The organism is Paenibacillus sp. FSL H8-0048, from assembly GCF_038002825.1.
Taxonomy (GTDB): domain Bacteria; phylum Bacillota; class Bacilli; order Paenibacillales; family Paenibacillaceae; genus Paenibacillus_AQ.
In genome coordinates this window covers 4,148,347-4,206,017 of the sequence record NZ_JBBODF010000001.1, presented here as the reverse complement: position 1 = coordinate 4,206,017, position 57,671 = coordinate 4,148,347, and the positions used below count along the sequence as shown (strand labels likewise).

The following is a 57,671-nucleotide window of genomic DNA, read 5'->3' as shown; positions in this document are numbered from 1 at the left end:
TGCCGGATGGGGAGGTCCTGATGGTGCATGTCCAGTGGGATGTTATTGCGGGACCGGAGGGCCGGCCGGCCCAGCTGTTCGGCATGATGCAGGATATTACCGAGCGTATGCATATGGAGGAGCAACTGCGGGAGAGTGAACGGAACTTCCGGCTGATGTCCGAGAATTCCCTTGACCTGATCTCCCGCCATGCGATAGAGGACAGCATCTTCCTGTATTGCTCGCCGGCCAGCCGGTCGCTGCTCGGCTATGAGCCTGAGGAGATGATCGGCACCAGTGCCTACGATTACTTGCATCCTGATGATCTGGAGATGATTCTGAATCAGATGGCGGAGAGTGAGGATTCGGGATTAATTCCCCCGGCCTCCTACCGCTACCGCCACAAGAACGGTACCTATGTGTGGTTTGAGACGAACAGCCGTTATATTTTTGATGCGCAGGGCCGGAAGACAGAGATTATTGCGGTAGGACGTGACATTACTGAACGCAAGCAATTCGAATCGAAGCTGCAGGAGAGTGAGCAGCGCTACAAATCCCTGTTCGAGTATAATCCTGCGGCGGTATATTCCATGAATCTGCAGGGGGATTATCTGACGGCGAATGCCAATCTGGAGCAGCTGAGCGGCTACTCGCTGGAGGAGCTGCTGGGGAATTATTTTGGGCCGCTGGTCGCTGACAAAGATATTCAGAAGACGCTGCATCACTTCACTCTTGCCAGCCAGGGGGAGCCGCAGAGCTATGATCTGACGCTGATTCACAAAGACGGGCATCCGGTGGAGATCAATACGATTAATATTCCAATTGTTGTGGATCACCAGGTAGTAGGGGTATATGGAATCTCCCGCGATATCACAGATCATATCAGATACACGGAGCAGATTGAGAAGCTGAGCAATGATTACACCCTGATTCTCAATGCCGTATCCGAAGGAATATTCGGTCTGGACAACGAGGGGCGGGTGACCTTTATTAATCCTGCGGGAGCGAATATGCTGGGCTTCGAATGTGATGAGATTACCGGACATCCGTACCTGGACCCTATCCAGCAGACTGCGCTCGACGGCAACCATTACCGGCCGGAGGAGTCTCCGCTGATGCGGGCAGTCCGGGCAGGAGAAGCCCATCAGAGCCTGGATGCGGTGCTGTGGCGCAAGGACGGCTCCAGCTTCCTGGCCGAGTACCAGGTTACCCCTCTGTTTGACAAGGGGGAGCGTAAGGGAGCGGTTGTTGTCTTCCGTGACACTACCGGGGAGAAGGAGATCATCCGGGCCAAGGAGCTGGCGGAGAAGGCCGACCAGGCCAAATCGGAATTCCTTGCCATCATGAGTCATGAGCTGCGTACACCGATGAACGGAATTATGGGAATGACCGATCTGCTGGCTGAGACGGAATTGACGGAAGAACAGCGGGGGTATGCCCAGATTATCAGCGAGAGCAGTGCATCCCTGTTATATATTCTTAATGAAATTCTGGATTTCAGCAAAATCGAGGCCGGTAAAATGACGCTTACCCGTGAACCGGTAAGTCTGGCGGAATTGCTCGACAATATCACGGAGCTGTTCATGCCGAAGGCCCGTGAAAAGAATATTGAGCTGTCCTGCCGCATGGCTGCGGATGTGCCGGAGCTGATTATGGGAGATGCGGCCCGGCTGCGCCAAGTGCTGGTGAACCTTGTCAGCAATGCCGTGAAATTCACCGAGACGGGACAAGTCTCTATTCTGCTGAGCAGAGAATATAGCAGGGACCGCAGGAGGCTGACGCTTAAGTTCAGCGTGGCCGATACAGGCATTGGCATCCCTCCCGAGAAGCAGCCGCTGCTGTTCCAGTCCTTTTCACAGCTGCATCCGTCTATTAACCGCAAGTACGGGGGAACCGGACTGGGTCTGGCAATCTGCAAAAAACTGGTGGAGCTGATGGGCGGGGCCATCACGGTAGAGAGTGTGGTCGGGGAAGGATCTAATTTCTATTTCATCCTGCCTGTAGATGTTGAGCTGGAACCGGAAGGAGGCAAGGAGGACATGTTGCCCGTCTCTGATCCGGCGTTAGCCTCTGAACAGACCAGTATTCCGGAAGAAGGCCAATCCGCTGCTGAATTCGGGCCTCTGCGTATACTGGTGGCGGAGGATCATCCGGTGAATCAGAAGCTGCTGGTTACGATGCTGGACAAAAGAGGCTATGCCGCCGATCTGGTCGATCATGGCGAAGCTGCGGTGCAGGCAGTGCTCCGTGAGCGGTATGATCTGGTATTCATGGATGTTCAAATGCCGGGGATGAGCGGGCTTACGGCAACGGCCAGAATCCGCGAACAGGCGCCTGCTCCGCACCAGCCGTACATTGCAGCCGTGACAGCGTATGCCAGAAAAGAGGACCGGGAGCGCTGCTACGCGGCGGGTATGGATGATTTTGTCAGCAAGCCGTTCCTGGCTGCCGATATTGACCGGGTGCTGGAGCATTGCAGCCATAGGGTATCCCTATGAGCAGGAAGACTTCCGGGGAGCGCCTGAAGGCGAAGGCTTATACACAGTGGGAGACAGGCGTAGCCTCACCTTCCTCAGCTTGCGGACCGGCAACCATGGCCGCCCTTCTGGAATATTGGCATTCGAACAGGAGCCGGACGTTTATTCCGGGTATCCGCCATTTTGATTCCATGGCCGCACATATCAATTATATCTATACCCACCATGGCGGGACGCCCTGGGGCATGAGCACACGCAGCTTTGTCAGAGGCCTCCGGGCGTACATCGGCTCAGCCCTGCCGCTTTTACACAACCGCTCCGGCCTTATTGAGGTATCCGTCTTCAATGATATCGGGCGCTACCGGGCCGAGATTAATGCCGGGCGTCCGGTCGCGCTCAAATTCGACAAGTGGTTCAGCCTCCGCTGGCGCGGAAGATATGCGTATGACTATCATTGGGTGCTGGGAATCGGCTATGAGGATGAGGAGGACGGCTCCTGCAAGCTGGTTGTCCATGACAACGGGGTGCAGCATCCGGGCGGCGGTTATACTCCGGGCAGAGAACGGCTGATCTCCTATTCAGCGAATAAAAAAATACTTACGATGGTGTCGCTCAACCTGCCGGAATCTCCAGATGTGCAGTAACAGACAAGCGGGCGTTGTTCTTCAGGGGCGTTTGGTTTGGCGTAACGGACTGAGGTGCTCCTATTTTGGAAAGAAAGTCGCCAATCGGGCGAATAACGGACTCCACAGGCCTTATCCTTTGCCCTTCAGCTCCGAAACGTCTCATAGAGAGACTGTAAGGTCGCCTGAGTCCGTTACGCTGCAAAAAGTGGCGTTTTCGCGGGGATAAGATCCCTCCGGTCCGTTAGAATTTGGGTGGATAGATAGTGGCCGGGCCGGGGCAGGATATCTGCTGTGTTCCGGCCTTTTTGAACGATAAGAATGTATATGCTTCGCCCTATCCTTACAAAGGACGGTAATGCCGTTTTCACTTGCAGAGTGTGATTCAAACGTTTGCACAAATGTGGCGGTTAGGATAAAATTTCATATAGAGAAAAACAGAGTTGAATAAATACTTGAAATTGTGCCGTATATTTAGTTAAGGGTAAAGGAGGCGGTATGCCTTGTCAGTACAGAAGGAAATGAAGGAACCGATTGATTACGGGGACCCGGCGGCTACCGGCGGAATCTCTGTCTTCGACCGGAGTTTCGATGAGCTGTTCAGCTATGAAGGAGAGGATCTTGGCCTAACCTATTCGGCGTCCGGCTCAGCGTTCTGTCTGTGGGCCCCGACGGCCCAGGAAGCGGAGCTGGTGCTCTATCCATCCTGGAAGGATGCTGCGCAGCGGCAGATTCCCATGGTGCGTGACGTCCGGGGAACCTGGAGACTCAGCGTTCCGGGTGATCTGGACGGAATGTTCTACACCTATAAGGTGCGCATCGGTGATCTATGGAATGAAGCGGTGGACCCGTACGCCCGCGCGGTCGGCGTGAACGGGGACAGAGGGGCTATCCTGGATCTGCGCAAGACCGATCCCGCGCGCTGGACGCAGGATAAGCCGCCGCTTGCGGACCCGGTGGATGCGGTGATCTATGAGCTTCACTTGCGCGATTTATCCGTCCATCCTGCCAGCGGGATTGCGCATACAGGGCAATACCTGGGTCTTGCTGAAGCCGGAACCCGGGGTCCTGAGGGCATTGCCACCGGTCTTGATCATATAGCCAGTCTGGGTGTTACCCATGTGCAGCTGCTGCCTATCTATGATTATGCGACAGAGAGCGTGGATGAGACCCTTCTTACGGAGCCTCACTATAATTGGGGATATGATCCCAAAAACTATAATGCTCCAGAAGGCTCTTATGCGTCAGATCCGTATGTACCGGGTCTGCGTATCCGGGAGCTGAAGACGATGATTCAGGCACTTCATGACCGCGGCCTGCGTGTCATTATGGATGTGGTCTACAATCATGTCTATGACGGCTTCCGGGTGAACTTCACCAAGCTGGTTCCCGGTTATTATTTGCGCTACACCGCAGATGGCCGGTTATCCAACGGCTCCGGCTGCGGGAACGACACTGCTTCTGAGCGCAAGATGATGTCCCGTTTCATCGTGGAGTCCGTGCTGTACTGGGCTAAGGAGTACCATATTGACGGCTTCCGCTTCGATCTGATGGGACTGCATGATACAGGGACCATGAATGAGATCCGCCGCCGTCTGGATGAGCTGGACCCCTCGATTATGACCATTGGCGAAGGCTGGGTGATGGATACGGAGCTGGCAGAAGAGCAGCGGGCCAACCAGTGTCAAGCCAATGAGATGCCGGGCATCGGACACTTTAATGACGGCTTCCGCGATGCGGTGAAAGGAAATATATTTCTCCATGACCAAAAGGGCTTCATCAGCGGCGGGTTCGGCTTCGAGCGCAATGTGAAGGCGGGCATTGCCGGAGCGATTTACTATGGGCCCGGTCTCGGGCAATACGCCCAGGAGCCGCAGCAGAGTGTGAACTTCGTGGAGTGCCATGACAATCATACACTGTGGGATAAGCTGGTCTTGTCTACGGCAGGAGCGGAAGACGGGCAGCGCCTCACCATGCATCATCTTGCCTCAGCCATCGTGCTGACCAGTCAGGGGATTCCATTCATCCATGCCGGGCAGGAGTTCCTGCGGACCAAGGATGGTGTGGAGAACAGCTATAAATCACCAGTGGAAGTGAACTGGCTGGACTGGGAACGCTGCGCGGAGCATGCTGAATCCGTAGCGTACATGAAGCAGCTAATCGCGCTGCGCGCGGCTCATCCCGCCTTCCGGCTGCGTACCGCAGAGGAGATCCGTGACCATCTGGTGTTCGAAGACGCACCGGCGCAGGCGGTGGCCTTCACGCTCCGCGATCATGCCGGAGGAGATTCTGCGGAGCATCTGTACGTTCTGTACAATGCCAACCCGGAGGGTGCAGCCCTGAAGCTGCCCGAACTGGGCACATGGGACATCGTATTCGGCGAGGAGCAGATCAGCGGGCTGGAGGGCGGTATTTTAACCGCTGCAGGAATTGGAATGATTGTACTTGCTGTGAATTGACTGATAGCTATCGCGATTATAGGTATCGCAGAAGCAGTCTGCCTGGGCAGTCTGCTTTTTGCTGTTTGTCTGTGCAATGCTATATTAAGGTAAATACAGTCGAACTTATAAGGACGTGAAGCACATGACCAATTATATTAAACAAATCCGCACCTTAATCGGAACTCATCCCCTCATTATGGCAGGAGCTTGTGTGATTTTGTTGGACCCCCATGGGCGATTATTATTGCAACAGAGAACAGATAACGGCATGTGGGGATTGCCAGGAGGTTCCATGGAGCCGGGGGAAGAGATGATAGAGGTTGCGAAGCGGGAGCTTTTCGAGGAGGTAGGATTAGAGGCGTTGGGCTTAGAGCTACTGGATTTATTTTCTGGGCCGGAATTGTATTACCGGTATCCCAATGGAGACGAAGTACATAACGTTGTTGCAGCATATCTGTGCAAGGGTTACAGGGGAACCCTTAGAGGAGACGGGGATGAGGTGCAGGATATTCAGTTTTTTGAGCTGGATCAACTGCCAAGTCACATAAGCCCTCCAGACCGGCCCATCATATCAAGGTTTCTAAGAGATCAGGTATAGTATCCTGAAGCAAGCAAGGTGATTCCGAAAAACGGGACAGTAAACTCCAGGAATAAGATTCAGTTTAAGCGTCCTTTGGAGGAAACTCTCCAAGGGACGCTTTTATGTCAAGGGTTTATCCGAGCCTGCTTTAGCACGGAATCCGCCCATAACCCCGCTTTTAAAAATAAAAAGTATTTCCGTGTAAAACACTACTTCATCTGTCGTAGTAATTGTGCTACAATGAACCTAATTACTACGACAGATGAAGTAAAGGAGGCAGGCAATTGATCAGCAGTGATGTGATCAGGGGATATAACGATACGATGATCCTCTACATGCTTCTGGACGGGGAGTCTTATGGCTATGAGATTTCCAAGAACATACGGAAGTTGTCGGAAGAGAAATACATTATGAAGGAAACCACTCTCTATTCGGCATTCACCCGGCTGGAGAAGAACGGTTATATTGATTCTTTTTATCTGGATGAGACGTTTGGCAAAAGACGCACCTACTACCGCATCACTCCGCAGGGTCTTGCCTACTACCGGGCCAAATGCGAGGAATGGCAGATCACGCAGGAAGTTATCAACAAATTCATAAAGGAGCTGTGAGGAACTTGGATACCATCATTGTATACTTGAACAATATGTTCGCATCTCTGCCCAGAACGGAACAGATGGCGATGCTGAAGCAGGAGCTGCTTGGCAACATGGAGGAGAAATACTATGAACTGAAGCATGAAGGGAAGTCGGAGAACGAAGCGGTGGGCATTGTCATTTCTGAATTCGGCAACATTGATGAGCTGGTCAGCGAGCTGGGGCTTGGAGAGGTTCGTAAGGAGGAAGAACTGGGGCTGCCCATGCTGGATGAGCTTGCTGTAGAGGGATTTATCGCTGCCAAAAAAAGATCAGGCCTGCTCGTAGGCTGGGGTGTAGGGCTGATTATGCTGGGCGCTGCTCTGCTAATCCTGATCTCAGGTCTGGGGGAGAACGGGTTCATGGACTCTGTATTCTCTGAGGATGCGATGAGCATGATCGGGCTGGTCTCCCTGTTACTGCTCCTCGTTCCTGCTATCGCCTTATTTATCTACAGTGGCACGAAAATGGAGAAATACAAATATTTGGAGTCCGGGTTCAATCTGCCGTATCCTCTGGAGGCATATATTGAGCAGAGACAGTCGGCTTTTGCCGCCACCTATACGTTGTCGCTCATCATGGGGGTCTGTTTATGCGTATTGTCGCCGATTGCCATCTTTGTATCTTCTGTGTTTGGAGATGAATACAGCTCGTTCGGGGTAGCCGTTCTGTTGATCATGGTGGCTGTAGCGGTGTTCCTCTTCGTGTATTACGGAAATATCCGGGGGGCTTATAAGAAACTGCTGAAGACCGGTGATTTCAGTGAAGCGAAGAAGGAGGAGGACCGGTTTGTCGGTGCGGTTGCCGCTGTGATCTGGCCGTTGGTTACTTGTGTTTTTCTGGTGAGCGGTATTGTGTTTGACCAGTGGGAGATCAACTGGATCGTCTTCCCGTTAACGGGCATTCTGTTTGGGGTGTTCAGCTCGGTCTATAATATGTTCAAGAAAAAAGATGCTGCCTGACCCTGCTGTCCACGATTTGCCACATAACGTTAACACAAAAGGTGACATTGCTCATGTTCTCTCCCTGCGGATAGGTGGTAATATGAAGGCATTTATTCCCCTTATGATAACCGTGCAAGAGCCTGTACCGGGGTGATTTGAAGCCCCGTTACAGCCTCTTGCTTCGCTGCTTTACAGTGACAGAATAACGGACGGTGACAGAAGAGTGTGTTTCTTTTTGGAGCCGGGTGTGGGCATGAATGCCGTCTATTACCTTTCGGCGGCCAATCAGAGAGACTCGGAGGATGACAGGGATGGGTAAAACAACCGGATTTATAGAATATCAGCGGCGCACGCCTGCTGAATGCGAGCCGCTGGAGCGGATTAAGAACTGGAATGAATTCTCGGTTCCGATGGAGGAAGAACAGCTGCGTGAGCAGGGTGCCCGCTGTATGGATTGCGGAACACCGTTCTGCCATGTCGGGCGTATGTTGTCAGGGATGGCCAGCGGCTGTCCGCTGCATAATCTGATTCCAGAGTGGAATGACATGGTCTACCGCGGCAACTGGCAGGTTGCGCTAAAGCGCCTGCATAAGACGAATAACTTCCCGGAATTTACAGGACGCGTCTGCCCAGCGCCTTGTGAAGGCTCTTGCACAGTAGGGAAGAACGGTGATTCGGTAACGATTAAATCGATCGAAAAAGCGATTGTAGATAGAGGATTCGCGGAAGGCTGGATCGTTCCTGAGCCGCCGCTGACCCGAACAGGCAAGAAGGTTGCCGTCGTCGGCTCCGGCCCTGCCGGGCTGGCCTGCGCTGCCCAGCTGAATAAGGCGGGACACAGTGTAACGGTGTATGAGCGGGCTGACCGGATCGGCGGATTGCTGACCTACGGTATTCCGAACATGAAGCTGGATAAGAAGAAGGTGCAGCGCCGGGTGGATCTGCTGGCAGCGGAAGGCGTTACCTTCGTCACCCGGACTGAGATCGGCCGGGATATTACAGCCGCACAGCTCCAGGAGGAGAATGATGCGGTGGTTCTCTGCGGCGGTTCTACGAAGGCGCGCGACCTGCCGCTGGAGGGCCGGGAGCTGCGCGGCATCCATCAGGCGATGGAATTCCTGACGCTGAATACGAAGAGTCTGCTGGATTCCGGGCTGGAGGATGGAGAATACCTGTCGGCGGCAGGCAAGGATGTGGTCGTCATCGGCGGCGGAGACACGGGAACAGACTGTGTAGCGACCTCCATCCGCCACGGCTGCCGCAGCGTGATTCAGCTGGAGATTATGCCGCAGTCTCCATTGACCCGCCAGCCGGGCAATCCTTGGCCGGAATGGCCGAAGGTGCTGAAGGTGGACTACGGACAGCAGGAGGCAGCTTCTCTATATGAAGAAGATCCGCGCCGCTATCTGGTGAATACCAAGCGTTTCGTCGGCGATGCAGATGGCCATGTACAGGAGCTGCACACGGTGCGCATTGAATGGAAGCGCACGGAAGACGGGCGGATGGCGCCGGTCGAAGTACCAGGCAGCGAAGAGGTGATCCCGGCGCAGCTCGTGCTGTTGGCGCTGGGCTTCACCGGGCCGGAAGAAACGGTGCTGGGACAGCTTGGCATAGAATGCGATGAGCGTTCCAACGTGAAGGCAGAGTTCGGCGCGCAGGCAACGAATGTGGAGGGAGTCTTCACCGCCGGTGATATGCGGCGCGGCCAGAGTCTTGTGGTGTGGGCGATTAACGAGGGCCGCCAGGCTGCCCGCGAGGTAGACCGCTTCCTGATGGGCTCGTCCAATCTGCCTTGAGGCTGCTGATAAGTGAGTTTGAGTGTGGTGCTCCATTGTGAGACGCTCAGTCAAGCGATGTCCGTCAAGGAACGCCTGATAAGGTGTGTTCTGCCAAGTATGTCCCCCAAGAGACGCCCTTCCCGGGCGTCTTGCTTTGCGTTCCCCGCCTCAGCTGCTCGTTTATAGTAGGATACAGGTGTGGGATGTAGCGTTCGCGTCTAATGTTGCACATAATGCAATTTCGAACCGGCAATAGGCGGGGTTCAGGCGGAATTGTTGCACAGAATGCAGGATTCAGCCTGTAATTTCGCCCGGAGGAGAAGGAATGCTGCTTTTCATGCAACATTTTTGTATTGGGCCTGTGGCTGTAAATAGGATGTTGCATTTTTGGCAGGATTTTGGCTGAGAGTTTCAACTAGTTTGGCAAAAAAGCGTTATAGTAGAAGTTAGTGACAGGTATATTCACAGAAAGGAAGCATCCACATGAAACTAATGTTCATTTCCGATATTCACGGATCACTGTACTGGCTGGAGGAGGTGCTGGCTAAAGCGGAGGAGGAGCAGCCGCACACGCTGGTTATACTGGGCGACTTTCTGTATCACGGGCCGAGGAATCCGCTGCCGGAGGGGTATAATCCGCAGGGGGTCGCCGACAGGCTGAATGCATACTGCCAATCCGGTAAATCGCTGGCGGCGGTAAGAGGTAATTGTGATGCTGAGGTGGATCAGATGCTGCTGCACTTCCCGATGATGGGCGACTATGTACTGATTCTGCATGAAGGCCGCAAAATCTACGCCACCCACGGGCATGGCTTCAGCATCGACCGCTTACCGGCGCTCTCCCCGCAGGATGTGTTTATTCAGGGGCATACGCATCTGCCGGTGGCAGAGGTGAGGGGCGGCATTAATGTGCTCAATCCCGGATCGATTGCGCTGCCGAAGGAGAACAACCCGAACTCTTACGGTGTCCTGGAGAATGGGGAATTTCTCATTAAAGACTTCAGCGGCAATATCCTCAAGCAAATCAGGCTGTAACAGATTTAGCAGATTGAAAAAGCCATTTCCACTCTGCGATCCCTCTGGATATTTCCAGAGGGATTATTGCTGCGCAGCAATTGAGCCCATCGGCATATTCATGTATGATGGGTGAGGAGCTTTGCGGGCAGACAGTACAGCCCGGCTTCAAATATGAACAGCAGAGGTAACTAAATGATGCATCCACGTGATTTACACTATACAATGCCGGCCGAATGGGCCAAGCATGAACGGACCTTCATTTCCTGGCCGGTGAAGGACTCGATGGTACACCCTGATAATCATGAAGCGGTCAGCGCAGGGTATGCCGAGATTATCCGGGCGATTGCCGAATTCGAGCCCGTGACCGTGGTTGTTAACCCGGACGAGCTGGAGGCCGTTGAGCAATTGGCGCTTGGTGCTAATGTAACGCTGCTTCCGATCAAGCATAATGATGCCTGGCTGCGCGACAACGGTCCGACCTTCGTCGCTGGTCCGGACGGCAAGCTGGCCGGGGTCAACTGGAAGTTCAATGCCTGGGGCGGCAAATATTCGCCGTGGGATCTCGATGATGCGGTGGCACCGCAGATTCTTGAGCATCAGGGAATCACCAGATTCAATGCCCCGCTGGTGATGGAGGGCGGCTCCATTCATACGGATGGCGAGGGCACCCTGCTGACCACAGAGGAATGCCTGCTGAATACGAACCGTAATCCTGAGCTTAGCCGCGAAGAAATTGCTGATTATGTCAAGCAGTATACCGGGACCGAGTCCATCATCTGGCTGAAGCGCGGCCTCAGCGGGGATGAGACGGACGGGCATGTCGATAACATCGCTTGCTTCGCGGCACCGGGCAAGGTGATTATCCAGGTCTGCGAGGACCCGCAGGATGAGAACTATGCGATTACGCAGGAGAATCTGCGCATTCTGGAGCAGACGGTTGATGCCAAAGGCCGTAAGCTGGAGATTGTCCGCATTCAGCAGCCGCCCCGTGTAGATTTCGAGGGCAGCCGCCTGACGCTGAGCTATCTGAATTTCTATTTCGTGAACTGCGGAATCATCCTGCCGGTCTTCGGCGGTACAGCGGCTGAGACGGACAAGCTGGCTGAAGAGACGCTGGCCGGGCTGTTCCCAGACCGCCGCATCCGTACCGTTAACGGAATGGCCGTGATCGGCGAAGGCGGCAACGTGCACTGCACCACCCAGCAGATGCCTGCGGTGAATGGAGCTTAACGAAAAGCGAAAAGAAGCGGAGGGGAAATTTGGAACTGTAGGAGCGTTAGCGACCGCCTTTGTCACCGGATTTCAACCGCGGAGAGCGGATTAAATCAAGAAATCTGGGGACAACAGCGGCCGGAAGTCCAAATGTTCACCGCAGCGACGACCAAGCTTTGAGTTTTAAGTGTTATAAGTTCATATAAGGAGGAACAACCATGAGACAAGTAAAAGTAGCCGCGACGCAAATGAGCTGTTCCGGCGACATTGATGAGAATATCCGCAAGGCGGAGGCCCTGGTTAGAGAGGCTGCCGCACAAGGAGCGCAGATTATTCTGCTGCAGGAGCTGTTCGAGACGCCGTATTTCTGCCAGAAGGAGAAGTCGGATTACTATGCCTATGCTACAGAGCTTGAGCAGAACAAGGCGGTGAACCACTTCAAGGCGATCGCCAAGGAGCTTGCGGTGGTGCTGCCGATCAGCTTTTATGAGAAGAAGAACTATGCGCGTTACAACTCGCTGGCGGTAATTGATGCGGACGGAACCGTGATGGGCAAATACCGCAAGAGCCATATTCCTGACGGTCCAGGCTATGAAGAGAAATTCTACTTCAACCCGGGCGATACCGGCTTCAAGGTGTGGAATACCCGCTATGCCAAAATCGGAGTCGGCGTATGCTGGGACCAATGGTACCCGGAAGCTGCCCGGGTGATGAGCCTGATGGGTGCGGAGATTCTGTTCTACCCTACAGCCATCGGCTCGGAGCCGCAGGATGGGTCGATTGATTCCAAGGATCACTGGCAGACCTGCATGCTGGGTCATGCTGCCGCTAACCTGATTCCTGTCGTGGCCTCCAACCGGATCGGGAAGGAGACTGACGAGGATTCCAGCATTGATTTCTACGGCTCGTCATTCATCGCCGGTCCGCAGGGCAACAAGATTGTCGAAGCCGGACGGAATGAGCAGACCGTGCTGGTCAGCGAATTCGATCTGGATGCCCTTGAGGTAGGCCGGATTGAATGGGGGATCTTCCGTGACCGCCGTCCGGAGCTGTACCGGATGATTGCTTCCTATGACGGCGATTTAACCTTCTAAATTATGCGCTAATATATAGATTGACCATTCAGTAAGCAGCCAGAATGCTGCCGGAGCTCTCTCCGGGACATTTTGGCTGCTTTTTTGCATGAGATGTTACAATATATCGATAATAGTGTCATATTATATTACACTAGTGGATAAAGTTAATTGTCATCATTGCTTTAATCTGATAAAATCTCCTTAAGTTATTTTACAAATAAGTAGGGGGATTGGAGAATGGGAATCCGGAAAACATGGGCGATGTCAGGTATGGTGGCACTCCTGGTCTTGGCAATAGCGGGTTGTGGCTCTGGTAATAATGCAGAAGGCGGCAGTTCGGACGGGAAGAGCCTCAAAATCGCTACCGATGCCAGCTATGCACCAATGGAGTATATGGATACCGATACAATCAAGGGCTTTGACATTGATTTCATCAAGGCGGTAATGGAGGAGGCCGGCGTCGATTACACGGTCACCAACACAGGCTGGGATACCATGCTGACCAGTGTGAAGCAGGGCACTGAATATCAGGCGGGTGTATCCTCGGTATCGATAACAGATGAACGCAAGGAAACCTATGACTACTCCATCCCTTATTTCGAATCTACGAACATGATCATGGTGAAGGAAGGCAGCGAGATCAAATCCTCCCTGGATCTGAAGGGGAAAAAGGTAGCGGTTCAGGCAGCTACGACAGCGGATGAGCTGATGAGCGGCATTATGGGCGTCGACAACGGCAACCTGAAGCGGTTCGACAGCAATGCGGTAGCGCTGATGGAGCTGAACGGCGGCGGCGCGGATGCGGTGGTCGCGGATATCGCCATCGTGAACGAATACATCAAGAACAATCCGAAGGAGAAGCTGACCGGCATTATCGACAAGGAGAATTTCGGCTCCGAGTACTACGGCATTCTGTATCCTAAGGGCAGTGAATGGAAGGAGAAGCTGGACCCGGCGATCAAGAAGGTCATCGAGAACGGCAAATATGCGGAGATCTACAAGGAATGGTTCGGCGAAGAGCCGGATACGGCGGCGCTTATGAACGCGAAGTAGCCTGAGAACCGGCAACAACCAAGCATGCGTAATGATTGCTATTGCGCGTGCTTCTTTTTTTGAGTAAGGCACATGCAGAAGAGAAGGGAAGAATTCTATGGATTTCAGATTCGACATCATCGTTCATTATTTACCGGTTTTGCTAAAAGGGACCTTGTTCACCATCGGCGTATCGCTGGTCTCCATCCTGTGCGGCTCCCTGCTGGGGCTGGTTATCGGCTTCGGTAAAATGGCGCCCAAGTGGTATTTCCGCTGGCCGTTCCATGCCTATATCAACATCTTCCGCGGTACGCCGCTCTATGTGCAGATTCTGATCGTCCACTTCGGGCTGATCCCGTTGTTCTATGGCAAAACCTACGCGCTGATGAGCGCATTCGTGGCGCTGTCACTCAATTCTGCTGCCTATTCTGCGGAGATCTTCCGCGCGGGTATACAGTCCATCGACCCCGGGCAGCGGGAAGCGGCCTTATCCCTCGGGATGACCCGGCGGCAGGCGATGCGCTTCATTATTCTGCCCCAGGCCATCAAACGGATGGTTCCTGCCTTCGGGAATGAATTCATCGTGCTGGTTAAGGACTCCTCGCTGCTGGCGCTGATTGCCGCCCCTGAGATTATGTACTGGAGCAATACCATGAAAGGCCAATACCTGCGGATATGGGAGCCTTATCTGACCGCTGCACTGATCTATTTCATCCTTACTTATTCGCTCAGCAAGCTGCTTAATTATATCGAACGGAAGGTGTAACCCTATGGAACCGGTTATCTCAGTCAAGCATCTGCATAAATCATTCGGTGCCCATCAGGTACTGACGGATATCAGCGTCGACATTCACAGCCGTGAGGTTGTGGTGGTCATCGGGCCTTCAGGCTCGGGCAAATCGACCTTTCTGCGCTGCCTTAATCTGCTGGAGCAGCCGCAAGCGGGTGATATTATCACTCTAGGCACTTCCTTGATGGCAAAGAGCACAAGGATTAACGATATCCGAACCGAGGTGGGGATGGTCTTTCAGCAGTTCAATCTGTTTCCGCACCGCACGGTGATCGAGAACATCATGCTGGCCCCGGTGAAGGTGCGGAAATGGACGGCGGATCAAGCGAGGCAGAAGGCGGTAGAGCTGCTGCAGAAGGTGGGCCTCAGTGAGAAGGCGGAGATGTATCCGGCCTCGCTCTCCGGCGGTCAGGCCCAGCGGGTGGCGATTGCCCGGGCGCTGGCGATGGAGCCGAAGATCATGCTGTTCGACGAGCCGACGTCGGCCCTGGACCCCGAGATGGTGGGCGAGGTGCTGGCGGTCATGAAGGAGCTGGCCCGTGAGGGGATGACCATGGTTGTGGTGACTCATGAGATGGGCTTTGCCCGCGAGGTGGGGGACCGGGTGCTTTTTATGGAGCAAGGTGTCATAGTCGAGCAGGGTGCGCCGGAGCAGCTGTTCGGCAGCCCGTCGCATGAGCGTACACGGGAGTTTCTGTCCAAGGTACTGTGAGAACCGCCCAAAGTAGAATATTGTTATTTAATCGGTTATATTAGAAGAGTAAGAAATAGGCAATAAGTCCATGAATGATTAGCTGCCCAGGGTGGCGGGGAGGAGGCTCGGGGATATCTTTTTTTATAATTCCATAATGATAGAAGGAGAATACGATGAGCACATTCAAAAATTGGCTGAATACCACCAAAAACGGACTGACGGATCAAGTGAAGAAATTTAAAAATAAAGACTTTATGAACGCGGTAGTAGCAGGCTGCGCGCTGGTGGCTGCGGCTGACGGCAAGATTGAGGAATCCGAGAAGAATAAGATGGCGGGATATATGAATCTCAGCAATGAACTGAAGGTATTTGACATGAGAGATGTCATCACCCAGTTCAATTACTATGTGAGCAACTTCGAGTTCTCGCCGGAGATCGGCAAGCAGGAAGCGCTTAAGGCCATCGGGAAGTTTAACGGCAAACCGGAGGTTGGACGCTTAATCGTGGGCGTATGCTCGGCGATTGGTGCAGCAGACGGCGACTTCGATGAGCATGAGAAAGCGGTTGTGCGGAATATCTGCAATGTACTGGGACTCAGCCCAAGTGAATTCAGCCTGTAAGTACAGGCTGGATTTTATTTGCTAATGACTGAAACTTTAGGCGATTCACCGCCGTATCACTGATGTAACACCCGCAAGGCATACTTCTATCTGGAAACGGAGGTACTTCAAGTTGGCTGGAATTAATCTGGTAAAAGGTCAGAAGATCGATTTAACCAAAGGCAATGCCGGGCTGTCTAACGTAATTGTAGGACTGGGCTGGGACCCTGCCGAACCTTCGAGAGGCTTCTTCGGAATCAAGAAACAGGCGAATATCGACTGCGATGCTTCAGCGCTGCTGCTGAATGAGAACGGCAAGCTGACGAACAAGCTGAACCTCGTCTGCTTTCACAACAAACAGAATGCGAATAACTCTGTAGTCCACTCGGGAGATAATCTGACGGGTGAGGGAGACGGGGACGACGAACAGATCATGGTGAATCTGAAGCAGATTCCTGCGGATGTCCATAAGGTCCTTGTAGTTGTTAATATCTATGATGCGGTGAACCGCAAGCAGGATTTCGGCATGATCAAATCTGCGTATATCCGCATTATTAATGCGGCAGGCAATGCAGAATTGGTTAAGTTTAATCTGACAGACAATTATACAGGCTTCACGGCACTGATCTGCGGCGAGCTGTACCGTCATGGCGATGAGTGGAAATTCGCAGCCATCGGTGAAGCAGCCCACGCCGCGCATATCAATCAGCTGGCAGAACGCTACATCTAAATCTAAATCCAATTTAAGAAAAGAGGGCTCTATTCATGGCTATTAACTTATCCAAGGGACAAAAAATCGATTTAACCAAAACGAATCCAGGCTTGTCCAAAATCACAGTCGGCCTCGGATGGGATACGAATAAATATGATGGCGGCAAAGACTTCGACCTTGATGTGTCTGTGTTCCTGACCGATGCCAGCGGTAAAGTGGCCAAGGAGTCCAACTTCATCTTCTTCAACAACAAGCAGAACGAGAACGCCTCCGTTGTTCACACCGGCGACAACCGTACAGGTGAAGGTGACGGGGATGATGAGCAGGTTCAGGTAGACCTGCAGAATATCCCGGCTGATGTGGACAAAATTGCGTTCACGATTACCATCTATGATGCAGAAGGCAGAAGCCAGAACTTCGGACAAGTCTCCCGTTCTTATGTGCGTATCGTCAACGATGCGAATAGTGAAGAGCTGATCCGCTTTGACCTGGGTGAAGATTTCTCCGTTGAAACAGGTGTAGTTGTCGGCGAATTGTACCGTAACGGCGCAGAATGGAAATTCAATGCGATTGGCAGCGGCTACAAGGACGGTCTGGCTGGCCTGACACGTGATTACGGCCTGCAATAAGCCCGGCGGCTCCGGGAAATAAATCTGTAATGAAAGAGGGTTTTCGAAAGTGACGATCAGTCTTTCCAAAGGACAGCGGATTGATCTTACCAAGACCAATCCGGGTCTGACGAAGGTAATTGTAGGTCTGGGCTGGGATACAAACAAGTACAGCGGCGGACAGGATTTCGACCTCGATGCTTCAGCATTCCTGCTGCATGAGGACGGCAAAGCCAAAAGCGAAAATGACTTTGTATTCTATAACAATCCAAGCGGCGGTACAGGCTCTGTAACCCACACAGGCGATAATCGTACTGGTGAAGGCGATGGCGACGATGAGCAGATTATCGTAGACTTCAGTCTGGTGCCTGCGAATATTCAGCGGATCGGGATCACGGTTACGATCTATGATTATGAGGCCCGGGCGCAGAACTTCGGACAAGTCTCCAATGCTTTTGTCCGCGTAGTGGATGCATCCAGCGACCGTGAGGTTCTGCGGTTCGATCTGGGCGAGGATTTCTCCACCGAGACGGCAGTAGTCTTCTGTGAATTCTACCGCCAGGGGGCGGATTGGAAATTCCAGGCGATCGGCAGCGGCTTCGCCGGCGGACTAAGCGCATTATGCAAGAACTACGGGCTGGACGCGCAATAAGAGCTTCAAAGGCGGGATCATCATCGATCCTGCCCTTTTTATACACAAAATCTGATAAGTTGCACTCTTATCCATGTATAAAGGTGGCGTAAGAATGAGTACAGAAGTAGTCAAAGGACAGAAAGCAGATCTGACCAAAGGGAACCCGGGACTCCGCAGCCTTACGGTTGAGATCGGGTGGAAAGCTCCGTCTTCCATGGATATTGATGCTTCCGCATTCCTGCTTGGAGCTGGCGGTAAAGTGGGCAGTGACGACGATCTGATCTTTTACAATAACCCGTCTACTCCCTTTATCACCTATAAAGATGTACCGGGTACAGCTTCGGGCGGACTGAAGCAGTTCGAGGTCTCGCTGGAGCGGATTCCGGCAAACATAGTGAAGATTGCCTTCACGCTTACTCTGTATGACGGAGAAAAACGCAAGCAGATGTTCGGACAAATGAGTGAAGCGGAGTGCCGGATCGTGAATCAGGCGACAGGTGCGCAGCTTCTGCGGTGTAACCTCGGAAATCAGTTCTCTGTGGAAACGGCTGTTGTAGTTGGAGAATTATATAGACATGGCGAAGAATGGAAATACAGTGCGATTGTTGCGGGCTTCTCGGGCGGGCTTAAGGCACTATGCGGGAACTATGGCATAGAAGTAGAGGACGAGCCTGCTCCGGCAGCGAAGCCGCCGGAACAGACGCCGCCGGCACGCCCGCCGCTTCAGGTGCCGCCGCCCCGTGCGGAGTCATCCAGACCGAATATTGTGATTCCGCCACCGCCTGTACCTGCACCGGCACCGCCTAAGCAGGAGGCAGCTCCCGCACCGGCGCTGAATCTCAATCTGAAGAAGATTGAGCTGAAGAAGAAGGGCGATTCGATTAACCTGAAGAAATCGGCCTCCGGACTGGGTGAGCTGCTGATTAATTTGAACTGGAACCAGAAGCAGGGCGGAGGACTGTTCAGCCGTAACAAGGGCGGGGTGGACCTGGATCTGGCATGTCTGTATGAGCTGAAGAACGGCAGCAAAGGCGTGGTACAGGCACTGGGCAATGCGTTCGGCAACCTCCAGCAGCCGCCTTACATCATGCTTGATGGAGATGACCGGACCGGCTCCGTAACATCCGGCGAGAATCTGCGTATAAACGGAAGTAAGGTAGCCCAGATCGAACGGATTCTGGTGTTTGCCTTTATTTACAAAGGAGTTACCAATTGGTCTGAGGCGGATGGAGTGGTTACCCTGAAGCAGGATGGAGGACCGGATATTATCGTGAATCTGGACGAGCATAACAACCGTAAAGGCATGTGCGCCATCGCGCTGATCCGGAATGTGGAGGGCGAGACCTTCAGTATTGAACGGCTCGTGCAATATTTCAGCGGTCACAGAGAGATGGATGAGGCTTATGGCTGGGGGCTTCGCTGGGTAGCGGGAAGCAAATAATTTGATATTACCGGAGGCGCAAGTGGAATGGACTGGTTCAGTGATTTTTTTAGGAGTATCGGTGAGAATTACGGGCATTTCTTCTCATGGAGTGATATTGCAGGGACGCTATCCGACCCTGTCAGCTGGGGGATTATCGGAAGTCTGATTCTGCTGGAGGGTCTGTTGTCCGCTGATAACGCGCTTGTACTGGCGGTCATGGTTAAGCACCTGCCGAAGGAGCAGCAGCGTAAGGCTTTGTTCTACGGGATACTAGGTGCTTATTTATTCAGATTCCTGGCGATTGGTCTAGGGACCTATCTCGTCAAATTTACGCTGGTTAAGGTGCTTGGGGCCTTGTATCTCTTCTATATTGCCTACAAAGGGTTGTTCAAGGGCAGCGGTGAAGATGGCGAGGTTAAGAATAAAGGCGCCTCTTTCTGGAAGACGGTCCTCCTGGTTGAATTAATGGATATTGCCTTCAGTATTGACAGCGTGGTAGCAGCATTCGGTCTTAGTTCTGAAGTCTGGGTACTCTTCCTTGGCGGTATTCTCGGCGTACTGATGATGCGCGGTGTAGCTCAGGTGTTCCTCAAGCTGATCGCAAGATATCCTGAACTGGAACAAACGGCATTCCTGCTTATTGCACTGATTGCCGGTAAAATGCTTGCCGGAGCCTTCGGCTATGAATTGCCGCATGTCATTTTCTTCGGTATTCTAATTGCGGTGTTTGCAGGTACTATCGTGTATAGCGCAAGCAAACGCAAGAAGGCTGAGAACCACAAGGCCTGATTGATCTGCATGCTTCATCTCTTTATCCTTTATAGCAGTGCAGGAAGGCGCGGGGTTCACGGGAAGGGTGGACTCCGGCACGCCTTTCGGGTAATCGTAATAGGTTTATAGCATGGCCTTTGCTTGGGTTCAAATAAAGCCGGATACCGTCCCCGAGAGGACGGCATAGCTGGTTCTGCTCGCAGCCAAAGGCCATTTGTATTGTGCTGGCACAACATTAAGGGGGAAGGGCCTTGAGATATTTCGATTACCTCACACAAGAACAGGAAGCCTCATTATTCCATGTTCCGCCGGTTTCATTTGATCATACTACCCGCAAGGATTTACTGGCTTATGCCGTCGGAGCAGCCCTTTATATGCCGGCCACCCGTGCCAGTGTTGCCGAAGATATTATTAAGCTGAGAGCCTCGGGGCTTATTACGGTAATCATAGATTTGGAGGATGCCATCGGGGACGGTGAAGTGGATTATGCCGAAGAGTCCATCGTCAGGCATCTGGCGTTTCTATCCGCTTATGCGGAGAATGAGCCAGACCAGCGCGGCAGTCTTCCGCTGCTGTTCATCCGCGTACGTAACCCTGCACAGCTGAGAGACCTGATTTTCCGGCTGGGATCATTAATTACCATGCTGACCGGCTTCGTCTTCCCCAAATTCTCCGTAGAGAACGGTACGGATTATTTCGAGGCTATTGCCGATTACAATGACACACGCAGCTATTCCGCTCCGGTGCTGTACGGGATGCCGATTCTGGAGAATGCGCCGATTATCTACAGGGAGAGCCGGATGGATACTCTGCTTGGGGTCCGGGATCTGCTCGGGCAATACCGCGGGTATGTGCTGAATGTCCGGATCGGAGCAACGGATTTCTCCAGCCTGTTCGGACTGCGGCGCAGCCCGGATATCAGCATCTATGATCTGACACCGATCCGCGACTGCATGTCGGATATTATTAACGTATTTGGCCGTGTGGAGGAAGGATACGTGATCTCGGGTCCTGTTTGGGAGTATTTTGCCAGCAAGGGGCACCGGGTCCTCCGCCCGCAGCTGCGGGAGACGCCCTTCGAGGATACCTACGGCAAGCATGGACGCGAGATGCGCAACAGCTTCATCTCAAGCTCCATGGACGGGCTGATCCGGGAAGTGATTCTGGACAAGGAGAACGGCATTGTGGGCAAAACCATTATCCACCCCTCCCACCTCAGACCCGTGCAGGCCATGTATACCGTAATGCATGAAGAGTATGTGGACGCCTTAAGTATTGTAGACAGCAATGATGGCAGCCGCGGCGTGTTCAAGAGTGAATACTATAACAAAATGAATGAAATCAAGCCTCATTTGAACTGGGCCAGACGAATTTTATTACGATCTCAAATATACGGGGTGTTACATGAACAACAGCATTTTGTCGGATTATTACCCGAGAACGAATACACACACGTTTAATATCGTCGAGAATCTGCAGGTTACGGTGACAGAAACCTCGAATCCTTTTCATATGCCTGTGGAGTCTTTGTTCTCCATGGCTGCACGAATCAATAAGAAGCGCTCCTTCCTGTTCGTCAGCAAAGTCCTTGGCAAGCATATTCCCGTAGGACCGTATACCCCGCTGCTCAGCGGAGCGGCACTCGCCTTGCTTCTGTATCTGGAGATGGGCGCGGATACTGCTGACCGGGAGGTTATTGACCCGCTGATGAACCAGGCCGTTCATGGTCTGATCCATCCTGAGGTTGCGGAAGAAGCTTACCATGCGCTGCTTGCTGCGCGTCTGGTTCTGCCGCAGCCGGTCCTGTTCATCGGATTCGCCGAAACCGCTACCGCCTTGGGCCATAGCATGTATAATGCGTTCGCCGGCGGGGCGTCTTATATTCATACCACACGAGAGCTGATTCCTGAGCTGGAATCGGTGGTCACCTTTGAAGAGGAGCATTCCCACGCCGTAGATCATCTCTGCTATGCCCTGAATGCTGAGCTGTTATCGGGAACAGAGCCGATTGTGCTGGTGGATGACGAGATTACGACAGGTAATACGGCGATTAATACAATCCGGGACATCCAGTCCAAATTCCCGCGCAGGGACTATGTAGTGGCCTCTCTCTTGGACTGGCGGAGTGAAGCTAATATTCAGGCTTACCGCGATCTGGAGCAGGAGCTGGGGATACGGATAACCGCTCTATCCCTGCTTCAGGGAAGCATCAAGGTTGAGGGAATCCCGCTGTTGCAGCCTGCAGCCGATAATGGAACCGCTGCTTCCACGGACGCAGAGCTTGTAACCACTTATGTATTCGACGGTTTAGAGCGGCTTCCGGTAACCTCAGCGGATGGGCAGGGCGTGATCAATCCAGCGCCATATCTGAAGCACAGTGGCCGCTTCGGCCTGGAGTCTGCGGATAATGCGCAGATAGATGCAGGGGTAAGCCGCGTGGCCGGGCAGCTCCGGGGACTGCGTGAAGGTGCCCGTACGCTGGTGATGGGCGTAGGCGAGTTCATGTATCTGCCGATGCGGATCGCCGCAGAGATGGGAGAGGGCGTGTTGTATCAGTCCTCGACCCGCAGTCCGATCCATCCCGAGCGGCGTGCGGATTACGGCGTGCACAGCGCCGCTGCCTATCCGTCCGCAGGCGATACGGAGATCACGAATTTCATCTATAATGTGGACCCCGGCCAGTATGACGATATCTTCGTCCTGCTGGAGCGCGGGGTGCCCCGGCAGCGGATTGCGCCGATGACGGATATTTTACAGAGGCTGGCGGGCAATAAGGTACATCTTGTTGTGCTAAGCCCAGAACCAGATACGGGAGGCTCAGGGCTATGAAGGGAATAGATATCGAAGCCATTCACAATAGAATAATATCTCCTCCGGTGCCACTGGGCAGCTATCCTGCTTCCGACGTTACCTTCCTGCTCAAGGATCTGAGCAATGTATCCCTGGAGCGGGGAACGGCCGAGCGGGAGGAAGCGATCCAGTCCGGCGTGCATTATTCGGAGATGCTTCCGGTGGAATACCAGCCGACGGAGCAGTATATCGAATTGTTTCATGAGACGCTGCAGCAGACTGCGGGGAAGGTGGCGCTGGCTGTAGCTGTGGTGTCCGAGATGATTGTTGCCCGGCGGGGAACGGCGAATACCGTACTGGTCTCGCTGGCGAGAGCGGGCACTCCGATCGGGGTACTGATCAAACGTTATATTCTTGAGAAATATGGAGCGGACCTTCCGCATTACAGCATCTCCATTATCCGCGGTAAGGGGATTGATGAGAATGCGGTGCTCTATATGCTGCAGCAGCATGGAGAGGATGCCGGGCTGCAATTCATCGATGGCTGGACCGGCAAGGGGGCCATCCGGCAGGTGCTGATAGAGGCCTGCGAGAGTATGCATAAGAAGTATGGCATTACGCTAAATGATGATCTGGCGATACTTGCAGATCCCGGTCACTGCTCGGGAACCTACGGCACCCGGGAGGATTATCTGATTCCAAGCGCCTGCCTGAACTCTACGGTATCCGGGTTGATGAGCCGTACGGTACTCCGGGATGATCTGATCGGGCCTGAGGAATTCCACGGGGCCAAATTCTACAAGGAATGGCTGGACAGTGATCTGTCCAACGTATTCGTTGAAGCAATTACCCCGTATTTCGCGGAAGTAGCGGCAGAGGCACTGGCACAGGCTGCGGAGATGCTGGAGCATCCGCCGGAGATTACCTGGCAGGGGCTGGCCGATATCCGCAGTATCCAGGATACCTTCGGCATAGATAATATCAATCTGGTGAAGCCCGGAGTGGGGGAGACGACGCGTGTGCTGCTGCGCAGAGTGCCCTGGAGAATCCTTGTCGACAGGCTGGACAATCCCAACCTGCGGCATATTCTGCTGCTGGCTGAGGACCGGGGCGTGCCGGTAGAGGTCTATCCCGGACTGACCTACTCCTGCTGCGGAATCATCAAGCCGCTGAAAGGGGAGAGTGAATGATCTACGCCAGCGATCTGGACCGCACACTGATCTACTCTCTTAGCGCGATAGGCGTTCCTGAGGATACCCCCGGTCTGGTTCCTGCAGAGGTTGTTGACGGCAAGACGGTATCGTATATCTCACAGCAGGCTCTGGCTACACTGAAAGAGCTGGCAGCGAAGATTGTCTTCATGCCGGTGACTACACGTACGATTGCCCAGTACCGGCGGATTAACCTGTTCCAGGAGACGGTCATTCCGGATTATGCCATCACCAGCAATGGCGGCAATATTCTTGTGAACGGGGTAGTGGACAACGATTGGCGGACGACTGTCGGCAGAGCGGTGGAACGCGGCTCCGCTGCGGCGGAAGAAGCTGAACGCATCGTACGCGCTGTTGTGCGGGAAGAATGGATCATTAGCCGGAGGTATTGCGATGAGCTGTTCTATACGTTCGTGGTTCACCGGGATTCGCTGCCGCTGGAGGAGATTGCCCGGATGGCGCAGCGGCTGGGTGAGCTTGGCTGGAGAGTATCCCTGCAGGGGCGCAAGCTCTATATCGTGCCGGAGGCGGTGAACAAAAGCGATGCCATTCTCCATGTCCGCCGTACCGTGCATTCAGAGCCGATGGTCGCCTCCGGCGACTCTCTTCTGGACAAGAGCCTGCTAGCCGCCGCCGACTATGCCATAGCTCCTTGCCACGGAGAAATATTTGCCGAGCAGCAGGCGGGTTTAGTACACTTAGAGTATCCGTTTACTGAGCGGCAGGGGGTATTCGCCGCGGATGAGATTATGCAGTATGTTCACAGGATTTATACACATTTGACAGCATTGGGAGTTGGACCGCCATCATGAAAAAGGTAAATATATATTTCAACCGCTGGTTCTCTGTTGCCTATCACTACATGAATCTCATCCGGGGCAATGAAGACGGCGTTCCGGTGCAGATCTTCGCCACCCACCCGGATATCCACCACATGTCGCTGCAAGGCGCGGATGTGGCCGGAACTGAGCCGGCGCTCGAAGGCATTGAATATGTGCAGTTCTGTGTTGACTTCTGCCGCCGGAACGAGATAGATATCTTCATCCCCCGGCTGCATATGCTCGATATTGCGCTGCATGCATCGCTGTTCGATGAGATCGGGACGAAGGTGCTGGTCTGCCGTGATCTGGATCTGCTGGAGATGATCATGGACAAAGGCAAGTTCTATGAGAGTGTGAAGACCACCGGGATTATGACGATTCCTGATTATCATGTGGTTAGTAATGCGCAGCAGTTCAGGGAAGCTTATGAAGACCTCGCAGCCAAAGGACACAAGGTCTGCTTCAAGCCTACCGAGACGGAAGGCGGACTCGGATTCCGGATCATAGATAATGACCGCAGTCCCGTGGAGGAGCTGTTCGGCCATGTGACTCCGCTGATCTCCTTCGAGGAGGCTTACCGCATCCTTGATGAAGCCGGGAGCTTCCCTAACCTGATGGTGATGGAGCTGCTGGAGGGCTATGAATATAGTATTGATTGCCTGTCGGATGAGAAGGGCAGGCTGCTGGCTGCAGTGCCCCGCCGGAAGGCAGGCGGCCGCCTGCGGTTGATGGAGTATATCCCGGAGCTTGCGGAGGTGGCCCGCAGGGTGGCTGAGACGTACCGGATTCCGTTCAATTTCAATATCCAGATGAAATACAGCGGCGGCGTCCCCAAGCTCCTGGAGATTAATCCGCGGATGTCCGGCGGCCTGCATATCTCCTGTCTGTCCGGAATCAATTTCCCTTATCTGGCTGTCAAAAGCGCGCTCGGCGGCGAGGTTCTGCCTGCATCGTTCGAGCATAACGTCCTGGCCAGCCATGTCGAGCAGCCGCTGATTATGAGAATAAACGGAGAATCCGTCATTACGGATTCCGTGAATTGAGCGTGTAGCATTCACGCTCATAAGAGGTGAGAAGGAATGCAAGCTAAATTCAAAGTACTGGCGTATGCCGGTGCCGGTTATGTCGTAGCCGTGCTGACCAGCGGCTTCCTGCCTGAGCTGGTCTCGCTGCTGCTACCGGTGATCGGGGCAGCACTTGCAGTGCCGGAGCTCAGGCGCACCAGAGTGAATCTTCCGGTGGAGGTGATCCCTGCCGGACAGGAGCCGAAGGCCATTCCTGCGGTATCTTCCTCAGCGCCGCAGGCTTCGTCTGCTGCCGCTGCTGCTCCTGCAGCTGCGGCGGGACAGGCCTCCCCGGCCCATCCGGGAGCCGGGCACAGGGAGGAAATACAGATCGGGGCAGAGTTCGCCCCGGTGGTGGAGTATCTCGGAATCCTGGAGGATATGATTATCTCCGAAGGGCAGAAGGATACGCTGGACAATGAGATAGTCGAGAAGTCGCTGGCGCTGTTCGCCAGACTGCAGCGCGTTATTCCGCTGCTGCAGGAGCTGGGCAACGGCGAGATCAACCATACCGTCCGCAGGCTGGTGCTGAAGGACCTTAATGGAGTAATCAACCCGTTCCTGCGCCTGGGCGGCGAAGCCAAGACAAAAAACCGGAGAATGCTGCTGAACGGTCTGCGTGATGTCGATGCCAAAATTTCTGATATTGCGTCCACGATCGAGCACAAAGACCTGATGGAACTTCAGACCAAGGCGGAACTGATACATCAGCGATATAGCAGTTCCGAATTATAGGAGGAGGAGAACCATGTCTACGCAGTTAATTGAGCTTAGAAAAGAAGATGAGCAGAAGGTAGTTCAGGAGGCTTCCCAGTTAATTGAACAGGTAGCCAAGACAGACACGGTGGCGCTGGATTCCCTGATGGATGACATCGGGAAGCTTGGGGTGAAGACACAGGAGAAGGCAGGCCAGACGCTGAAGCTGCTGGACCGCCCCGTCAATGACCTGATGAGCGGCAAGCGGGTGGAAGTGCCCAATATGATTATGAAGCTGCGGGGTGAGTGCGAGACCCTTCAGCAGAGCAAGAATGTCAGCTTCTTCGGCAAAATGCTGCGCAAAAGCCCGCTTAAGAATTATGTCTACAAATATCAGTCGGTCCGCACCAACATTGATGCCATTATCACCGGTCTGCGTGACGGCCGGGATACGCTGGAGGAGAGCATCGTCAACATGCGCCAGCTGAAGCGCACCTCCATGGAGGAGATCTATAACCTCCAGACCAAGATCGCCTTCGGCAACAAGCTGAAGGAGCTGTTCGAGGTTGAGATCGCCAAGCCTGAGAATGAATTCCGCAAAGCGTATCTGGAGCGCGGGCTGCGCAAGGTTATGGTGCGGATTCAGTCCATGACCGAGATGATTCTGCTCTACAATCAGGCGATTGCGGCAACGGATATCATCAATGACAATAATGACAAGCTGATTGATTCCGTAAACAACGCGATTGATAAGACCTCTAACCTGATCACCGTCTCGGCGATGATTGCCATGTCCCTGGCAGATCAGGAGAATGTTATCAATGCGGTGGAAGCCACGAATAAGACCATCGAGGACCAGTTCAAGGAGAATGCGCGGCTGCTGCGCACGACGACCGAGAAGACCACGGAGCTGCTCTCCAAGCCGTCCATGTCCCTGGAAGCCGTCAATCAGGCCATTGGCGACCTGCTCAGCGCCCTGGATACCTCGGAGCAGTCCAACCGGCGGATCATCGAGAGCTGTCAGGACTATACGTCCAAAATGACCACCATCAACACCCAGCTGAACAACCGGCTCGGGCTTAACGAAGGCTCACAGCCGCAGGCTTTGAAGCAGGCGGAGAACGGGCTGAGCAGCTTTTTGAATTAAGGGTTTAAATCTGCACCCATACAATAGCCTGAATAATGCACCAAGCCTGCTGAGATGGATTCGGCGGGCTGTTTTTGTTGTTAAATTTCTAATTTACTAATATATTCCGGTGAGATATTATGAGGTGGGTTCAGTCGTACATTCAGGGGGAGAATATTGATGGTCAGGAAGTTAACAGGAATATTGGCAGGTATGGTTGGAGCGGGGATGCTATTCGGTTCTATGGGGACAGCGGCAGCCGAGTCTACAGTGATAAAGGATTATGAGGGACATTGGGCCCAGCAAACGATTCAGAGCTGGCTGGATAACGGCTGGCTTAAAGGCTTCGGGGATGGATCGGTTAAACCGAACCAGACCATAACCAGAGCGGAGTTCATGACGCTCATCAACCGTTCATATCATTTTACGGAACAGAGTAAGGTGAAATTCACCGATGTGCCGTCTACCAGTTGGGCGTATAGCGAGGTTGCGAAGGCGGTAGCGGCTGGATATATCCAGGGCTTCAACAATGAGATGCGCCCGAATGCTCCGGTTAACCGCCAGGAAGCGGCAGTTATAGTTACTAAGCTGCTGAAGCTCAGCGCCGGTGATACAGAGGTCTTGAAGGGTTTCAGTGATGCGGGCCAGATGGCATCCTGGAGCAAGGGAAGTATTGCAGCAGCAGTCACAGCTAAGGTGCTTAAAGGGTATCCGGATGGAACCTTTGGGCCCGTCAAAGCCCTGACCCGTGCAGAATCCTTAGCGCTGATTGATGCGGCAGTCTCCCGAACGGGTCAATCTGCACAGGGAGTGGCGACGCCTGCTCCAGCCGTAACACCATCGGCAACTCCAGTAGTTACAGCTGCACCAACTGCAACTGCTGCTGTAGCTGCGGGAGGAAGTGGCGGTGGTAATGGCGGAGGAGGAGGTGGTCCTCAGGTGACGCCAACCCAGGCTCCGGCAGCAACACCAGCGCCGGTTCCAACACCGACACCGAGCCCGGAACCTGTTAATGAATTACCGGTCAAAGAGCTTCCGGCTCTGGATATCAGCATCACCTCCCGCCCTGACAATTCAGTTACGAATGCGGTTTATCTGGAAGTTGATTATAGCAAGGTGATTGGCAGCACTATCCATCTAAATGACCAGATAACTTATTATGTAACCGCGAAGCCGATTGGCTCTAGAGATCTCTACTGGGAGCTTACCAATCTCCAGTACGCTTCAATTAGTACGGGGTACTCATTGAAGGCGCTCACATATACCGGTGTTTCGATTCCGGCGAGCAGGGTTGGAACAGCAGGCGATAAATATGTCTCGGTTGTGGTACGGAATTCATCTAATGAAGTGACCGGATTCTATACTCAAAAGGTGAATTTGCAGCCCTCAGTTACTGAGGCCTCTAACAGTATGATGTTACTGCACAGTGGTGTGACTATTACCCAGGAGAAATTCAACACCGTGTCTTCCCAAGTATATTATCGCGACACTATTGATGTGGAAGAGGCTGCTCTGCAATTTGGCGGAAGAGCAGTGGGATATACAATTACCCCGAAGTACTATAGGGACAGTAAACTGAATTTGGAATTGAATGATATCATTCATGCTTCGCGTAAAGTGTACAGAGATAGCTGGGTCAGTGCGGTTGATGCCACAGTATCCTCTAATGCAGCATTAGGTGCTTCATCACCGGGCTATATCCCTTTTTCCTATGACACATTATATAATTTCAAAACATATAACGAAGACGAATACACCATTATTTTCCTCGATTCCGAGATGAAGGCGTTGGGATATTACACCGGCAAGGTGATGCTTAGCACAGACTTGAAATTAGAAGCTGCCATGAAAAGAATCGACGAGCTTCCTTCGAATGTTACTTTAACGGATGAAGATGCAGTTAACAGGGCTTATAGAGCCTACTTGCCTTTTGATGATTCTTTCAATTGGGGAGAACGAAAGACTAAGCTTAATTATGCTGTATCAGCTCTTATGGACGCAAAGAAATCGGGACCGCTACAGAATATGGATCTGGTTCAATCTGTAATTGTTGATGGATATAATCAATTCAACGGTAAAACAATAAGAATGAATTTGATGGGGTTCCCGGAAGAGCTGAAGGAAAGCGTAGGCAGCTTCTCGTATTACATTACAGCCAATCCTGTTCGTGCAGAAGATTTAGCACAACCAAGCCCTTATGGGGAATTTGATTTTGCTGACATTCATTCAGTAGTTCTTCCGGTGACAGATAAGAGCGGACCGAACTACGTTACTGTGGTCTATTATAATAAGGCGGGGCAAGCAATACGTTATACCACCAAGCTGGTAGATTTCTCGTCGAAGCGGCCCGTGTGGGACGGAACGGCGGCACAGATTGGGGATGGAGTTAAGCTGGTCCGGGATTATAATAACGGTACCCGTATAGACTATGTATCTGTAAAAGATTATCAGAAAACGCATCCCGAGGCGGTCTATTTCACAGTGACCTCTAAATCAGCGTTGGCAGCAGCTAAGCAAGAATTCACTGCAGAATCCGCAGTGAAGTATTTAAATGATTACTGGAATACTAACAGTATCTATCCTTATGAGCGAATTCAGTTATCTGATGATGCGGCGCGGAACGGACAACCGGAAGACTACATTATCCTGTTCTATGATGCTAATGATAAGGTGCTTAATTATTATATTGGCGGTTTGACTGACTGATTCTCCGCGAATCCTACTCATATTATCCCGCTCCTCCACATACGTTGTCACTAAGGCGACCTGTGGAGAAAGAGGGGATAAGCGGGATGATTCTGGGATGCTTGATCGTAGTGCTTATCGTCGTAGCCAGCAGTGAGAAGGCGGAGGCGATTGCCAGCCTGAATGATCGGGAGGATAACAGCCTGTGAAAAGGGTGCGGGCAGTGAACGGAATCCATAAATTATTCATGCTCTGTGATTCAAGCAATTTCCAGTGGTTTATTGGGTATAATAGCCTGGAGGCTGTACATCAGTCTTCCGGCACCACTGAAAATCTAAAGTGAATACGGAGGTCAAATGGAGAACGAGGCACTGCTGCAGGTAGAGAAGCTTGCACTTAAGAAACAGAAGATCTTCCGGCAAAGCGTATGGCGTTACATTGCCAGGGCCATGCTCGCCAGCATGTTTATCGGATTCGGCGTGATCGTAGCCTTTAAGACCGGCAACTTCTTCTATATGGAACAATCGCCGATGACCTATCCGATGGCTGCGATCACGTTTGGCGCAGCCATTATCCTGATTTCCTACGGCGGGGGCGATTTGTTCACCGGGGATACTTTTTATTACACCTATGCGGCACTGAGGCGCAAGCTGGCATGGACCGAGGTTGTGCGGATGTGGGTCGTCAGCTATCTGGGCAACATTCTTGGAGCTACGGCGTTTGCCCTGCTGATTTTTCTGACCGGACTGTTCTATGATTCGTCTGTCAACGGGTTCCTGCTGAATGTGGTGGCCCATAAGATGGAAGCTCCGGCGATGCAGCTGTTCTTCCGGGCAATTCTCTGTAACTGGCTTGTCTGTCTGGCCTTCTTCGTGCCGATGTCCATGAAGAACGACGGAGCCAAAATGTTCGCCATGGTGCTGTTCGTGTTCTGCTTCTTCATCTCGGGGTACGAGCATAGTATTGCCAACATGTGTACCTTTGCGATTGCCCTCGTCCTGGATCACCCCGGTACGATCTCCTGGGGAGGCGTAGTGCATAATCTCGTCCCGGTCACATTAGGCAATCTCATCGGCGGGGGTGTGCTGATGGGCGTAATGTATTACTATGTGAACAAGCCGTTTCTGGAGGACGAGTCTCACTGAACGGCAATATAATCGACTGCACAACAGCGATTCTCCGGTGATAGGGGGATCGCTGTTGTGCGTTTGCAGAATACATTGTGCTGGCGAGGGTGCTTGGGCGAAATGTATGTGGAAAACTGAATACAATTGGTGCTGGTGATGGTGTGCGGGCGAATGTATGCGAAAAAGCGAATACAATTGGTGCTGGCGAGGATGCGTGGGGAGGATGTATGCGAAAAACCGAACACAATCGCTGCTGTAGAGGGTATGCGGGCAAATGTATGCGAAAAACCGAACACAATTGGTGCTGGCGATGGTTGCGGGATGGTTGAAGTTTGAAGACAGCAAAAATCAGGGACACTAATGTCCCTGATTTCGCTTAATGCCGCAGAATAAGTTGTTACATCATCCCAACTGTTAGGGTGAGTATGTGCTGTAGCGGCAAGCTGCCGCTTACCACTTGGAGCCGCCGGAGCTTCGGCCGGATTTGCCGCCGCCAAACGAAGAGCCGCCGGAGGAACGCCCGCCGCCCCCGCCGCCGCCCCAAGAAGAGCCGCCGGAGGAACGTCCCCCGCCGCCGAACCCTCCGCCCGGTGGGCCGGAATTGCGTCTGCGGGCCTGTTCCCGGCGCTGCTGTTCCCGCAGCATGGCCATTCGGGCTGCGCGTTCGGCCTCTTCCTTCTGGCGGACCAGCCGGTTCGCTTCTTCTACGAAGGAAGCGATCTGGGCAGCATAGGAGCGTCCCGTCTCCTCCAGTTGATCCAGATCGTAGGGACCTGAGGCCAGTCGCTGCTCCAGCTCGGTATACTCCGGCAGCAAGGACAGCTGGAAGCGGTTCTGCGAGGCAATGCCTCTGCTGTGCAGCAGATTGTAGGCGGCATCCACCCGGCTCTGCCCTTCCGTGAACAGTCTGTTCAAGCTGTCCAGGCGCTCTTCTAGAGAGTCTAGACTGCTGCTAATGCTATTCATGCTGTTTGCCGTCTCATCCTGCAAGGCAAGCAGCCGGTCCAGCCCGCTGCGGGCATTGTCATACTCTCCGCGTGCATCGCTGGTCCAGGTCTCAAGCTGCGGCACTTCGGCCGCGCCTTGCCGCAGTGCGCCGCCGGCCTCCTCCAGCAGCTTCTCCAGAGCGTCCAGGTGCTGCCGGGCGAACCGGTTCTTCGCCCCGGCAAGCCGGCTCTGTAATTCGTTCCGCCGCTGGCTAAGCGTTGCCCATGTGCTGCGTACAGTCTCCAGATCCCTGAGGTTATTCTGCCGGATCATAGCCTGGCGTTCCGTCATAGCCACGGCTTCAGTCAGAAGGGCATCCATATCAGCACCAATCCGGCGCACTTCATCCATATCGCCGCTGTGCAGCGGCGCTTCCATGGAACCCGCGGCAGCGGAAGCCTGCTCCAGGCTGTCGTAAGGTTTAACCTTCATATTGTGCAGGGAGTTCTGGTCGATCAGCCCGGCAATCCGGCTGCGGGCAGCCGACAGGACACCGGGGAAGGCCTTCAGCTTATCGTCAAAGGCCCTCGCATCCTGCACATCCTGCTCAATCTGCTGTTGCCGCTTCTTTGCCTGTGCAGTAATCTCCTGGGCAGCGATTGGGTCGAACAGCTCGAGCTGATCTGCCTTGGCCGTCTCTTCGGCCAGTTCCTGAAGATCTTGGGCAATCTCCTCCAGCGTATAGCCCGTCTCCCGGACTGCTTGCTGCCGCTGTTCCTCAAGCTCAGGGGCAGCCTGCTTCAGCTCGGTGATCTGCTGCTTGACGTTCCGGTCGGCAGCGCTGATGACCGCGACCTTCTTCTCCTCTTCCTCCAGGGAGGCACGGAATTCCCCCTCTGTCTGCTGAAGCTGCTCTGTTGCCGTCTTAAGTGCGGACAGGCGGTAGAACGGCGGCAATGGTGCTTGCCCGGCGGTCTGCAATGCAGAGATTTCAACCAGCCGGGAGGTCAGACGCTTCGAGATCCCTTCGACCATCTCACCGGTCTTGCCCTGCACAATCCCCTGGAAAGGCTGAAGGGATTCCAGGGCGTGGTTCGCCCGTACCAGCAGGTCGGCGAGCTGCTCACGCTGTGCGGATAGTCCCTTGCGGCGGCGCAATCCGGTAATTAGCACATACAGGAGTAATATCAGCAGTGCGGCCAAGGCAAGGCCGCCAGCGACCGGCAGGAGAGGGAAGCCGCTGCCGCTGCCGTTAGCTCCTGAGGCAGCTCCTGCGGTCCCTGCGGCAGCGCCGTCTGATGCACCGCTGCCGGTACTGCCGCTCTGTACGCTGCTGCCTATGGCTTGCATCTGCTGGATCACAGAACGTATGCCTCCAGAGATATCTCCGTTTCCGGCATAAGGATTGAAGTATTTCTCCAGCACCTTGTTAATTGCTGCGCTACCCGCAGCTCCGCCCTGTTGTCTGGACCAGGCATCGAGCGCATCCTGCAGTCCGGGGTTAATGAAGCTGATCTCGGTCAGCCGGTCTTCGTAAGCGATCAGGAGCAGGATGTCCCGGGACTTCAGCCCCCAGGTATCATATACATCCGCAGCATAACTGGACATGTCGCTCCCGGGCAGCGAATCAACGGTTAAGACATGGAAGGTGTACCGGTCTGTAGCGGCAATCCGGGCAAGGCTCTCTGCTTCTTGGGCAGTCAGCAGCCGGGCTTCATCCGTTATCAATCCCTGCTGTGCGGGAACATTCGCAGCATAGACCCCCGGAATCCACAGCAGCGATAATATTAAGACCAAGGCGAGGGTGAGGTTTTTTCTCAAGCTGACACACTCCGATCTATAGGCTATTGTTCGTTATAGTATGCTGATCATTATACTATATCATTAAACATTCTGAGCTCTGCAGATGCAGGTGCCGCCGAATTGCGGGAGTTTGCGTACACCCGAGTGCCCACATTGATCTTTATTCCAAATCAAAAGCTCCAAATCAAAAGGCGGTCCCGGCAGCCATTTCATGGCTTTTGGAACCGCCTCTTGTGTAAGAAGCAAGCGATATTCATCTATTTCTGTATGAAATGATCTATCGGGTCTGCAGGCACAGGATATACTGCAACCGGGACTTGATTTCTTTCTGCCATTTCATATCTCCGACTTTCACAGCAAGATTGAGCAGGTCCAGGTAATCGTCAACCTGCAGGGCGGTCCGGGTAGTGGCTGCGTTCATGGGTGTTCAGTCTCCTTTTAGCTCAAATATAGAAAATAATGAATGTTATACATCCAATAATGATAATCATTATCAACCATTACTGATATTATCCACATTTTAACCGCAAAAAGCAATACAAATCTAAAGTTTTTGATTAAATCTAAGATGACGCACTAAAGAGTCAGGGATATAAACCCGCAGGATATGCACAATTTATCGGAAATGAGAAAAAAGGAGCAGGAACCCTACCATATTTTGTCGAATAAGCTTGTATACATAGTTAAGCCGATCTTACTTGGGATAAAGGAGAATTGCGATGAAGCGGTGTAAATTGTTGCTTCTGATTAGCATTGTGCTCATGCTTGCACAGCCCGCTGCCGCTTATGCCGAAAGACAGGAAATTAAGTATCAGGCAGAACTGGAGTATCCACCTTATAAGTACATACAGAATGGTTATCTGACGGGCTTCGATATTGATCTGACAAGCATGGTCTTTGAGAAGAATGAGTATCTCGTCCACTACAGCACCGGAAATTGGGAGCAGACGTACCGGAGGCTGACTGAGGGCGGGATTGATACCACCGGGCTGATGGCTGTCAGCGAGGAGAGGAAGCAGGACATTCTTTTCTCGAAACCCGTGCTGAAAAGCTATATTTCCGTCTATGCGCGTCAAGGACTCCAGGGGGAGGTGACGCTGGGCACACTCCATAAATACAAGATCGGTGTTGGTAAAGGACAATATGCAGAGACAGTCCTGCAGACTAAGGCGGGTATCCCGTCATCAGAATACATAGAATATGCAACCGTACCGGATGCGCTGGAGGCTCTGCGTCAGGGCGAGATCGACCTGCTGTTCGAGAATCAGGGGGTGGTCGATTATCTGATTGTAGAACAGGGCTTAACCGGTAATATTATCCGCAAAATGAGCAATTTGTATCCGCAGGATGTGGCCTACGGCATCAGCAAGTCCAAGCCGGAGCTTGTGTCCTACGTCAATGCAAGGTTGGAGCGGCTGGTAAGCTCCGGTGCCTTCGAAGAGCTGTACCAGCAGTATTTCTTCGTGCATTCCGACTATTATAATGAAAAAATGCGTAACCGGATTTTTACCGTGTTCTCCATCGGGACCATTCTGCTGGTATTCGGTGCCGTCCTGCTCCGGATGTATATCCGGCGGCTGCGCCGTACGATTCACTCTGAACAGGAATTCTTCAAGGATGTGATCGAGAATACCGGGGTGATTGTGTGGGCTGTTCACGGGGATAAACGGAGCGTGCGCTTCAATAAATATGCCGAGCTGATGACCGGGCTTAAGGAGAAGGAGGTGCTTGGCGTTAGCATAGTTGAGCTGCCTCTGGAAGCCGGAGCCGCTGTGCTTAGGGATCTCCTTGCCAGAGCGGCAGCCCGGGATTATGTGACCAATGTTGAGCTGAGACTTCCCGACCATTCTCCGGGTGCACATTACTTCTCTGTCCGCACCGCCCTGATTAAGGGAATGGACGAGCAGGCGGAGGATATCTTCGTGCTGGTCGGCATTGATATCGATGAACGCAAGCAGAATGAACTGAAGCTCCAGCTTAGCTACGAGGAGCTGGAGTCCACTTATGAGGAGCTGGCGGCCACAGAGGTAGAGCTGCAGGATCAGTTCAATAAGCTGGGGGTCAGCGAACGGCGGTTCCGCCTGGCCTCGGAAGGCTCGGGCGCTTACATGTGGGAGCTGGACTGGGACAGCGGCTTCTACAAGCTCTCGGACCGGTGGTATGAGGTGATGGGATATACCGAGACGGAGATCAACTCCTTCGAGGGAGGCGTGCTCAGCATTATTCACCCGGACGATCAGGAATCCGCGCGCAAGGCCAGACAGGAGCATCTTACCGGACTGACACCGATCTATGAAACCGAATACCGGATGAGAACGGGGCAGGGTGAGTACATCTGGTTCGAGGTGCGGGGGAAGGCGATCGTTGATCCGAAGGATCAGATTGTCCTGTTCCTCGGCTCCCTGATCGATATCAGTAAGCGCAAGCAGGCTGAATTCAAGCTGAATAACAGTTATCAGGAGCTGGAGGCGACCTATGAGCAGCTTACAGCGACCCAGCAGGAGATTGTGGGGCAATATGATATGCTGCTGGAGAATCAGAAGAATATGCACCGCCTGGCGTATATGGATTCGCTCAGCAATCTTCCGAACCGGCTCAGTCTGCTGGAGACGATGGAGAGTTATTTCCGCCGGACGGGCGGAAGTGCGGCGCTGCTTTTTGTAGATATGGATAATTTCAAATACATCAATGACACGCTTGGACACAAGTCCGGCGATATTCTGATCCGCAAGGCCAGTGAGCGTCTCCAGTCTGTAGTGCGTGAGGAGGACATGCTGTCGCGGCTGGGCGGAGATGAATTTGTGATTTTCCTCAAGGATATTGAGAGCCGGGTGGATGTGCTTAATCTGGCTGAGGATATCATGCGTGCGTTCCGCAAGTCTTTTCTTATCGGTGAGAGCAATCTGTATGTGTCCTCCAGTATCGGGATCTCCTTCTACCCGGAAGACGGCGAGACAACGGAAGAGATTCTGAAGAACGCCGATGTAGCGATGTACCGGGCCAAGGAAGAGGGGAAAAGCACCTACGTCGTATATGATAAATCGATGCATACCGCCTTCAATGACCGGATGAATATTGAGAAGCATCTGCGCAGTGCGATGAATAATAACGAATTCGAGCTGCACTATCAGCCGCAGGTACAGATGGAGACCGGGCTGATCTCAGGCTTCGAGGCTCTGATCCGCTGGAACAGTCCGGTCCTTGGCTTCGTCTCCCCGCTCACCTTCATCAAGATCGCCGAGGATTCCCGGCTGATTATCTATATCGGCGAATGGGTGCTGCGGGAGGCCTGCAAGTTCATGAACAGCATCCATCAGCGGACCGGCATTCCTTACAAAATATCGGTAAATATCTCCATTATTCAGCTTCTGCAGGATGATTTCGTAGAGGTTGTGCTGGACAGTCTGGAGGAGAGCGGCCTTGCGCCATCCAGTCTGGAGCTGGAGATTACAGAGTCCATCTTCATGGAGTCGTTCGGGAGTACGGTCAGCAAGCTGGAGTTCCTGCAGTCCCGGGGGATACGGATTGCCCTGGATGATTTCGGAACGGGGTATTCCTCCCTTAGCTATCTGCAGCAGCTGCCGATCTCTACCCTTAAGATGGATAAAATCTTCATCGATTCCCTGGCCGATAAGGCCTTCAGCGAATCTTTTGTGCAGACGATTATTATTCTGGGCCATAAGATGGGTCTCGATGTAGTAGCCGAGGGAGTTGAGGATGCCAGCCAATGGGCTTTCCTCCAGGAGGCACGCTGCGATAAGGTGCAGGGATATCTGATCAGCCGGCCGGTGCCGCAGCGCCAGGTGATGGAGTTACTCGTTCCGCAGCGAAGGTATGGAGCGGAGGAGCTGGAATAGAGGGCAGAACCGGTTCAGACGATAAGCGGGTCCACGGCATAGGTTGCTATGTACGGTGGACCCGTTTTTTTGCGCACAGGAGGGGGAGATGGTTAGCCTTACAGGATAACAATTCTGTTCTTGCCGGTCTTCTTGGCCTCGTACAGGGCGTCGTCTGCCTGCTGAAAGATAGAGCTCTTGGTGTCCCCGCCGTTATATTCATGCATTCCGATGCTCACGGTAACCGATGCATTGTCCATTTCGCTGATTGGAAGGCTCTCAATTCCTGCGAGGATATTCTCCATAATGCGGCTCGAATCCTCTAATGTCTTGGATGTCAGAATAATCACGAATTCCTCCCCGCCGTACCGGGCTGCGAAATCATCCGAGTCGATATGCTGGAGCATGACAGCGGCGACCTGCCGGAGAACGATATCTCCGACCCAGTGTCCATACTGGTCATTCACTTTTTTGAAATTGTCGATATCAATAACAGCCAGCTGCATCGGAAAGGGATTGCTCTCTTGATGGTCGATCAGCCAGCCCAGATATTCATGAAAGGTCTTATGGTTGTACAGGTCGGTCAGCGGGTCAATCTTGGACAGCCGGTCCATAATAATATTCTGTATCCGCAGCTCCTGCTCGGACTTCACCGAATTCTCCAGCGAGCGCATCAGCTCCTTGCCCCGCGCAATCACGGCGAAGCCGGTCAGGGAGACGGCCGCGAAGATCAGGGTGATGATGATGTTCTGGATGCGCAGAGTGAAATCGTAAATAGAGGTGTTCAGGAACAGGATGATAATGTAGAACAGACAGATCAATGAAGAGGTCTTCAGGTAGTTCTCTCTCAGATAGATCATCGATACCAGCAGCGGAAACAGCATAATCAGCGGCTTCACAGGGTAGTCCGAGCTCAGATTCAGGATGATCAGGATACCATACAAATGGCTGGTAAGCAGAATTGATAATTCGGATAACACCGGTTTATGTTTAAGAATATTCTCCAGAATGAGCAGCAGGACGAACAGAATAGAATCCGGTATCAGGATATGCATGATGAGATGCTGCTTGCCGGAGAATTCGGGCCGGTGGCTCCACATCGCTAAGGTTACATAGAACTGGCTGGCGAGATATACAAACAGCACCAACCAAAAGGTGTTGAGGAGGGCGCGGTTCCAGTACATTTGGCGAGGAGTTGGCGGTGGGATCTGCATAAGATGTTCCTCTTTTCCAGTGGCAATGTACTTATATATTCGACAATGTTCACGTTTCTCCTTCTAGGTCTTATGTCTGGGAATAGGTCTGGAATAACGTTCGTGTTTGTAAGGTGTTTGTTAGGTTATTCGGACGATAAATTCCGCACAATGCTATAAACACGAACTATTCATGCTATTCATCATTGACACATTCGGGTTTATTCGGTAAAATTCCAATTGGCCCGTAATAACGGGTAAAGCTGTTCGTATATCCTCAATGATAAGGTTTGGGGGTTTCTACAGGGGACCGTAAATTCCTGGCTACGAATAGGATGCATTTTGCATACCTATGAAGAGGCCGGGATTTTTTTGTGTGCTGTTGTGTGCTGCTTGGATAAGTGGACGAATATACCGCAGAGACGCTTCGCGGCCCCTGTCAAAAGCAGGCCGAAGCCGTTTCACCTTGGGAGGAACAGAGAAGATATGAGTAAATATGATGTAATTGTTGTTGGAGCCGGTCCGGCTGGAATATTCGCCTGTTATGAATTAACGCTGAAGGCCCCTGAGCTGAAGGTGCTGCTGGTGGACAAGGGACATGATATTTACCGCCGCAACTGCCCGATCCTGGAGGAGAAAATCAAGCTCTGTCCGCCCGCCTCCGGCCGCAAGGAATTCGCCGGGTGTCTGCCGGCCTGCTCCATTACTGCGGGCTTCGGCGGTGCTGGCGCGTACAGCGACGGCAAATTCAACATTACCACCGAATTCGGCGGCTGGATGACCGATTATCTGCCTCCTTCCAAGGTGATGGAGCTGATTGAATATGTGGATGGAATCAACCTGGAGCACGGGGCAACCCCGGTCATTACCGATCCGACCACGGAGAGCATTCGCGGTATCGAGCAGCGGGGATATGCCGCCGGGCTGAAGCTGCTGCGGGCACAGGTCCGCCACCTCGGAACCGAGCAGAACCTGGAGATTCTGAAATCGATCTATGAATATCTGCGGACACGCATTGATATGTTATACAAGACAGAAGTGGAAGATATCGTTACCGTCAAAGAGAACGGAACACACCGCATCACAGGCATTACGCTGAAGAACGGGGAAAGTCATGAGGCTGGCCTGGTGATGATTGCTCCGGGACGGGACGGCTCGGCCTGGCTGACCGAGGTGCTGAAGAAGCGCAGGCTCAAAATGTATAATAACCAGGTCGATGTCGGTGTACGCGTAGAAACCTCGGATGTGGTAATGCGGGAAATCAATGAGCATTTGTACGAGGGCAAATTCATTTTCAATACCTCAGTGGGTACACGCGTCCGTACCTTCTGCAGCAATCCCTCGGGGCATGTGGTGGTGGAGAATCACAGCGGAGCGATGGCCGCGAACGGGCACTCCTATAAGGACCCTGCGCTGGGCTCGAAGAATACCAACTTTGCGCTGCTGGTCTCCCATACTTTCACCGAGCCGTTCGACAAGCCGAACGAATATGCCCGGGAGATCTGCAAGCGGGCGAACGATCTGTCCGGCGGCGGGGTCATCGTGCAGAAATATGGTGATATCCTGCGGGGCCGCCGGTCTACGGAGACCCGGATCAAGGAAGGGTTCCTGGAGCCTACGCTGAAGGAAGCGGTACCCGGTGACCTGGGTCTGGTGCTGCCGTACATCACGATGAAGAGCCTGATTGAAATGGTGGAAGCCTTGGAAAAGGTAACACCAGGTATCGCCTCTGAGCATACGCTGTTCTATGGCGTAGAAGCCAAATTCTATTCCGCCCGTCCGAAGCTGACGGAAGAGTTCGAGACCGAAATCTCCGGCCTCTACTGCGGCGGCGACGGGGCAGGCATTACCCGCGGACTGGCCCAGGCCGGAGCGGCTGGCGTCTGGATTGCCCGCGGCATGATGGCGAAGAATGCACAGGAAGTTAGGATCCAACCGGCGGGAGTGTAATTCTGGGTCGGAGGACACCATTAGAACAGCCGTACTTTCAGATGCTGGAGGCGGCTGTTTTTTGTTTTTTAGCAAACTATGATTTTCCTCATGCTTAAAACCAAATAGCAATTGGCTGGTACAGCGGCACACAGACCAAATGTATGTGGAAAACAGCATACATTGTGCTCGAAAGCAGGCACATGGACCGAATGTATGTGGAAAACAGCATACATTGTGCTCGAAAGCAGGCGCACGGACCGAATGTATGTGAAAAACAGCATATATTGTGCTCGCAAGCAGGTGCACAGACCAGATGTATTTTAAAAACACCATACATCTGCTATATAGATTGAACTAAAAATTTAAGTTAAGGGAAAAGTGGCGGAGGGGAATTTTGGAACTGGAGGAGCGGTAGCGACCGCCTTTGTCTACGGATTTCAACCGTTACAAACGTATAAAATCAAGAAATCTGTAGACAACAGCGGCCGGAAGTCCAAAACTTCTCTGGAGTCGCGGCAAACCCCTAACAGAAAAATATAAGTGCAATCCATAGAGTAATGGTTTCCTTAATTTAACTCTGCTGATATAATGTTAGAATACATAACATGATAGAGTGGAGTGAACGTGCAGAATGGAAATTCGCCGGAGCAAGGCCGCTATCGTTATTATTTTGCTGCTGGGTGTGGGGTTGTATGGCTTATGGATGGAGATGTACTGGATACATAAGGTTGTCTATCTGCTGCTGATGGCGGCACTTGCCGGGCTTGCGCTGGATATCCGCCGGGGCGGAGCAGCCGGAGCCGGGAAACTGGCAGAAGCCCGGAGCAAGGTAGAGAGGCTGGGCAATGAGATTGTGGTTACCTCGGACCGGCTGCATGGTGCTCTGGAGGAGATTACCCGCCATACCGAAGGACTTCAGCAGACAGCGGACTATTCGCATGCCTATGAGGTAGAGCTGCAGACCCGCAGCAATGAGGCGAAGGCCAATATTGAGGGGGCTTTTGCCAGAATGGGCGGAGTAGCAGCGGTTACCGGACAGATTGGAGAGCTGACCGGGCGGCTGAGTGCGGCGATGCAGGCAGCACGTGCAGGGATGGCGGGGATGGTGGATTCCCTGAAGAATACAGATGAGGTCATGGAGGAATTGCAGGAGCAGAGCGGAGATATGCTGGACAAATTCACCGTGTTAAGCGGACATATTGCGCTGGTGGAGGAGATGAACGCCCTGATCGTAGGCATCGGCAATGAGACCTCGCTGCTGGCGCTGAATGCCTCGATTGAAGCTGCGCGGGCCGGAGAAGCAGGCCGGGGCTTCGCTGTAGTCGCAGGCCGGATCAGGCAGCTGGCCGATCAGAGCCGGGATTCCGTGGAGCGTTCTACGGCGGTGCTGCTGGATCTCAATCATGGAGTGCGTCAGGTGCTGGAGTCGGTTACGAAGGAGCAGGCTGCGGTTGCGCACGGAGTGAATGAAGTAACGAAGGTGAAGCAGCGCCTCGGGGACATTTCAGCCCGGGTGGAGGAAGTTGGGGGCATAGTTACGGAGTCAGCGGCTGCGGCCGAGCGGCAGAGCAGGCTGATCGCAGAGGTGACCGGCGAACTAAGCGGTGCAGTGGGGATTGTTAATGAGACCATAGCAGGCGTAGACCTGACCCTGGAGCAGGTAACCCGCCAGCGGACCCAGATCGGGCAGCTTAATGAGATCAGCGCGAGCCTGCTGCTGGAATCTCAGACCCTGCAGCAGTCGGTGAACGGCATTGCCGGACGCGAAGTCATTGAGCTGAGCCAATATACGGCGAGGCTTGCGGAAATGCAGACGGTGCTTCAGGAGATAGCAGCCAAGCAGGAGATGTATGCAGCGGATGCGGACATCCATGGCAGAGTTCTTACAGCTTGCAAGCATAAGGTGCCGGATGTGCAGGCCATCTGGTCCAACCGGACAGATGGCACCTTCATCTACTCCGAGCCTGCGGCCGGGCTGCTGAATGCGAAGCGCCGTGACTGGTGGAACGGGGCGATGGCAGAAGGGCAATACATCTCGCAGCCATATGTCTCGGCCATTACGAAGCGTTCCTGCATCACGCTCTCCAGAGCAATTACGAACAGCGACGGGGAAGTTGTGGGTGTGGTGGGAATCGATCTGGCAGTGTAACAATAGAATACGGCTTCTAAATAAGGAGCAGGCTGTCCCCGGCCGGGGACAGCCTGCTCCTTATTTGAAATATAAGAAGTTATATGTTGCACACGATAACTTATCCTTCTATTTCTCGCTGAAACGGTACCGTCCTTTACAAGAACGGCAAAGCCGTTTCCACTTGGATTTCAGGGAGGTTGGGGACCGGCCGCTAACGCTTCCCGGCCGGAAGGACCCGCAGACCGGTCCAGATGCGCTGCCAATTCTTGCTGGCTATCCTCTTCTCATAGACAGGCCAGAGATGCGGATTGGCGGCGAAGTAAGGCGTGGGCCGCACCACCAGCTCAAGCACATCCTCTACGCCATGGGGAGCGCTGAGAATGACTTCGCCGTCTTCACGGAGGGAGAGGCCGAGCACTGTGGCGGTCTCCGGGAACATGGACATGGCATCCGTGGAGGACCGGTAAGGCTTCAGGTCATTCACCTTATGCATTCGCGCCTGGTTCTTGACCGACCAGGGGATTCCGGGATGCTGCTCCTTCAGCTGTGTCTCCCAGAGCTTCTCCGTCTCCTCCCGCAGGTCACTACGGTCATAATAGATGACATCAATATCCTGAAGCGGGGTCCGCTCCTTATATCCGTGTCGCACATCCCAGATCTTGGAGCGCACAAACCCGGCGCAGACCCACCAGTCCGGCAACTGCGGCACGGCGGCCAAGGCAAGAATTCCCATCATCCAGTCATCTTCCTTCACCAGCCGGAGAATGTCCGGTTCATTATGAAGCTTCATCCCTTGACGCTCCTTCCTTACGCTGTATCTAGTTTCTGTCCATTATATACCACCCGTGCGGTGAGCGGCTGATCCGATTGCTATAACCATTATCCCGTCTTATAATGGACCGATAGCTTGTCCTATGGAGGCGTGAGTGTGCAATATAATCTGAGTATTTTGCTGCAATTGTTTGAGCGGGCAGCGCTGCTGCTGATGTGTCTATTCGTTCTGAGCCGGGTGCCGCGGTTCAAGGAGATTTTTGCCAAAGGGATTCATGCCCCGCAGGAGCTGGCGATTGTCACAATCATCTTCAGCCTGTTCGCCATCTTCGGAACCTACAGCGGGATTAATGTGGAAGGGTCTCTGGTCAATGTGCGGATTATCGCCATTATAGCCGGGGGGATTCTGTTCGGCCCTTGGGTCGGGCTGATTACCGGGGTCCTCTCGGGCGTACACCGCTTCCTGATCGATATCGGCGGGGTTACCTCGCTCCCGTGTCTGATTACCAGCATTACAGCCGGTGTGGTATCCGGGATTATTTACCGGCGCACTTCGCCTGAACGGCGCTGGATCGCTGCCATTGCTGCCGGGATGGCCTGCGAGGCACTGACGATGCTGCTGATTCTGGTGATGGCTGATCCCCACTCGCTGGGGGTGGACATCGTGTCGAAGATTGCTTTTCCAATGATAATGGGGCAGATCTGTGCTGGTCTGATCGTTACGCTTGTACAGAGTGTAGAAGGGGAGAAGGAACGGATTGCCGCGAAGCAGTCCAAGCTGGCGCTGGATATTGCCAATAAGACGCTTCCGTATTTCCGCAGTATTAATCCTGAGTCGCTGCGTACCATCTGCGGAATCATCCAGAAGGATATCGGGGCGGATGCGGTGGCCATTACCGATACCAGAGTCATTCTGGCCTACGTGGGTGTCGGGGAAGAATATTATGCCGAAGCTAATGAGATTATCAGTGAGGAGACGAAGCAGACGCTGAGCAGCGGGGAGATTACCATCCGTGACGACGATACCGAGTACATGAACCGGGACATCCGCTCGCTGATCATTATTCCGCTGAAGGAGAAGGGGGAGGTGACGGGATCACTCAAGATCTACTATACCCACGCGCATAAAATCACCTATTCCCTCCAGGCTATGGCTGTAGGGCTCTCACAGATCATCTCCACGCTGATGGAGGTGTCACGGGTTGAGGGCATCAAGGAGATGGCCAATAAGGCTGAGCTGAAGGCATTGCAGACCAGCATCAACCCGCATTTTCTGTTCAATGCGCTGAATGCGATCATCTCCTCGATCAGGATCGACCCGGACAAGGCGCGCGAGCTGATTGTCAATCTGTCGGGGTATATGCGGTACAATCTGGAGCTGACCGATGAGTCTATAGATATCCGGCGCGAGCTGCAGCAGGTGCAGCATTATGTGGAGATAGAGAAGGCCCGCTTCGGCAGCCGCCTGAGCGTACTGTACGATATCGATGAGGTGGCGGTACGCATTCCGAGTCTGGTCATTCAGCCGCTGGTGGAGAATGCGATTATCCACGGGATTTTGAAGGGGAAAGGAAACGGAACTGTAGAGATCTCGGTCAAGGACCACGGAGACAGTGTAAGGGTGCGAATTGCCGATACCGGAGCGGGGATCAGTGAAGAGACGATTGCAAAGGTCTACAGCGGAAGCATGGAAGGCAACAAAATCGGCCTCAACAACGTGCACCAGCGTATCAAGCTGATCTACGGTAAAGGTCTGACCATCCGGCGGCTGGCTAAGGGGACGGAAATCTATTTTGATGTGATGAAGGAGCAGCGATGAGAGCGATCATTGTCGAGGATGAAGTGCTGGCAAGACAGGAGCTTACGTATCTGATTCAGACCCACAGCCGGATCAAGATTGCGGCGGAATTCGAGGACGGGCTGGATGCGCTGAAGTACCTGCAGACGGATACGGTGGACGTGATTTTCCTGGATATCAATATCCCTTCGATTGACGGGGTGCTGCTGGCCCATAATATCAGCCGGTTCGCGGTCAAGCCGTATATTGTGTTCATTACAGCTTATAAGGAGCATGCCGCCGAGGCGTTCGAGATTGAAGCGTTCGACTATATTCTGAAGCCTTACAGCGAGACGCGGATCAGAGCGATGCTGCAGAAGCTGGAGGGGGCCATTGCGGCCGGGAGCCGCCAGGGGGAAGAGGGGCCGGTGAAGCTGGGCAGCGATAAGGTCAATCTGTGGAAAAATGAAAAGATTATCGTCGTCGATGCAGACGAGATCTATTATGCTTCGGCGCAGGAGAAAACAACGAGTGTGATTACCAAGGGGGAGGAATACAGCATGGCCTTAAGTATCAGCGAATTCCATACCCGTCTGCCGCAGGAGCAGTTCTTCCGCTGCCACCGCTCCTATCTGGTCAATCTGTCCAAAATCAAGGAAATCATCCCCTGGTTCAACAATACCTATCTGCTCCGGCTGCGTGATCTGAATGCCGAGGTGCCAGTCAGCCGCAGCAAGGTGAAGGAATTCCGGCAGATTATGCGTCTCTAGCGGCAGTTCATTCCCCGTAAGTGTCATCTCATTCCGGATTTCTCTCAGAAGGAGCACCATTCGCTACAATGAAAAGGCAAAGGAAGCCTTGAAGCGGATTCAGCGACTTCAGAGAGAAAGAGGGAATTCTGATGATAACGGATACAGCCAGTAAACGGTGGCTCATCGTACTAGGTACAGTAATTATGCAAATGGGACTCGGTACCATCTACACCTGGAGCCTGTTCAATGCACATCTTGTCAGTACATTTGGTTTTGAGCTTAGCTCAGTTTCGATAACGTTTTCTATTACCAGCTTTGCTTTGGCCTTCGCCACACTGTTCGCAGGCAAGCTGCAGGACCGGTTCGGTCTCCGCAGACTGACTGCAGCCTCCGGCATACTGCTGGGGCTGGGGCTGATTCTGAGCTCGCAGGCCAGTTCCCTGCCGATGTTCTACCTGCTGGCTGGCGTAGTGGTCGGGTATGCGGACGGAACGGCGTATATTACTTCGCTGTCCAACCTGATGAAGTGGTTCCCGAAGAATAAAGGACTGATCTCCGGGGTGTCCGTGGGCGCTTACGGAACGGGCAGTCTGATCTTCAAATACATCAATGGCGGCCTGATTGAATCGGCGGGGGTGTCGAATGCTTTTCTATACTGGGGCCTTATCGTTATGATGATGATCCTCATCGGCTCGCTGCTGATCCGGGAGGCTCCGGCTGCTGCGCCTGCTGTAACTGCTGCGGGAAACCGGGCATCGTCCGCTTCCGGGGCGGCTCTGCTGCCCAAGGATTATACCGTGAAGGAAATGCTTCGCACGAAGGAAGCGTACCTGCTGTTCGTGATCTTCTTCACCGCCTGCATGAGCGGCCTCTATCTGATCGGTATCGTGAAGGATATCGGTGTGCAGCTGGCGGGTATGGATGTGGCGACGGCGGCGAATGCTGTGGCGATGATCGCTATTTTCAACACGGCTGGACGCCTGATTCTTGGCGCATTATCCGACCGGGTAAGCCGGACCAAGCTGATTAGTATCACGCTGGCGGTAACGGCTGTGGCGATGTTTACCCTCAGCTATGCCGCGCTGAGCTATGGCCTGTTCTTCGCCTGTGTGGCGGCTATCGCCTTCTGCTTCGGCGGTAACATTACCGTCTTCCCGGCGATTGTCAGTGACTTCTTCGGCCTGAAGAATCACAGTAAGAACTACGGCATTATCTATCAGGGCTTCGGGATCGGCGCGCTGTCCGGTTCGTTCATCGCCGCCTTCCTCGGCGGGTTCAAGCCCACTTTTAACATCATCGGGCTGCTGTGTATTCTGGCTTGTATCCTGGCGGTTTCACTGAAGCCTCCGGTAGCCAGAGCAGCCAAAGCCAAGGGAATGAGCCTGAAGCCTTCACGGCATACGGCTTAACCATATATCGACTTACGTCGGCTTGAGAAAGTACTATAGACAGATAAGAGTACAATAGACAGATAAGAGTACTATAGACAAATTTGAGTACTATAGACAAAGAGAATAAATCTGAGAAGAAGAGATGTCCTCCGCCCGCGTAAGCGGGTGGGGGATCTCTTTTTTTCATGGTCGAAAACAAACTTATCTTTCGAGGCACAACTCCAGCATGAAGTGAGTAGTGTTTCTAATACAGCAAACCGGCCACAAATGGCCCGGATGCGCCGCGTGGGCCAAATGTAATCGAAAAACCGATCACAATTGGACTGGGTGGGTAGCGTCAAGAAGTTTGTGTAAGAGAGTAGAAGTACCTCCCCGGGGTTACGGGTTGGGGTGTAGTGTTTCTGGGGGAGGGGGAACCCCGACCCCCAGAAACTGGATTTCTCTGCTATGTCTCTTCCGGTGTGGGCAAAGAGGGATAGCGTGTTTCGAATAGCTCTTTTAGCTTCTTTTTAACGGCATCCATGCCAAAGCCTTGGGCGACCCGCCCTGCATGACGTTCATTGTATTCCAGCATCTCCAGGTACACGATTTTCTCTGCCGCATCCATGTTCGTCAGACTGTTCATCGGTTTCAGACGCTTGCGGATTTCCTTGTTCATCCGTTCGATGGGGTTCGACGTGTAGATCGCTTTACGGATCGATTCCGGATACTTGTAGAACGTCAGGAGTGTGGATAACTGTTCCTCCCAGGACCTCATTTCCTTCGGATATAGCTTGTTCCACTTCGCTTTGACCGTATCAAAGTTAGCCCGGGCTACCACTTCATCCGGTGCGGTATATACGGTTTTCAACGCTTCAAGGACATCAGTTCTGTGCTCCATCCGGATTTTAGGGAACGTGGCCCGCACTTTGTGCACTACGCAATGCTGTACATCTGCCTGAGGATAGGTCTCTTTAAACGCCGCATCCAGCCCCGGTAGTCCGTCAAACACACCCAGCAGGACTTCCTGCGCTCCGCGGTCGTACAGGTCTTTGAGTACCTCCCGCCAGCCATTCGAACTCTCTTGGCCGCCCACGTAAAACCCGAGAATTTGACGCTGTCCCTCCTCGTCAATCCCCATCGCAAAGTAGACCACTTCGCCACGAACCGTGCCCCGTTTCAGCTTCACGTACAGCCCATCCAAGTAGATTACGGAGTACCGTTTGCTCAGGGGCCGTTTCTGCCACTGGTGGATATCGTCTAGCACCGTAGCCGTAATATTGCTGACCGTGGTGGGGGAGTAGTGGCTGCCAAACATACTTTCAATGAACCGGGCCACATCCCGCGTACCCATGCCCGATTTGTACATTTGGATGACGGCCTCTTCTAACCATCCGTCCCGCCGCTGGTACGGCTCAAACATCTGCGTCTGGAAAAGGCTTTGGCGGTCCCGGGGACCTGAAGATCCTCGATATGGCCGTATTTCGTGTGTAAGTCTCGCGTATAGTAGCCATTGCGACTATTGCTGGCACCGGCTTCTTCACTCTCCATAAACCCCTGGATTTCGGCGCGCAACAGGCGTTCCATGTTGTCTTTCACAAAATCTTTAACAAGTTTTTCAAATAGATTATTCAGAGAACTTTCGGGTAAAATATTCATTGGTAGGGTTCCTCCTTGGTGGTTTCGCAATCCCGAGGATACCCTACTTTTTTGGTGTCTGACTAGACTCCAAATCTTGGTACACAACTTACTTTACGCCATCCGTGGGTGCGCCGCCTCGGCTGAATGTGGTCGAAAAACCGATCACAATTGGACCGGATGCGCCGCCTCGGCTGAATGTGGTCGAAAAACCGATCACAATTGGACCGGATGCGCCGCCTCGGCTGAATGTGATCGAAAAACCGATTACAATTGGATTGGGTGAGTCGCGTGGGCTGAATGTGGTCGAAAAACCGATTACAATTGGACCGGATGCGCAGCCTCGGCTAAATGTGGTCGAAAAACCGATTACAATTGGATTGGGTGATGCGCGTGGGCTGCCGGGAACAGGCGCATGTTGGTATGAGCGGGTATGGCGGAGTCAGCAGATAGACAAAAAAGGCATCCGGGAAGCGTAAGGTTACGCTCCGCCGGGTGCCTTTATGTTTATCATGTAAGTGGATGGAGAAACTATGTGGCCGGAGAATTAACCTTCCAGCAACAGAGATTCCGGGTCCTCCAGCAATTCCTTGACTCTGACCAGGAAGCTGACCGCTTCTGATCCGTCCACGATCCGGTGATCGTAGGACAAGGCGATGTACATCATCGGACGGTTGACCGTGCGTTCCTCATCCAGCGCGATGGGGCGCAGCTGGATCTTGTGCATGCCGAGAATGCCGACCTGCGGGGTGTTGAGGATCGGTGTGGACAGCAGGGAGCCGAATACTCCGCCGTTCGTGATCGTGAAGGTTCCACCCTGAAGCTCCGGCAGGCTGAGCGTATTCGCCCGCGCCTTGGAGGCCAGCTCGCCGATCCGCCGCTCGATCTCAGGGAAGCTAAGCCGGTCGGCATCGCGGACGACCGGTACAACCAGGCCTTCCTTGGCAGCTACGGCAATGCCGATGTCGTAATATTTCTTCAGCAGGAGATCTTCCCCGTCGATCTCCGCATTCAGCATCGGGTAAGCCTTGAGCGCGCCGATGACTGCCTTGGTGAAGAAGGACATGAAGCCGAGTCCAACCTCGTGCTTCTCCTTGAAGGCATCCTTGCGGCGCTTGCGGATGTCGAGAATCGCGGTCATGTCCACCTCGTTGAAGGTGGTCAGCATCGCAGCCGTCTGCTGCGCTTCGACCAGGCGGCTGGCAATCGTCAGCCGCCGCCGCGACATGCGCTTGCGCTCGGTGGCTTTGCCGTCCTCGGCATGCGGCGCCTTGCCCGCTGCCGGCGGCGCGGGCTTCGCCGGCTCCGGCCGCGCCGCCGGAGCCGCTTGCGCAGCGGCCTGCGGCCCGGCGGCGCTATGACCATCCACATCGGCCTGACCGATCCGGCCGATTGGGTCGCGGGCACTGACCTCGCCGAGGTCGATGCCCCGCTCCCGCGCCAGCTTGCGCGCCCCCGGCGAGGCCAGGGCCGCAGTGCCTGCCGCCGCACCTTCGGCGGCGGCTGGAGCCGTTACCGCAGCGGCCGGTTCAGGCGCTGCGGCACTTGCGGCAGCAGCAGGCGCGCTGCCGCCCTGCGGAACGCTGTCTGCTGCCGGCTTGCTGGCAGCAGCTGCTCCAGCGGCGCTGCCGATGATGCCGATGATGCCGATGGCTTCGCCAACGGCAACGTTCTCGCCCGCCTGGCGCAGGATGGAGGAGATGACGCCGTCCTCCTCCGCACTGATCTCGAGATTGACCTTGTCAGTCTCAAGCTCGGCAAGCACATCCCCCTGGCCGACAGTATCGCCCTCTTTAACCAGCCATTTGTAGATCGTTCCTTCGGAAATCGATTCGCCCAAATCGGGTACTTTTATCTCGGACACAGGCCGTACCTCCCCAAATATAGTGGTGTGCGTGATATTGGATGACCGCCTTGCTGTGCTCAGGAAGACGGTACAGGTGCTTGCACTGCAGCATTCAATTTCAGGGCTTCCCGTACAATGCGCCGCTGCTCGAAGCTGTGGACATCTGCGTAGCCGCTGGCCGGGCTGGAACGGTCCGGACGTCCGATGTACTGGACAGTGACCTTCTGCGGTGCGATGGCGCGCAGCCGGGATTCGGCATACGTCCAGCCGCCCATATTCTTCGGTTCCTCCTGTACCCAGACGATCTCCTCCAGAGAGCTGAAGCCGCTAAGGTGAGTACCAAGCTCGCGTTCCGGGAACGGATAGAGCTGTTCCATGCGCAAAATGTGCAGCCAGGAGAAGTCCTGTCCGCGCGTCGCCTCAAGCTCTGTCTGCAGGTCGATGGCCACCTTGCCGCTGCATACCACGAGGCGCTTCACGGCTTCCGGCTTACTGCCGAGCAGCGGCTCGGGAAGAACCGCCTGGAAGGTGCCCGAAGCGAGGTCTGCTCCGGCTGAGGTACTGCGCGTGTTACGGATCAGGCTCTTCGGCGCCATGATCACCAGCGGCCGGGCATCCGGTTGTCCGCAGAGCGCGGCCTGACGGCGGAGCAGATGGAAATACTGCGCAGCAGTGGTCAGGTTGGCTACAGTCCAGTTCTCCTCGGCGGAGAGCTGGAGGAACCGTTCCAATCTACCGCTGGAGTGCTCTGGTCCTTGGCCCTCGTAGCCGTGAGGCAGCAGGATCGTCAGATTGCTGCGCTGCGTCCACTTGGCGCGGCCGGCGGAAATGAACTGGTCAATAATGACCTGAGCGGCATTGGCGAAGTCTCCGTATTGAGCTTCCCAGATAACGAAAGTCTCCGGTGCGAACACATTATAACCATATTCGAAGCCAAGGACAGAGGCCTCGGACAGCGGACTGTTGTAGACGCCGAAGGAAGCGCCGGCATCACTCAGCTGATGCAGTGGAGCATAGAGTTCCCCGTTCTCGCTGTCGTGCAGCACCAGATGGCGGTGGGCGAAGGTGCCGCGCTGTGCATCCTGTCCGCTGAGGCGGATCGGCGTGCCGTCCTTCAGGATCGTAGCGAAGGCAAGTGTCTCTGCCAGCGCCCAGTCTACCCGCTCTCCGTCATTCAGTGCATCCTTGCGGCGCTGCAGAATCCGTTCCAGCTTCGGATAGACCTTGAAGCCGGCCGGTACGCGCAGCAGCTCGCGGTTAATCTCCTGCAGACCGGCCAGAGGGAAGGCTGTAGGACGCTGCTGGAGACTATCGTTATCCAGCGCGACGACGGTCTTAGACTCCGCATTCTTTTGCTTGCCTTCCTTCATCTGGTCGAAGGCCTGCTGAAGGACACTCTCAGCCTCGGCAATCATGTTCTTCACATCATCGGCAGTGACCACCTTCTCGCGTTGAAGACGCTCCGCATAGGAGCGGTAGACGGTAGGGTGGTTGCGCACTTTGCCGTACACAATCGGTTGAGTTGTCTCGGGATCATCCATTTCATTATGCCCGTGGCGGCGGTAGCCGATCAGATCAATCAGGAAGTCCTTCTTGAACATATGGCGGTAAGCACTGGCCAGACGGACAGCGGCAATACAGGCTTCCGGGTCATCGGCATTGACGTGCACGACCGGAATCTCATACCCTTTGGCCAGGTCGCTGGCATAATGGGTGGAGCGGGAGTCCTCGCTCTCTGTGGTGAAGCCGATCCGGTTATTGACGATAATATGCACGGTACCGCCATTCTGATAACCCTGCAATTTGCCGATATTAAGCGTCTCAGCGACAATACCTTCGCCAGGGAAGGCGGCATCGCCGTGCATCAGCACAGCCATAGCCTTGCTTGTGTTCAGCTTAGGCAGTCCCGGAGCATTGCGCTCTTCCTGTGCGGCGCGTGTGAAGCCCTCGACGACAGGATTGACAAATTCAAGATGGCTCGGGTTATTGGCCAGCGTGATCCGGGTGCGAACGGTCTCGCCTTCGCGGACGGCGCGGTCAGCCCCGAGATGATACTTCACATCACCGCTCCAGCCGTAGGTCACACCCATAGAGCCTTCCGAAGGGAACAGCTCTTTGTTCGGCGAGTGATGGAATTCCGAGAAAATAATATCATAGGGCTTGCCCAGAATATGAGCCAGCACATTAAGTCTTCCGCGGTGGGCCATGCCCATCAGGATATGCTCTGCGCCGTCATGCGCGGCGGCCCGCACAATCTCATCCAGCATCGGCACGAGGGCATCATTGCCCTCCAGGCTGAACCGTTTCTGCCCGACGAAGGTCTTGTGCAGGAAGGTCTCGAAATGCTCCACCTGAACCAGCCGCTTCAGCAGCTCCTTGCGCTCTGTATTATTCAGCGGGGCAGGGGAGGTCATTGATTCCGCCTGGCTGTTGAGCCAGCGCAGCTCGCGTTCATCGTGTACATGCCCGAATTCATAGGCAATGGTCTGGGTATAGGCCTGACGCATTCTATGGACGGCATCCATCGCGGTATGCACATCCGCAGGGGCATTATCCCAGATCAGCGAAGCAGGCAGAGCATTAAGATCCTCGCGGGTAAGCTCGTAGGTCTCCAGCTCCAGCCATTTGGCCATCGGGTTCGTGCTGCGCTCCAGCGGATCAATGTCTGCAGCCATATGGCCATATATTCGAATATTTGCGATCAGCTTCGAGGCCTTGACAGCCTTCTTGAGCCACTGCGCATCTGCTGATACGGCAGGCCTTGGAGCCCTCTCGGCATCGGGTGCCAGCGGAGGGGGACCGGATACGGTGAAGAGATCGCGGTAATGTTGTTCAACAGAAGAGGGGTCCTTGACAAATTGCTCATATCTTTCTTGGATGTAGCCCAGGTTGGGGCCGTAGTATTTGCTCCATACTGTGTCGTTATAGGGCTCTTTGACTGCCATGAATAGGTCCTCCTAACGGATAAACTCCACGCGGGGCATCCAGTGTGCCACTTGGCGGAGCTGCAAATGTTTGCGGTTTCATTCTCACCTTATTGTGCTACTTTCCGGCGGGGTAAATCAATTCATACTTTCGGTCAATCCGTTCGCAATTTGGCATGATTCATTACAGTATTCATACGGAACTATCATAAATAGGCATTAATCATGTATTTTAATTGAACAAATTGATTTTTATGCTTTGGGATTGGCCGTGACTCCAGAGAAGTTTTGGACCTCCGGCCGCTGTTGTCTGCAGATTTCTTGATTTTATCCCGTTGTTAACGGTTGAAATCCGCAGACAAAGGCGGTCGCTACCGCTCCTCCAGTTCCAAAATTCCCCTCCGCCACTTTTTCCTTAACTTAAATTTTCAACAAGTTCAATCCATATCACTGTCCGTAATCCATACAAATGGGTAATTGTCTCTATGCGATGTTGCGCGCAGCGGTAAGGCGGAGCAGTTAGAGTTCCCTTTAGTATATTTAAACTATTACCTAGGGTTTGAACTTGGAACTGGAAATATTTATACAAGCCACTGGCAATATTAGCTAAGTTTCCTCACATTTTATCATAAAAAAATTCCAGAAAACGACACACTAATCGCGCATGATCTTGTATAATGTTATTGCGGAGAACGGTTTCATCGATTCTTGCCAGATCCTTTCATGATGGAAAGGGTCCAGTAAAAGGTAAACCTGCCGAAAGACAGGGGCACAAAGTCTCGGATCTAAAGTAGAGATACTACAAAGTAGCAATACTACTATGATGGCCGGACTGCCTGGGGACGCGAAAATTCTAGGAGGAGATTTCTTGGATATGTCCAACCAGGGGAATGACGAGCTGCAGGCAGTAGATCTGGATTTAGAATGGGTGCACTTGCTGATGTCTGCCAAGCAGGCGGGGATCGCGGCGGAGGAGATCCGCCGGTTTCTAAGTGAGAAGGCGCTCCAGGCGATGTAAGGACGGTCATCATTGCTGCGATACATACAGAAAAGGCACAGCGCCCGGTACGCTGTGCCTTTTCTGTATGCCGCTTGAAAGCATGCCTTCGCCGAAGGCGGCCTCCCTGCCGTGCGGAGTCTTCCCTGTGACATACAATGCTGCGTTTAATTGTCCTTTTGTTCCATCCGCCATTTCTGGTAATCAAGGAATTCCTTGAATTCACGTTTGCTTATACCGGAGGCCATGGCCTCCTGAACCAGCCGGAACCATTCCCCGTCCAGAGCCTGTTCTTCCGTCTCTGCCAGTCCGCCATACAGCAGTGCATGAATGGATACCTGAAGCGCGTCAGCGATTTTTTCGATGAATTGAATGGAGGGGTTGGATTGAATATTGCGTTCTACATTACTGAGATATGATTTCGCCACATCAGCCTTATCCGCAAGCTCGGATAGCGAATAGCCCTTCTCCAGCCGGAGTTTGTGGATGCGGCCTCCCATAGTATCTGACACGATTACAACGCCCTCCGTACTTTTTATTAAAAGATAAGAAGTGATATGCTTCGCGCTATATCCTTATCTTTCTCACTGAAACGGTACCGCCCTCATAGAAAGGCAAAGCCGTTTTCACTTGTCAGTATAACAAAAAACCGCAAATCGGACAAAAATCATTAAGCCCGGCAGCCTGGGAAAAGGAAACGGCACACCCGGCCCGGTTGGGGGAAGGATGTGCCGTCTTGCTGAAACGGTATCGTCCTTTCAAAGGACGGCAAAGCCGTTTTCCACTTGAGTGTTGACTTACTTGGCCTCTCCCAGTCCTTGAAGTGCATCGAAGGTCCAGTTCAGAGCTAGGCCGTCACCCTGGAAAATGTTCTGATCTTGGCTGTTGTCTACGAACTCGAAGGCGATCTTAAAGGTCTTGGACCCGGCTGCGGCAATCCCTCCTGGCAGTACACCTGCTGCTACGAGATCGTAGCTGGGGGTGTTCTTCAGATCCTTCAGGGAGATCTCGGACAGCACATGACCGCTTAGTGAACCGCCGGTGTACGTGTTATCGAGAAGCTTGACCTTGAAGTGGTCTCCGAGATCCTGGCCCGCGTTATCGCCCTTGGCATCGGTTACGGTGTAAGTGGTGGCCAGCTTGAGGAATTTGATATCCAGTGTGCCGTCATTGGACAAGGTGAAGGTGCGGACGGTGTAGTCTCCCGGCTTCAGATTCGTCAACGCTACCGGAGTATTGAAGGAAGAGCCGAGCTTCAGCGTACCTGCGGCGAAGGTTGCCGTGCTGGTGGCTGTGGAGCTGAAGTAAGCGAAGGTGCCCCCGCCGATTAAAGACAAGCCCAGTGCCGCCGATGCTACGCCAAGACCCAATGTTTTTTTGATACCCATGATTGATTTCCTCCTCGAATGGTTTGTTTTGCCCTGAAATTATTTGAGACTGCCTTTTTCCTGGTTGGCTTCAAAATTCAGCGTCAGCGCAAGCGTATCGCCCTGATAATAGTTCTGCGGCTGGAGGGTCTCCTTGAAGGCGAATTGAATGGTCAGGTCATCCGAGGTACCGGCTTTGATGCCGGATTTCTCTCCGCCTAAGATTGCTCCGAGAATTCCCCGGGCCACCAGATCGGGACTCTCCTTCTCCAGATCGGCCAGCGAGATGACCAGAAGCGGTGATTCCTTTTTATCCTTGTTTACTAGGAAGGTCACAATAATATCATCCTTGAAATTATGCGTACCGTTATCACCTTGGGCGTCTGTAATGGCGGACGAGGTGCGCAGTACCACTTTGGGAATATTGAGCGTTCCGTCATTTTTGAGCTTGAAGTCCCGTAAGACTGTATCTCCCGGCTTGAGATTACTGAGATTAACAATGACAGAGGGATCAGATTTCAATGATAGGGTTCCGTTGTTAAAAGAAGCTGAAGAAGTAGAGGTACTGCTGAAGTAAGCGAAGGTACCTCCGCCGACCAGGGTTAAGCCTAATGCTGCCGATACAACGCCGAGACCTAATGTTTTTTTGACGTTCATTTGTTCATCCCTCTCTTATGAGTCTGCTTTGTAGAGCTGTATTGTGGCTCCGCGTTTCGTAAACGGGAGAGGACAATCGATCATTGGACGAGGTCAGTCAGACTATCCGGCCCGCCTCCGCTGGCTGCGGATGAAGCCACGTTCTTCTTTTCCAGTGCCGCAACGGCCTTCCAGGAAGAATACAGCGCGTAGAGGAGCAGAAGCA

General features: G+C 53.4%; 46 protein-coding genes, 1 pseudogene and 2 riboswitches (2 of these 49 only partly in view). Of the genes and pseudogenes, 36 read left to right on the top strand and 11 right to left on the bottom strand.

Going from position 1 to position 57,671, the window contains the following annotated elements; all coding sequences use genetic code 11:
• The 28 genes from NSU18_RS17815 to NSU18_RS17680 all read left to right on the top strand — a co-directional run.
• Positions 1–2,477, top strand: partial view of a PAS domain S-box protein gene (locus tag NSU18_RS17815; RefSeq protein ID WP_341015066.1) — the 3' portion only. 997 nt of this gene lie to the left of the window's left edge; 2,477 of the gene's 3,474 nt are visible here — the last part of the coding sequence; the start codon falls outside the window, past its left edge; it ends in the stop codon at positions 2,475–2,477.
• On the top strand, positions 2,474–3,100 hold the full coding sequence (locus tag NSU18_RS17810) for a C39 family peptidase (protein ID WP_341149669.1): 627 nt from the start codon (positions 2,474–2,476) through the stop codon (positions 3,098–3,100). Before NSU18_RS17815 ends, NSU18_RS17810 begins: the two co-directional genes overlap by 4 nt.
• A 482-nt stretch (positions 3,101–3,582) precedes the next feature.
• Positions 3,583–5,538, top strand: coding sequence for a type I pullulanase (gene pulA / locus NSU18_RS17805; RefSeq protein WP_341015063.1), 1,956 nt, complete (start codon positions 3,583–3,585; stop codon positions 5,536–5,538).
• Between the two features lie 124 nt (positions 5,539–5,662).
• Positions 5,663–6,118: an NUDIX hydrolase gene (locus tag NSU18_RS17800; RefSeq protein WP_341015062.1), complete on the top strand. Its 456-nt coding sequence runs from the start codon at positions 5,663–5,665 to the stop codon at positions 6,116–6,118.
• A 266-nt stretch (positions 6,119–6,384) separates the two neighbouring features.
• On the top strand, positions 6,385–6,711 hold the full coding sequence (locus NSU18_RS17795) for a PadR family transcriptional regulator (RefSeq protein ID WP_036723569.1): 327 nt from the start codon (positions 6,385–6,387) through the stop codon (positions 6,709–6,711).
• A 5-nt stretch (positions 6,712–6,716) separates the two neighbouring features.
• Positions 6,717–7,697 (top strand): permease prefix domain 1-containing protein, encoded by a 981-nt coding sequence (locus NSU18_RS17790; protein WP_341149668.1) that lies wholly within the window; start codon positions 6,717–6,719, stop codon positions 7,695–7,697.
• Between the two features lie 293 nt (positions 7,698–7,990).
• The gene (locus NSU18_RS17785; RefSeq protein ID WP_341149667.1) at positions 7,991–9,475 is read left to right on the top strand and encodes a glutamate synthase subunit beta; all 1,485 of its coding nucleotides are present in this window, start codon (positions 7,991–7,993) and stop codon (positions 9,473–9,475) included.
• Between the two features lie 465 nt (positions 9,476–9,940).
• Positions 9,941–10,492 (top strand): phosphodiesterase, encoded by a 552-nt coding sequence (gene yfcE, locus NSU18_RS17780; protein WP_341015058.1) that lies wholly within the window; start codon positions 9,941–9,943, stop codon positions 10,490–10,492.
• A gap of 177 nt (positions 10,493–10,669) precedes the next feature.
• The gene (locus tag NSU18_RS17775) at positions 10,670–11,704 is read left to right on the top strand and encodes an agmatine deiminase family protein (protein WP_341151066.1); all 1,035 of its coding nucleotides are present in this window, start codon (positions 10,670–10,672) and stop codon (positions 11,702–11,704) included.
• A gap of 200 nt (positions 11,705–11,904) precedes the next feature.
• Positions 11,905–12,780, top strand: a complete 876-nt coding sequence (aguB, locus tag NSU18_RS17770) for an N-carbamoylputrescine amidase (RefSeq protein WP_341015056.1) — start codon at positions 11,905–11,907, stop codon at positions 12,778–12,780.
• 219 nt (positions 12,781–12,999) lie between these two features.
• Positions 13,000–13,815, top strand: a complete 816-nt coding sequence (locus NSU18_RS17765; RefSeq protein ID WP_341149666.1) for a basic amino acid ABC transporter substrate-binding protein — start codon at positions 13,000–13,002, stop codon at positions 13,813–13,815.
• Between the two features lie 97 nt (positions 13,816–13,912).
• Complete coding sequence (locus NSU18_RS17760; protein WP_341149665.1) at positions 13,913–14,560, top strand: amino acid ABC transporter permease; 648 nt, start codon at positions 13,913–13,915, stop codon at positions 14,558–14,560.
• Between the two features lie 4 nt (positions 14,561–14,564).
• Positions 14,565–15,296, top strand: coding sequence for an amino acid ABC transporter ATP-binding protein (locus NSU18_RS17755; RefSeq protein WP_341149664.1), 732 nt, complete (start codon positions 14,565–14,567; stop codon positions 15,294–15,296).
• Between the two features lie 155 nt (positions 15,297–15,451).
• On the top strand, positions 15,452–15,898 hold the full coding sequence (locus tag NSU18_RS17750; RefSeq protein ID WP_341015052.1) for a tellurite resistance TerB family protein: 447 nt from the start codon (positions 15,452–15,454) through the stop codon (positions 15,896–15,898).
• A gap of 112 nt (positions 15,899–16,010) precedes the next feature.
• Positions 16,011–16,607 carry a TerD family protein gene (locus NSU18_RS17745; RefSeq protein ID WP_341015050.1) on the top strand — a complete coding sequence of 199 codons (597 nt, stop codon included), beginning with the start codon at positions 16,011–16,013 and terminating at the stop codon, positions 16,605–16,607.
• A gap of 35 nt (positions 16,608–16,642) precedes the next feature.
• On the top strand, positions 16,643–17,218 hold the full coding sequence (locus NSU18_RS17740) for a TerD family protein (RefSeq protein ID WP_341149663.1): 576 nt from the start codon (positions 16,643–16,645) through the stop codon (positions 17,216–17,218).
• Between the two features lie 49 nt (positions 17,219–17,267).
• Positions 17,268–17,849 (top strand): TerD family protein, encoded by a 582-nt coding sequence (locus tag NSU18_RS17735; protein WP_341015046.1) that lies wholly within the window; start codon positions 17,268–17,270, stop codon positions 17,847–17,849.
• 94 nt (positions 17,850–17,943) lie between these two features.
• The gene (locus tag NSU18_RS17730; protein WP_341149662.1) at positions 17,944–19,272 is read left to right on the top strand and encodes a TerD family protein; all 1,329 of its coding nucleotides are present in this window, start codon (positions 17,944–17,946) and stop codon (positions 19,270–19,272) included.
• 27 nt (positions 19,273–19,299) lie between these two features.
• On the top strand, positions 19,300–20,043 hold the full coding sequence (locus tag NSU18_RS17725; RefSeq protein WP_341015042.1) for a TerC family protein: 744 nt from the start codon (positions 19,300–19,302) through the stop codon (positions 20,041–20,043).
• A gap of 233 nt (positions 20,044–20,276) precedes the next feature.
• Positions 20,277–21,485 (top strand): HpcH/HpaI aldolase/citrate lyase family protein, encoded by a 1,209-nt coding sequence (locus NSU18_RS17720; protein WP_341015041.1) that lies wholly within the window; start codon positions 20,277–20,279, stop codon positions 21,483–21,485.
• A gap of 76 nt (positions 21,486–21,561) precedes the next feature.
• On the top strand, positions 21,562–22,854 hold the full coding sequence (locus NSU18_RS17715) for a phosphoribosyltransferase family protein (protein WP_341151065.1): 1,293 nt from the start codon (positions 21,562–21,564) through the stop codon (positions 22,852–22,854).
• Positions 22,851–24,005 (top strand): cysteine protease StiP family protein, encoded by a 1,155-nt coding sequence (locus NSU18_RS17710; RefSeq protein ID WP_341149661.1) that lies wholly within the window; start codon positions 22,851–22,853, stop codon positions 24,003–24,005. Before NSU18_RS17715 ends, NSU18_RS17710 begins: the two co-directional genes overlap by 4 nt.
• Complete coding sequence (locus NSU18_RS17705; RefSeq protein WP_341149660.1) at positions 24,002–24,838, top strand: HAD family hydrolase; 837 nt, start codon at positions 24,002–24,004, stop codon at positions 24,836–24,838. The genes NSU18_RS17710 and NSU18_RS17705 overlap by 4 nt, the downstream gene beginning before the upstream one ends.
• The gene (locus NSU18_RS17700) at positions 24,835–25,890 is read left to right on the top strand and encodes an ATP-grasp domain-containing protein (RefSeq protein ID WP_341015037.1); all 1,056 of its coding nucleotides are present in this window, start codon (positions 24,835–24,837) and stop codon (positions 25,888–25,890) included. The genes NSU18_RS17705 and NSU18_RS17700 overlap by 4 nt, the downstream gene beginning before the upstream one ends.
• Positions 25,891–25,926: 36 nt before the next feature.
• Complete coding sequence (locus NSU18_RS17695; RefSeq protein WP_341015036.1) at positions 25,927–26,646, top strand: hypothetical protein; 720 nt, start codon at positions 25,927–25,929, stop codon at positions 26,644–26,646.
• A gap of 13 nt (positions 26,647–26,659) precedes the next feature.
• The gene (locus tag NSU18_RS17690) at positions 26,660–27,754 is read left to right on the top strand and encodes a toxic anion resistance protein (RefSeq protein WP_076085967.1); all 1,095 of its coding nucleotides are present in this window, start codon (positions 26,660–26,662) and stop codon (positions 27,752–27,754) included.
• A gap of 159 nt (positions 27,755–27,913) precedes the next feature.
• On the top strand, positions 27,914–30,439 hold the full coding sequence (locus NSU18_RS17685; protein ID WP_341149659.1) for an S-layer homology domain-containing protein: 2,526 nt from the start codon (positions 27,914–27,916) through the stop codon (positions 30,437–30,439).
• Between the two features lie 335 nt (positions 30,440–30,774).
• Positions 30,775–31,563, top strand: coding sequence for a formate/nitrite transporter family protein (locus tag NSU18_RS17680; protein WP_036723535.1), 789 nt, complete (start codon positions 30,775–30,777; stop codon positions 31,561–31,563).
• Between the two features lie 432 nt (positions 31,564–31,995).
• Here NSU18_RS17680 and NSU18_RS17675 read toward each other — a convergent pair whose 3' ends face one another.
• Complete coding sequence (locus NSU18_RS17675; protein WP_341149658.1) at positions 31,996–34,269, bottom strand: TPM domain-containing protein; 2,274 nt, start codon at positions 34,267–34,269, stop codon at positions 31,996–31,998.
• A 283-nt stretch (positions 34,270–34,552) separates the two neighbouring features.
• Positions 34,553–34,696 (bottom strand): hypothetical protein, encoded by a 144-nt coding sequence (locus tag NSU18_RS17670; RefSeq protein WP_171720322.1) that lies wholly within the window; start codon positions 34,694–34,696, stop codon positions 34,553–34,555.
• A gap of 298 nt (positions 34,697–34,994) precedes the next feature.
• On the opposite strand from NSU18_RS17670, the gene NSU18_RS17665 reads away from it, so the two are divergent.
• On the top strand, positions 34,995–38,132 hold the full coding sequence (locus tag NSU18_RS17665; RefSeq protein WP_341149657.1) for an EAL domain-containing protein: 3,138 nt from the start codon (positions 34,995–34,997) through the stop codon (positions 38,130–38,132).
• Positions 38,133–38,230: 98 nt separating this feature from the next.
• Here the strand turns inward: NSU18_RS17665 and NSU18_RS17660 are convergent, their stop codons facing one another.
• Positions 38,231–39,295 (bottom strand): GGDEF domain-containing protein, encoded by a 1,065-nt coding sequence (locus NSU18_RS17660; protein WP_341149656.1) that lies wholly within the window; start codon positions 39,293–39,295, stop codon positions 38,231–38,233.
• Positions 39,296–39,551: 256 nt separating this feature from the next.
• A riboswitch (purine riboswitch) is annotated at positions 39,552–39,651 on the top strand.
• Between the two features lie 139 nt (positions 39,652–39,790).
• Here NSU18_RS17660 and NSU18_RS17655 point away from each other — a divergent pair.
• Positions 39,791–41,254, top strand: a complete 1,464-nt coding sequence (locus NSU18_RS17655; protein WP_341015026.1) for an NAD(P)/FAD-dependent oxidoreductase — start codon at positions 39,791–39,793, stop codon at positions 41,252–41,254.
• A gap of 613 nt (positions 41,255–41,867) precedes the next feature.
• The gene (locus NSU18_RS17650; protein WP_341015024.1) at positions 41,868–43,385 is read left to right on the top strand and encodes a methyl-accepting chemotaxis protein; all 1,518 of its coding nucleotides are present in this window, start codon (positions 41,868–41,870) and stop codon (positions 43,383–43,385) included.
• A gap of 193 nt (positions 43,386–43,578) precedes the next feature.
• Here the strand turns inward: NSU18_RS17650 and NSU18_RS17645 are convergent, their stop codons facing one another.
• Positions 43,579–44,157, bottom strand: coding sequence for a nucleotidyltransferase family protein (locus NSU18_RS17645; protein ID WP_341149655.1), 579 nt, complete (start codon positions 44,155–44,157; stop codon positions 43,579–43,581).
• A gap of 195 nt (positions 44,158–44,352) precedes the next feature.
• Between NSU18_RS17645 and NSU18_RS17640 the strand changes: the two genes are divergently transcribed.
• The 3 genes from NSU18_RS17640 to NSU18_RS17630 all read left to right on the top strand — a co-directional run bounded on the left by NSU18_RS17640 (position 44,353) and on the right by NSU18_RS17630 (position 48,076).
• Positions 44,353–45,957, top strand: a complete 1,605-nt coding sequence (locus NSU18_RS17640; RefSeq protein WP_445321866.1) for a LytS/YhcK type 5TM receptor domain-containing protein — start codon at positions 44,353–44,355, stop codon at positions 45,955–45,957.
• On the top strand, positions 45,954–46,685 hold the full coding sequence (locus NSU18_RS17635; protein WP_341149653.1) for a LytR/AlgR family response regulator transcription factor: 732 nt from the start codon (positions 45,954–45,956) through the stop codon (positions 46,683–46,685). The genes NSU18_RS17640 and NSU18_RS17635 overlap by 4 nt, the downstream gene beginning before the upstream one ends.
• Positions 46,686–46,819: 134 nt before the next feature.
• On the top strand, positions 46,820–48,076 hold the full coding sequence (locus NSU18_RS17630) for an L-lactate MFS transporter (protein WP_445321865.1): 1,257 nt from the start codon (positions 46,820–46,822) through the stop codon (positions 48,074–48,076).
• Between the two features lie 427 nt (positions 48,077–48,503).
• Here NSU18_RS17630 and NSU18_RS17625 read toward each other — a convergent pair.
• Positions 48,504–49,696, bottom strand: a pseudogene (locus NSU18_RS17625) (IS256 family transposase).
• Positions 49,697–49,800: 104 nt separating this feature from the next.
• On the opposite strand from NSU18_RS17625, the gene NSU18_RS17620 reads away from it, so the two are divergent.
• Entirely contained in the window at positions 49,801–50,154 is a 354-nt protein-coding gene (locus tag NSU18_RS17620; RefSeq protein ID WP_341149651.1) for a hypothetical protein, read from the top strand.
• Between the two features lie 68 nt (positions 50,155–50,222).
• On the opposite strand, the gene odhB is transcribed toward NSU18_RS17620, so the two are convergent.
• A complete protein-coding gene (gene odhB / locus NSU18_RS17615; protein ID WP_341149650.1) occupies positions 50,223–51,539 on the bottom strand; it encodes a 2-oxoglutarate dehydrogenase complex dihydrolipoyllysine-residue succinyltransferase in 1,317 nt (438 codons plus the stop codon).
• A gap of 59 nt (positions 51,540–51,598) precedes the next feature.
• Complete coding sequence (locus NSU18_RS17610) at positions 51,599–54,466, bottom strand: 2-oxoglutarate dehydrogenase E1 component (protein ID WP_341149649.1); 2,868 nt, start codon at positions 54,464–54,466, stop codon at positions 51,599–51,601.
• A gap of 715 nt (positions 54,467–55,181) precedes the next feature.
• A riboswitch (cyclic di-GMP riboswitch) is annotated at positions 55,182–55,285 on the top strand.
• A 34-nt stretch (positions 55,286–55,319) separates the two neighbouring features.
• Between NSU18_RS17610 and NSU18_RS17605 the strand changes: the two genes are divergently transcribed.
• Positions 55,320–55,463, top strand: coding sequence for an anti-repressor SinI family protein (locus NSU18_RS17605; RefSeq protein WP_341018495.1), 144 nt, complete (start codon positions 55,320–55,322; stop codon positions 55,461–55,463).
• A gap of 146 nt (positions 55,464–55,609) precedes the next feature.
• Here the strand turns inward: NSU18_RS17605 and NSU18_RS17600 are convergent, their stop codons facing one another.
• The 4 genes from NSU18_RS17600 to sipW form a co-directional block, all read right to left on the bottom strand.
• Positions 55,610–55,942 carry a helix-turn-helix domain-containing protein gene (locus tag NSU18_RS17600; RefSeq protein WP_341018493.1) on the bottom strand — a complete coding sequence of 111 codons (333 nt, stop codon included), beginning with the start codon at positions 55,940–55,942 and terminating at the stop codon, positions 55,610–55,612.
• A 297-nt stretch (positions 55,943–56,239) separates the two neighbouring features.
• Positions 56,240–56,830: a TasA family protein gene (locus NSU18_RS17595; protein ID WP_341015008.1), complete on the bottom strand. Its 591-nt coding sequence runs from the start codon at positions 56,828–56,830 to the stop codon at positions 56,240–56,242.
• Positions 56,831–56,869: 39 nt separating this feature from the next.
• Complete coding sequence (locus tag NSU18_RS17590; protein ID WP_341015007.1) at positions 56,870–57,466, bottom strand: TasA family protein; 597 nt, start codon at positions 57,464–57,466, stop codon at positions 56,870–56,872.
• Between the two features lie 80 nt (positions 57,467–57,546).
• Positions 57,547–57,671: the 3' portion of a signal peptidase I SipW gene (sipW, locus tag NSU18_RS17585; RefSeq protein WP_341015005.1), read on the bottom strand. It continues 478 nt past the right edge of the window; the window shows 125 of its 603 coding nt (coding positions 479–603); the start codon falls outside the window, past its right edge; its stop codon occupies positions 57,547–57,549.

What these genes read in the sequence shown, in the direction of transcription:
- NSU18_RS17600 (WP_341018493.1), bottom strand. Translation starts at nt 55,942, where the DNA reads ATGGGAGGCCGCATCCACAAACTCCGGCTGGAGAAGGGCTATTCGCTA.
- NSU18_RS17640 (WP_445321866.1), top strand. Translation starts at nt 44,353, where the DNA reads ATGTGTCTATTCGTTCTGAGCCGGGTGCCGCGGTTCAAGGAGATTTTT.
- yfcE (WP_341015058.1), top strand. Translation starts at nt 9,941, where the DNA reads ATGAAACTAATGTTCATTTCCGATATTCACGGATCACTGTACTGGCTG.
- aguB (WP_341015056.1), top strand. Translation starts at nt 11,905, where the DNA reads ATGAGACAAGTAAAAGTAGCCGCGACGCAAATGAGCTGTTCCGGCGAC.
- NSU18_RS17725 (WP_341015042.1), top strand. Translation starts at nt 19,300, where the DNA reads ATGGACTGGTTCAGTGATTTTTTTAGGAGTATCGGTGAGAATTACGGG.
- NSU18_RS17665 (WP_341149657.1), top strand. Translation starts at nt 34,995, where the DNA reads ATGAAGCGGTGTAAATTGTTGCTTCTGATTAGCATTGTGCTCATGCTT.
- NSU18_RS17760 (WP_341149665.1), top strand. Translation starts at nt 13,913, where the DNA reads ATGGATTTCAGATTCGACATCATCGTTCATTATTTACCGGTTTTGCTA.
- NSU18_RS17685 (WP_341149659.1), top strand. Translation starts at nt 27,914, where the DNA reads ATGGTCAGGAAGTTAACAGGAATATTGGCAGGTATGGTTGGAGCGGGG.
- NSU18_RS17740 (WP_341149663.1), top strand. Translation starts at nt 16,643, where the DNA reads ATGGCTATTAACTTATCCAAGGGACAAAAAATCGATTTAACCAAAACG.
- NSU18_RS17765 (WP_341149666.1), top strand. Translation starts at nt 13,000, where the DNA reads ATGGGAATCCGGAAAACATGGGCGATGTCAGGTATGGTGGCACTCCTG.
- NSU18_RS17660 (WP_341149656.1), bottom strand. Translation starts at nt 39,295, where the DNA reads ATGTACTGGAACCGCGCCCTCCTCAACACCTTTTGGTTGGTGCTGTTT.
- NSU18_RS17800 (WP_341015062.1), top strand. Translation starts at nt 5,663, where the DNA reads ATGACCAATTATATTAAACAAATCCGCACCTTAATCGGAACTCATCCC.
- NSU18_RS17705 (WP_341149660.1), top strand. Translation starts at nt 24,002, where the DNA reads ATGATCTACGCCAGCGATCTGGACCGCACACTGATCTACTCTCTTAGC.
- NSU18_RS17750 (WP_341015052.1), top strand. Translation starts at nt 15,452, where the DNA reads ATGAGCACATTCAAAAATTGGCTGAATACCACCAAAAACGGACTGACG.
- NSU18_RS17650 (WP_341015024.1), top strand. Translation starts at nt 41,868, where the DNA reads ATGGAAATTCGCCGGAGCAAGGCCGCTATCGTTATTATTTTGCTGCTG.
- NSU18_RS17690 (WP_076085967.1), top strand. Translation starts at nt 26,660, where the DNA reads ATGTCTACGCAGTTAATTGAGCTTAGAAAAGAAGATGAGCAGAAGGTA.
- NSU18_RS17610 (WP_341149649.1), bottom strand. Translation starts at nt 54,466, where the DNA reads ATGGCAGTCAAAGAGCCCTATAACGACACAGTATGGAGCAAATACTAC.
- NSU18_RS17655 (WP_341015026.1), top strand. Translation starts at nt 39,791, where the DNA reads ATGAGTAAATATGATGTAATTGTTGTTGGAGCCGGTCCGGCTGGAATA.
- NSU18_RS17635 (WP_341149653.1), top strand. Translation starts at nt 45,954, where the DNA reads ATGAGAGCGATCATTGTCGAGGATGAAGTGCTGGCAAGACAGGAGCTT.
- NSU18_RS17775 (WP_341151066.1), top strand. Translation starts at nt 10,670, where the DNA reads ATGCATCCACGTGATTTACACTATACAATGCCGGCCGAATGGGCCAAG.
- NSU18_RS17700 (WP_341015037.1), top strand. Translation starts at nt 24,835, where the DNA reads ATGAAAAAGGTAAATATATATTTCAACCGCTGGTTCTCTGTTGCCTAT.
- NSU18_RS17680 (WP_036723535.1), top strand. Translation starts at nt 30,775, where the DNA reads ATGGAGAACGAGGCACTGCTGCAGGTAGAGAAGCTTGCACTTAAGAAA.
- NSU18_RS17755 (WP_341149664.1), top strand. Translation starts at nt 14,565, where the DNA reads ATGGAACCGGTTATCTCAGTCAAGCATCTGCATAAATCATTCGGTGCC.
- NSU18_RS17645 (WP_341149655.1), bottom strand. Translation starts at nt 44,157, where the DNA reads ATGAAGCTTCATAATGAACCGGACATTCTCCGGCTGGTGAAGGAAGAT.
- NSU18_RS17785 (WP_341149667.1), top strand. Translation starts at nt 7,991, where the DNA reads ATGGGTAAAACAACCGGATTTATAGAATATCAGCGGCGCACGCCTGCT.
- NSU18_RS17715 (WP_341151065.1), top strand. Translation starts at nt 21,562, where the DNA reads ATGGCTGCACGAATCAATAAGAAGCGCTCCTTCCTGTTCGTCAGCAAA.
- NSU18_RS17590 (WP_341015007.1), bottom strand. Translation starts at nt 57,466, where the DNA reads ATGAACGTCAAAAAAACATTAGGTCTCGGCGTTGTATCGGCAGCATTA.
- NSU18_RS17730 (WP_341149662.1), top strand. Translation starts at nt 17,944, where the DNA reads ATGAGTACAGAAGTAGTCAAAGGACAGAAAGCAGATCTGACCAAAGGG.
- NSU18_RS17695 (WP_341015036.1), top strand. Translation starts at nt 25,927, where the DNA reads ATGCAAGCTAAATTCAAAGTACTGGCGTATGCCGGTGCCGGTTATGTC.
- NSU18_RS17595 (WP_341015008.1), bottom strand. Translation starts at nt 56,830, where the DNA reads ATGGGTATCAAAAAAACATTGGGTCTTGGCGTAGCATCGGCGGCACTG.
- NSU18_RS17605 (WP_341018495.1), top strand. Translation starts at nt 55,320, where the DNA reads ATGTCCAACCAGGGGAATGACGAGCTGCAGGCAGTAGATCTGGATTTA.
- NSU18_RS17710 (WP_341149661.1), top strand. Translation starts at nt 22,851, where the DNA reads ATGAAGGGAATAGATATCGAAGCCATTCACAATAGAATAATATCTCCT.
- NSU18_RS17670 (WP_171720322.1), bottom strand. Translation starts at nt 34,696, where the DNA reads ATGAACGCAGCCACTACCCGGACCGCCCTGCAGGTTGACGATTACCTG.
- NSU18_RS17810 (WP_341149669.1), top strand. Translation starts at nt 2,474, where the DNA reads ATGAGCAGGAAGACTTCCGGGGAGCGCCTGAAGGCGAAGGCTTATACA.